Origin of the sequence: Bradyrhizobium lablabi, from assembly GCF_001440475.1 — a bacterium.
GTDB lineage: Bacteria > Pseudomonadota > Alphaproteobacteria > Rhizobiales > Xanthobacteraceae > Bradyrhizobium > Bradyrhizobium lablabi.
Window position 1 is genome coordinate 279,556 of the sequence record NZ_LLYB01000046.1, and the last position, 48,081, is coordinate 327,636.

Here is a 48,081-nt window from a genome sequence, read left to right on the forward strand (position 1 = left end):
AGCAATCCATNNCGTTATGCCGTGAAATGGATTGCTTCGCTTCGCTCGCAATGACGAACAACAACAACCGGCGCAGTACATCACTGCGCCGGTTTTATTTTGCGCTCACTGCATCACCTTCTCGACTTCCGTGCGAAACGCCTGACGCGTGGCATCGCGCGAATAGAACATGTGGCCGCCGGGATAGACGACGAGCTTGACCCGGTCCGATCGCGCATAGGCGGGCAACTGATCGAGAATGACCTTCGAGGCGAAATAGGGCGTGGCAAGATCGAACAGCCCGTGGCTGACCAGCAATTTCATTTTCGGGTCGAGCGCCAGAATCTGGCGCACCTGCGAGACCGACTCGGCCGGTCCGCGGCCGAAATCCCAGGCCCGGTACACGGCCTCGTTGAGCAGGTGATACGAACCATCGGGGCGCCAGTTGAGCTTGCGCGTCGTGAGATCGACGGCCGCACTCGTCAGCGGCGCCATCAGGGAATCGCCGGACGGATCGCCGAAATGCGAATAGTTCGAATCCGGATAGGGATCGAGGCCCGAAACCGAGGCGTCATAGCGTCCCGTCACGCGGCCGTTGCTGCGGTCGAACTCCCGGCGGAATTCACCGATTTCAAAACGGCCGGCCAGCCTGCGGCTGACCGCCTGATCGATGCCGGTCAATGACGCCACCTTGTCGGCCAGCCGTGTCGTCGCCTCCTTGTCGGCCTGCCCCTTGACGAGATCGGTCAGGAATTCGCCCTGCGCGTAGCGCTCGACGTCGGCGAGATCGGCGCGCGTCACCGGCCCCTTGCCCTCTTCCTTGGCCTCGCGCGCCACCGCCGCCATGCTCGGCAACGTGTTCATGTATTGCAGCAGGCTCGAGCCGGAAAAGTCGCGGTAGTCGAACAGAGGTGAGACCAGGATCAGCCCGCGCACGCCGACGCCCTGCTGGGTCTGCAAATTGCGTACGATCTTCGGTCCGCGGATACCGCCATAGCTTTCGCCGGCGACGAACTTCGGCGACTGCAGGCGGTCGTATTTTTCCAGCCAGCGCCGGATCACGAGCGCGACGGCGCTGACGTCGCCGTCGACGGAGTAGAATCGCTTGCGCGCATCCTCGCCGGTGGCAACGAAGCGGCTGTAGCCGGTTCCGACCGGATCGATGAAGACGAGATCGGTGAAGTCGAGCCAGGTCTCGGCGTTGGGCAGCAGGTCGGGCGTTGCCGACGATACCGCGCCCTCACCCGTGATCGACACGCGCCAGGGGCCGGCGGCGCCGAACTGCAGCCAGGCCGAGGACGCGCCCGGGCCGCCATTGAACAGGAACGTCACCGGCCGGCTGGCGCGATCGGCGCCGTCGAGCTGGTAGGAGGTGTAGGCGATATCGGCCTGTGGTTCGCCCTTGTCGTCGAACAGCCGGATCGAGCCAGCGGTGGCGGAGAAGTTGAGCGTGCGGCCGGGCAGCGCCAGTGTCTGCCTGGTGGTGGAATCCGGCGGCAGGCGATGCTGTTCGGCCGACGCCGGCGGCGGCGCGGCGGTGCCCCGCCCGGCTCCACCCTTCTGGCCCGACGGCGACGGTGACGGCGTGGCCGCACTTGGTTCCTGCGAGGTTGGCGGACTCGCCTCCTCGGCGCGTGCGCCACCCACGCAACACACAACCAGAAGGATGGCGGCAAGACGCATCGGGCGCGCCGCCGTGAAACGAAAAGCCATGCCGTTTGCTCCCTGCGCGCGCCCCGCGATCCCGGATTCTACCGCGAGAGTGCGACAATGGGGCGGTGGTGCACAACACGGAGAAACCTCCCCGAAAATCACAATCCCGACAGCATCCCGTGAGAAAAAGGCCGCCACGTCTGTTGGTTGTCCCCGCCGGCCGTTAGGTGTTATCGGTCGGTTCCGCGGGCGTGTTTGCCCGGTATTTTTGATCCATCCATGAAACCATTCTGGCGCTGGTGCGACTAATGAACCTGCGCTTTTCAATGGGGTCCTAAAAAATGAAATGCACGATTGCTGTCTGTTTCGGCCTAGTGGCGCTGGCTTCTCCGGCGGCCGCAGAATCGCCGTCCGCGGTGGTCGAAGACGTTCAGGGCAAGGTCACGGGCGCGGAGTTCATGGACTATGTGACGCCCAAGGCCGTAATCAAGATCGGCGACGGCGGCTCCGTCATTCTCAGCTACCTGAAATCATGCCGACGCGAGACGATCACCGGCACCGGCACCGTCGTCGTCGGCACCGAGGAGAGCGCCGTTCACCTCGCCGACGTCAAGGCCGAGAAGACCAATTGCGATGCCAACCAGGCCAACGTGACCACGCGGGAGACCAGCGGCGTCGCCGCCACCGTGCTGCGCAGCGTCGACGCCAGCAAGGCGTCGTTGCCGCAACCGCAGCTCACGCTGTACGGCGCCTCGCCCTTGGTGGAGGCCAAGGGACGCGGCAAGCTGGTCATTCGCCGCCTCGACGTGCCGGATGAGCGTCAGGAGATCAGCCTGGGCGGCACCCAGCTCAAGGGACGGTTCGTCGACTTTGCCAGCGAGAACGTCGCGCTGGCGCCCGGCGGCCTCTACGCCGCCTCGTTCAAGTCGTCGAAGATCGTGTTCCGCGTCGATGAGCAGGCCAAGCCCGGCGCGACGCCGATTGTCGGCCGGCTCTTGCGGATGGAATAGGCGTGCCGGACCTTCCAGCTTGAGAGTAAGGCGCAGCACGCGCAACAGGATGGCGATCGCTGCCATCGCACTGATTTGCGCCGCCGCGTCGGTTTCTCCCGCGGCCCGGCCGATCCGCGGGCTCTCCATCGATATCCTCACGGCGCTGCGCTGGGATGTGTTCGGCAGAAGGCAGGATCCCGCCGCCTCACCTGCGGTCGTTGTCGCGATGGATGAGGAGAGCCTGCGTACCGCCCCGTTCAACGACGCGCCGATGCTGACCTGGACCGGCGAGATCGGCCGCGTGCTGTCGGCGACGCTCGAAGGCGGCGCCAAGGTCGCCGGCTTCGACATGGTGATCCCGAAATCGATCGAGCAGTCGGAGATACCGTTCGGCGAGGGCACGCTCGGCGAGAAGGTCCGCGGATTCGACCGCGACTTTCTTCGCGCGCTGGCCGGGGCGTCGGCGAACGGCAAGGTGGTGCTGGGAGAAGTCCTCGGCGGCAACCAGCCGGTCCGGCCGTCGCCGGGACAGCGCGTCGCTGTTCGCCAGCAGCAGAACATCCGTCCACTCAACGTCCACGTCGACAGCGACGATATCCTGCGGCGCATGCCGCTGAGTTTCGCCGTCAACGGTACGAGAGTGCCCACGATGGCGGTCGAGCTGGCCTCGCGGGCGCTGGGCGCGGCACCCGAATTCGACGAGCGCGGCAGGCTGACGCTCGCCGGCTACCAGGTCCCAGGCCGCGTGCCCAACACGATGACGCTGAACTTCGAAGGCGGCGGCGACGACATTCCGACCTTCACCTTTGCCGATCTGCGGGCCTGCGCCGTCAAGAACGACAAGGATTATTTCCGGCGCTGGTTCGCCGGCAAGGTGGTGATCTTCGGCACTGTCCTCGATATCGAGGACCGCCGCTTCACGTCCAAGCGCTTTGCCACCGGCATCGAAGGCGCGCGCGCCCCGCGCTGCACGAACGAGAGCACGCCGATCGCAGCGAGCTTCAAGAAGAGCACGATCGCCGGCGTCTATATCCATGCCACCGCCGTCAACAACCTGATCGCGCGCACTGGCGTGATCGAACCCGGTCCGCTTCCCCGCCTGCTGATCGCGACGCTCGTTGCCGCGCTCGCCGCGGCGGCCGCCTGGCGGTTTCGGCCGGTGATCGCCTTCGCGGCCTGGACGGGCATGATGGTGCTTGGCGTGGCGGTTGCGACCATCGCCTTCAACCACGCGCTGGCGCTGCCGGTGGTCGAGCCGTTCCTGGCCAGCCTTGCCGCGCTGTCCGCCACGATCGGCTTCCGCTTCGTCGTCGCCGACAAGGACCGCCGCCTCTTGCAGAAGAGTTTTGCGCTCTATCTCGCCCCGCACGTCATCAACCGCATGCTGTCGTCGAACAAATTGCCGGAGCTCGGCGGCGAGACTCGCAACGTGACGGTGTTCTTCTCCGACATCGAAGGATTTTCGCTGATCGCGGAAAAGATGTCGCCCGACGGCCTGATGGAGCTGATGAATGAATATCTGTCGGCGATGACCGATGTCATCGAGAGCCATGGCGGGTACGTCGACAAATATATCGGCGATTCCGTCGTGGCGGTGTTCGGCGCGCCGGCCGACGATCCCGATCATGCCGCCAATGCGGCGCGCGCCGCGCTGGACTGCTGCAAGCAACTTGCCGAGCTCAACGCTTCTTCCCCCCTTTTCCAGGAATACAGACTGGCGCAGCGGATCGGCATCAATTCCGGCGAGGCGCTGGTCGGCAATTTCGGATCGCGGCGGCGCTTCAACTACTCCGTGATGAGCGACGCCGTGAACCTGGCGTCGCGGCTGGAGGGCGCCAACAAATTCTACGGCACCACCGTGATCGCTTCCGAGACCACGGTTGCGCTGGCCGGCGAGGCCTTCGCCTGGCGCGAACTCGACGCCATCAGGGTCAAGGGACGAACCCAGGCGCTGAAAATCTACCAGTTGCTGGCGCTGGCGGCCGGGCTGACGCCCGCGCAGCAGACCGTGATTGCCAACTACGCCGACGGGCTCGTGCACTGGCGGGCCCGCGAATTCGAACGCGCCGCCGCGTGTTTCGGCCGGTCGGCCAATATCGACCGCCCGGCGTCGCTGTTTGCCGCGCGGGCCCGGGAATTGGCCCAAAACCCGCCGGGGCCGGACTGGGATCCGATCCGGACATTGCAGGAAAAATGACGTTCCGATGACCGCCGGTTTACGTTACCGGCGCGAAAGAACGTTCCGGCCATCTCGACAAGCCCCGACAAGGTGTATAGACGAGCGCGGCGCAATCCGCAGCCAGCTATGAGTTCGTCGTCCGATGGCCACCTCCAAGCGATACGACCGGATCGCCTTCGTCGCGAGCGCAAGTGCCGAGGCGCAAGCCGCGCTGGCGCAGCTCGTCAAGCTCTACGGCAACCACGCCTCCGCCGACGCCGACGTCGTGGTGGCGCTCGGTGGCGACGGGTTGATGCTGCAGACGCTGCACGCCCATATGCGCTCCGGCAAGCCAATCTACGGCATGCATCGCGGCACCGTCGGCTTTCTGATGAACGAATTCACCACGCATGATTTGCACACGCGGCTGGCGGCGGCGAAGGAATCGCTGATCAATCCGCTCTTGATGCGCGCCACCGACGTACATGGCGCGGTGCATTTGCATCACGCCATCAACGAGGTCGCGCTGTTCCGCCAGACCAACCAGGCCGCGCATTTGCGCATCCTGATCGACGAACACGAGCGGATGGCGGAATTGATCGCCGACGGCATCCTGGTGGCGACGCCCGCGGGCTCGACCGCCTACAATCTTTCCGCACAAGGCCCGATCCTGCCGATCAACGCCGCGCTGCTGGCGCTGACCCCGATCAGCGCGTTCCGCCCCCGCCGCTGGCGCGGCGCCCTGCTCCCGAACTCCGCCTTCGTGGTGATCGAGGTGCTCGAGGGCGAAAAGCGCCCGGTCGCTGCCGCCGCCGACCATGACGACGTGCGCGACGTCCGCCGCGTCGAGGTGCTCTCGGACAAGACGATCTCGATGCGGATGCTGTTCGACCCCGGTCACAGCCTCGAGGAACGCATCTTGCGCGAGCAGTTCGGATCCTGACGCCCGCCTGGTGACCGCCCGGTGACCTTGAACCGGGTTCCTGTCCGAAAAAAGTGGCGCCATCGGGTACTTGCGCGAGCCTGATAGATCCGCTTCTCAACCCTTCCTTAACGAGCGCCGCGATATGGTTAACACCAGTATACTGTTTTGCTGGGCCAGGCCGGACCATGTATCGCATCGACTTCAACAAGCTGCGATTTCTGATTTGCGACGACAATCCGCATATGCGCCGCATCCTGCGGACGCTGCTGCATTCGTTCGGCGCGCGCGAGGCCTATGAGGCCGAGGATGGCGCTACCGCGCTGGAAATGTACAGCCACTACGTGCCTGACATCGTCATCACCGACTGGTCGATGCCGATCTTCGACGGCCTCGAACTGGCGCAGATGATCCGGCAGCCGGAATCGAAGGGCAATCCCTACGCGCCGATCATCATGCTGACCGGGCATTCGGAGAAGCGCCGCGTGACCGTCGCACGCGATGCCGGCGTCACCGAGTTTTTGGCGAAACCGATCTCGGCCAAGGGTCTTTACCAGCGCATTCTCAACGTCGTCGCCAACCCGCGTCCCTTCATCAAGACCAAGACCTATTTCGGCCCCGACCGCCGGCGCAATATCAACAACGCCTATATCGGCCCCGAACGCCGCGTGGGTGGCGAGGTGGAAGTCATGCAACAGCCGTCGTTGCTCGACAAGGCGCGTTCCGCCGTCTAGCGCCGGCCCGGAGAGACCATCATGACGAAACAGAAGCCCGGGACGATACAGGTCAAGTCGTTTGGCGATCACCACGTGATCACGCAGCCCAATCCGCTCCGCAAGGTATTGTTGCGCGTTCCCGAATCCGACCTCGACGATCCCGTCGGGCGCGCGGAAAAGGCGCTCGCGGGACTGTCCGGCGAATTCAAGACCTGGATGGCGATCGAGGCCGACCGGCTCTCGGCCGCACATGCGGTCGTGCTCCGCGACGGATTCACCATTGAAAACCGCGAGGAGCTGTTTCGCGCCGCCCATGACATCAAGGGCGACGCCGCCACCTTCGGCTTCCCTTCCGCGGGTGCTGCCGCCGAAAGCCTGTGCCGCATCATCGAGCACGCACCCGATCTCGACCAGGTCCCGCCCGAGCTGATCACCCACCACATCAATGCCATTCAGGCGATCGTGCGCGAACGCACCAAGCTCGACACCGCCGTGATGGCGAGCAAGCTGAGCAAGCAGCTGCGCGGCGTGGCGGATGAGTTTCTGCTGAAGGTCAACCGCGACCGCCCCGAGCATCTCGAAGCGATCCTGGCGCCGAGCATCGTGCCGGCGGAGTAAGGTGCTCTCGCCCCGTCATTGCGAGCCACCGGGTGGCGCGAATGCGCGCCCGATGACAGGCTCCGCGAAGCAATCCATCGCGCCGCNACGCGGAGAGATGGATTGCTTCGTCGCTTCTGCGCAAAATTGCTCCGCAATTTTGTCGCGAGCTCCTCGCAATGACGGTGAAACAGCAACTACGCCGCGGCCAGAAGACGTAGGGTGGGTAAAGGCGCTCTTGCGCCGTGCCCACCATCCTTGCGCGGCTAGAAATGGTGGGCACGCTTCGCTTTGCCCACCCTACGAAATCTCGAACCTTACGCCGCGATCAGATCGCGCACGGGAGGCACGAACGCTTCGTCGGCGACCAGTTCCTCGCAGAACATGCGGGCTTCTTCGCGCGCGGATTCAGTCGCAAAGCGCCGCAGCAGGATCAGAAGCGGCTCGGCGGCCTGGCGGTCGGTCTCGCAATAGGTCAGCACGCGCTCGACCATGCGGCGGCGCAATCTGGCGGCACCGCCGACCGTATCGACAAAGCCGGTCTCATGGCTGACCTCCAGCGCGATGCGGAAGGCGCCGAACGTCGATTCGGGGAACCCGGCGCGGATCAGCAGCGCCTGCAGGCTGGCGCCGCCGCGGTCATGCAGCAGCGCGGTGACGCGGGACAGCGGCAGATCGGCGAGTTCGGCCAGCGACGCATCGAACAGGTCGAGATTGCCTGACAACAGCGCGCGCAGGATCAGGCCGGCGGTCAGTTGCCCGGTGGAGCGCAGGTGCCGCACCAGGCCGGCCATGTCCTCGCCGCGCGAACGCGCCGCGATGTTCACGGCCGAGCGCTCGCGCGCTTCGCTCGCAAGCCGCCCTGCCCGGTCGGCGCTCAGCCAGTTCCGCGCGACGACGAATTGCGCCAATGTCTCGGAGAGTTTGGCGACCAGCGCCGCGCGGGTGGCGGCGGGCAGGCCTTCCAGCACCAGCATCGATTCCCTGATCGCGGCGAGATGGCCGTGACGTTCGACGATGCGGTCCCAGGAAAACGGCGCCAACTCGGCATAGGCGTTTTCGATCAGTTCGAGCGCTGCGGCCGCCGAACCGACTTCGGCTATCGCGGCAGAAACCGAGGACGGCAAATGGAGGCGGCGCGCGATGGCGCATTGCATGTCGCTGTTGCCGGTGGCGACGATGTCGACGAGGTCGGCATCGATCAGAAGCGGCGAATGTTCGAGGACGGGAAGCGCGATCGAGGGTTGATCGAGCGCGAGCGCCTGCACGATGGCGGCCGGCGCATCGGAACTGCGCGCGAAGACTTCGGCCATCGCCTGCCGGACCAGCGGCGACGGATCATCGAGCAGCATCAGAAGCGCGCCTTCGGCGGCGATGCGATCGTCGTCGCTGAGATCTGAAATCAACCAGGCCCGCGCCAAAGCCCGGGTCGCCTCTGCCCGCTCGCCTGCCGGAGCGGTACGAATCCAACTGATGAACTGCCGAACAATCATGGTCCTGGCTACGCAACCTCAAACGACACCGGAACGCGATGCCACTATTAGAAAAAATAAACCATGACGCTTAACAAAGGGTTCACCATAAACGGCTGGTTTTATTGACGTTTTATTAAGAGCGAGGCAACGCCTCGTTAATGTTTTGATACCGCGCCGCGATAATGGATCCTTTCCTCTCGCGGATTTCCGGCGGGGAATCCCGCGAAGGAGCCCTGCTCCATCACCAAACTGCTTCGTGTTTTCCGGTGAACAACTCAGGCTTGACGCAAGCGGACGAAGAAATCCGATAGCCCCATCGTGACAGGCACGTCCGAAAGCCTTCGTATCCTGGATTCCATCCGGACACCGTCCTCTGCCGGCTAGCTTGAGAAGGTACCGTTGCGGTCGCTGAAGAGATCGAGCCTTCCGGGTGCGCGGACCTCGGGCTTGTGTCCGGACAATGCCGCACTCGCTGACGCAACTGACGAATTGCTGCCCCACAATTCCTGCACCGCCGGCGAGATCGGCTGCGTGCGTTCGCCGGCCTGAAACAGCGAGCGGAAGATCGGCTCTGTCGATGCCGAGGCGGTCTGCGACGTTGCTGCAACCGGCGTCACCGCGCGTTGATCCGGGAAGCTCGACAGATAGGCAGCGTTGTCGATCGCCGTCGTAGCAGGTGTGGCGCTCGCCACCGTGACGCGCCGTGGCAGGTCACCGCCGGCGGCCGCCATCGCCGTCTGTGTCACCGGCGAATTGGCGGCGGCGGCGTAACGCGTGCTCAGCACCGAATAAACCTGGGAGACGCTGCGCGGCTGCCCGGCGCGGTCATAGAAGATCGACTGGTTGGCCGCCGCAGCGTTCGGAAACATTCGCACGGCGGAGGCGTTCGGATTGTCCTCGGCGCTCTGGATCAATTTGCCGGCGCCGCCGACGCCCATGAAATGCGCCATATAAAGTTCGGCATCGGTCGGACGGCGGCCGATCTTGCCGGTCAGCTTGAAACTGTTGGATTGCGTCAGCACCCCCGCCATCGCCGAAGCAGCTTCGGGATCGTCGCGCAGCCGCATGATGGCGGTACGCGCGGTCGGATCGTCGACCGAATAGCGGCCGTCGGAATTCTTGGTGATGGCGTCGGCATATTTGTCGTAGCCGAGATGAGGTCCCGCCTCCTTGACCGTGCCGAGCCAGGTCTGGTCGATGAACTGAAACAGCCCGCGCGCCGACGAGGTGGTGGCCGCCGCCTTCGGATTGAAATTGGATTCCATCTTCGCGGTGGCGAGCAGGTATTCGAAGCTGGCGCCGGTGGTCGAGGCCGCCTGCTTGATCGAGCCCGCGATCTTCGCGCGCGTGGGGTCGACACCTGCCGCCGTAGCGCTTGTTGTGTCGACCGCCATGTCTCCGCTGCCCCGCTCCTCGCGAAACCTCGCGCGGGCTCATAAGGCCCTGGCAATCAGGGCCTATACGCGGGCGAGACTGCGGCAATTATGGTTAATGGCGGGTTAAGGGCGCTCGTGCCGGTCATTCCGGGAATGCCGGGGGTCACTTGCGATAAACCTGCGCCGGATCGAACTGCCGGTCCGCATCGACGAACGACAGCCGCGCACCGCCGTCGGCCGCATCGACCTTGCGGTAGAAGCACGAGTGCCGTCCGGTGTGGCAGGCGGCGCCGGTCTGCTCGACGCGGATCCAGACCGCGTCCTGATCGCAATCGGTGCGCATCTCGACCACACGCTGGGTCTGCCCCGACGTCTCACCTTTTCGCCACAACGCATTGCGCGAGCGGCTGAAGTACCAGGCTTCCCCTGTCGCGATCGTCTTGCGCAGCGCCTCGTCGTTCATGTGCGCGACCATCAGCACGCTGCCGGTGGCGGCATCGGTCGCCACGCAGGTGACAAGACCGGACGCGTCGAATTTGGGCTGAAATACCAGCCCTTCCTCGCGCTCATTGATCGTTGTGGATGTCGACACGGATAGCCTCGCGGAAATCCATAGCGTTTTCGAGCGAAGTGGATGCCCGGTTCGCGTGAAGAAAACGCGTCAAACCAATCGAAGACGAGGTTACCGGTTCGGTCCTCGCACCAGGGACAGGAAACGCTGCTGCTCCGCCGGATTGTCGCGGAACATGCCGGTAAACCGGCTGGTGAACGTCATCGCGCCATGCTTGGCGACGCCGCGCACCGACATGCAGGTATGCTCCGCCTCGATCAGCACGGCAACGCCGCGGGGCTTCAGGACCTCGTCGATCGCGGCTGCGATCTGGGCGGTCAGATGCTCCTGGGTCTGCAGGCGACGGGCGAAGATATCGGTCAGGCGCGCCAGCTTCGACAGGCCGACCACGCGCTCCACCGGCGTATAGGCGATATGCGCCCTGCCGTAGAACGGCATCATGTGATGCTCGCACTGCGAGGTGAATTCGATGTCGCGAACCAGGACGAAATCGTCATAGCCGGCGGTCTCGCCGAAGGTGCGGTCCAGCACCTCGGCCGGGCACTGGTGGTAGCCCTGATAAAGTTCGTCGAAGGCTTCGACCACCCGGCGCGGCGTATCCAACAATCCCTCGCGGCCAGGGTTCTCGCCGATATAGCTCAGCAGCGTGTGCACGGCGTGTTCGGCCTCGGCGCGCGACGGGCGCGGCAGGTCGGCGCGGACGGCGGCGGCCAGGAATTCGGCAGGATCGAGCTCCGCGGGGCGGGTTTCCGGCGCGACATCGGGCGACTTCACCTCGGAAGGCTTGGCGTCAGCAGGCTTGCCAGGGCGGAGGGATTTGATCAGTGCGTCCATGTCTTCTCCGTTCGACCGGCCCACAAAGACCGGAGTGTCACCGGGCAGACGGGGCGGTTTTACCGCCGGGCGCCTGAGTCCCATTCTCAAAACGCAGGCGACCGGACAGGTTTCCATGTCGGGCCGCCTCGGCAAACGGCCGGGCTGTTTTTCCGCCGTTCCTGTCCATATATAGGACGGTGAAACCCAGCCGCCAAGGGCGCTCGCATGGCCGAGCCCGGGACCCGGATCTATGCTGAACGACATCTACAACAAGCGGATTATCGAGCTTGCGGGCAATATTCCGCGTCTCGGACGCCTCCCCGACCCCCACGCCAGCGCCACCGCCCACTCCAAACTGTGCGGATCGACCGTCAAGGTCGACCTCAAGATGGAAGGCCCCGTGGTTACCGACTTCGCCCATGATGTGAAGGCCTGCGCGCTGGGGCAAGCCTCCTCCTCGATCATGGCAAGTCACGTGGTCGGCTCGACGGCTGACGAGTTACGTGAGTTGCGAGAAACCGTACGCAAGATGTTGAAGGAAAACGGCGGTCCGCCGCAGGGCAAATGGGCCGACATCGCGCTGCTCGAACCGGTCCGCGACTACAAGGCCCGCCACGCCTCGACCATGCTGACCTTCGACGCCGTGGTCGACGCCATCGGCCAGATCGAAGCCCGGAACAAGCAGCCGGCGCAGGCGTAGGTCCCCGCCCAGCACAATCCTGTCATGCCCGCGAAAGCGGGCATCCAGTACGCCGGGAATTCTCGATCATTCACAGCCGCCGCGGCATACTGGATCATCCGCCCCAGTGCGCAATTGCGCACAAGGCGGATGATGACACCGTTTGTTGGGATACGGCCTACTTCTGCGGCTGGGCCGGTTGCGCCGGCGCGGTCGCATTGCCGCCGGTTGGAACCGCGGCCTCGGCGGTCTTGGTGGACTTGCCCTGCTGCGGTTGCGCCTCGCCCTCGACGGCGGAGCTGACGAAGCGATCCTGCGGCTTGGCGGGCTTCGCCTCGGCCATCGGCACGGACGAATTGTCCTGCGGGAACACGTCGGCGAGCGCGTCGGTCGTGACGAGATTGCTCAGGCGCAATTCGCCGCGCGACAATTCATGCAGATCTTCCCACGGCGGCACGCTGAGGGCGAGCGACAGCAAATCGCCGCTGCCGCCCATGTCGAAGGTATATTTGGTGAGCCGGCCGATGTCGCGCTGCACGATCATCAGATCCTGCGCGGTGTAGCTTGAGGCCTTGGCGTCGTCGGCGCGGTCGCCCATCCAGATCTGATGGACGCGAACATGCGCGGCCGGCGGCACATAACGGGTTTTGCCCGACAGCAGCAGGAACACGCACATCGACTCGCAATAGGCTTCCGGCGTCACGCTCGTGCGCTCGCCTTGCGGGCTTTGCGTGCGCACGGTGGCGCCGACCGTCGTCAGCGCGCCGAGACTGCGGAACTTGCGGCCGAGCGCGATGGAATCGTTGACCGAGCCGCCGCTGGAATCCAGCACGATGGTCGCGCCGGCCAGTTGGCGATTTTTGGCAAACTCGTCGAACTCCCGCGGACTTTCCGACGTGACGATGCCGACGGCCGAGACCCAGCCCCTGCAATCGGGCTGGCAGGCGTTCCACTTGAAATGCATCGGCTGCTTGCGTTCTTCGAGGACGCCGCCGGCATACGCCGAATTGCCCAGCGTCGTGATCGCGCCCGGCAATGCGAGACAGAAGGCGGTAGCGCCAAGAAGCGCCCAGCCGCGAAATTTCAGCGACCTTGCAAACCTCAATTTGGTTCCTTCCCCCAAGTCCTGTCTACGAATCTCGGCAACAGCCCCAGTTTAGCGCGAGACGATTCTGTCTTCGATCCGTATGAAAACGGTAACTGCACTGACATGTCTCGTCCATTATACCTTGGCTTGTTGCGGTGCCGCGCGGTGCGATAGTTGCGAACTGTGGCGTAAATATCTGCAAGCCTTGGGTTCCTTGCTTGGGAACTCCCGCAAAAATACGTACATAGTACAGCATGGAGCCTGCAGAACAGTCATCGTCATCACACAAACGATGCACGGATTGTGCCAACGGAGTCTCCCGTTTGCCACGCAACGCCGGGCGCGCGCTGATCTGGATCTACCGGCACACGCTGTCGCCGCTGGTCGGCTACAACTGCCGGCATCTGCCGACATGTTCGGTGTATGGCGACGAAGCGATCGAGCGTTTTGGTCTGTGGGGCGGCGGCTGGATGACGCTGGCGCGTATTCTGCGCTGCCAGCCCTGGGGAACGTCCGGCATCGACAACGTGCCGCTCACGGCACCGCCGGGCGCGCGATGGTATCTGCCGTGGCGCTACGGACGCTGGCGCGGCGTCAATCCTTCGTGAGTACGACGCGCTAAACCGGGACGACTTTTCTTCGAAATGTCATCCCGCTTCATCCTTTTATTTGAGCATGATCTTCGCGCAAACGCGTTCGCGTTTGTCGCGAGGGAAAACCGCTACACACTTTTCNCATCATGCTCTAGCGCCAGAAGAAAAATCCACCCCGCGGCGGCTGCGACCAGAAATCCGTCGACGGCCGCGGCCCTATATCCGCCGGCGGTCGCGGTCTTCGCGGGCGCGATGGCGGCGGCGGTGCCTCAGTCGAGGCTGTGGCGTCAATGGCGGGCGATCCATCGTCCGGCAATCTCACCGACAGCAGCACATTCGTTTGCGGCGTACGCCAGCGATAGCCGATGCCGAAATCGATCGGCTGCGCGCGGCGGAACAGTGCCGCATATGACTCCTGGTAACGCCCCTGGAATTCGTCGATCGGTCCGAGATAGCGGCCGAACGGAAACAGGCGCCATTTCTTCGTGCTGTAATAGGCGAGCGGAATTCCTGAATCGTCCTGGATTATGGTGGCGCTGTTGTTGAGCAGGAAGTTGCGCACGGTGGTGAAATTGCCGGAATGCAAAAGATAGGACGCGCTCTTGATCAGGCTGTTGCCGGGCGCGAGCGTCTCGCAGAATTTCAGGAACCCGCTCGCCCGCACGCCGGAGTTGGAAAGATCGGTCGAGAAGTAATACAGCGTCTTCTCCTGACCGTCGGGCCCAGCGAAGACGATGCGCGCGCCACGCACGGCATTCGGCCCGGGATTTTCGCCGGCAGTATACGCCGCGCCCTTGTCGTCGAGCGAGATCGGACTGGTGCTCTTCACCGTCATCCCCGAGCGCGCCAGGAACACGTAGAGGATCGGCAAGGTGCCGCTGATCTGCCCCGCCTGCAGATCGGTCTTCATCTGCTTGGTGATGAAGAAGCTGAAGCTCAGGATCGAGCCGAGCGAACGCTCGACATTGTAGAGCGCCGACGCGATGCCACCGCGCGGCAGTCGCGTCAGGTCCGGCACCGAGCCGACCGGCTCGAGCGCACTCAGCACGTAGGTGGATGCCTTCGAATAGAACGCGTTGGCGTAGAGAAAGTCCGGCCCTGAAAACATGTAGAACATGGTGGGCCGCGGCGCTGCGAGGTTGGTGTCCGCCCAGACGCGGATCTTTGACAACTGCCGCTGCTCGAGCTGGTCGAACGCGCCGTCGAAGAACTTGGCGTGACGTTGCCAGGCCGGGTCCCTCGTAAGCGGCGCGAGCGGCGAGTCCGACGACGGCATCATGCCCGCGAGAAATTTCGCGGTGTCGTCCACCGTTGCAGTCTGGGCGTGGCCGGCAGCAACGGCCGCCAGCAGCATGAAGGCCGCCAGCGTTGCCATTCTCAGGGAATGCAGCACCTTCATTCGCGCCCCGAAGAGACAGCCACAGGGCCATGATCCGCCCGCTTGCGGAAGACGGCATAGATCAGCAGGCCGGAAGACATGATCAGAATACTCAGCATCGACCGCAGCGGCTGCTCGGCCAAAAGGTAGTACATCATGAAACCGGTCACGATCAGAAAGACGACAGGCGTCAGCGGGTATCCCCAGGCGCGGTACGGCCGCGGCAGATCGGGGTGCGTGATGCGCAGCTTGATCACGCCGAGCACGGTGAAGAACGAGCAGAACAGCAGTGCGAACTGGATGAACTCCAGCACCGCCTCGAAGCTGCGCGTGAACAGCATCAGGCTGGCGACCGTGAGCTGAAACAGGATGGCATTGGCCGGCGCGCCATTGCCGGAGCGACGGGCGAATGGCCGCAACACCGGAATGTCCTCGCCCATCGTCATCATGACGCGCGGCCCGATCCACATCATCGCGCTGATCGAGGAGATCAGCCCGATGCAGATCATCGCGCCGACGATGCGGCCGCCGAACTCGCCGAAGATATAGCTGCCGGAGATGCGGGCGACGTCGATCTGGCCTGCGAGCTTCTCGATCGGCGCGGTATGCAGGAACACCGCGTTGAGCGCGACATAAAGCACCAGCACGATCAGCGTTCCGATCAGCATCGCGCGCGGCACGTTGCGCTCCGGCAACCTCACCTCGCCGATGATGTAGGTTGCCGCGTTCCAGCCCGAGAACGAATACATCACGAACACGAGGCTGATCGCGAACGGCGCGCTGACGACATGGGTGAAATCGGAAGCTGATGGCGCAAACGACACCGGCTGCGCGGTGCCGATCACGAAGCCGCAGGCCAGGAAGACCAGGATCAGCACGACCTTCAGGATGGTCGCTACCAGTTGAAAGGTCGAGGAGTGCCTGACACCGGTGAGTTGCACCAGCGACACCAGCCAGACCAGGCCGACCGCGAGCACCAGTGGCGGCGCATCAGGGAGCACCGACTTGCCGTACTCGCCGAACGCCATGGCGGCGAGCGCTACCGGCGCCGCAAAGCCGACCGTCGCCGACACCCAGCCCGCCACGAAGCCGAAGGCCGGGTGATAGGCCCGGCCGAGGAAGTTGTACTCGCCGCTCGAACGCGGAAACATCGCGCCGAGTTCGCCGTAGGAAAACACCCCACACAGCGCGACGATGCCGCCGACCGCCCACAGCAGCAGGATCGAAAAGCCTGACGGAATGTCCTTGACCTGAAAGCCGAGGCTGGTGAAGACGCCGACGCCGACCATGTCGGCTACGACGATAGCCACCGCCACCAGAACTGAAACGCCGGAGCCGCCACCGGTGAGCGAGCCAGCCCAAGCCGGGCTTCCCGTTTGTGATGCTGCCATCTCGGACCCCATCTTCAAGCGCCCGCAGCCGAGAGCTGCATCGTGCAGGTTGATGGCCCTCAATTCAAGCAATGTTAACAAGGGTTTAAATAGAGACGCAAAATAGGTTCGATGGTACCGCCCAGAGCCCGCGTGCCACTACTGGATTGCGAAAACATCGTGACCATCCCACAATCGCGACACGATTGGGTGGTCTCCTCGGGCTTCCGGACGTGGGGAGTTTTTCCGGACGCTTAACGTCGCCGCGTGCAAGCTTAACCCCGGTCGACGGTGAATCTTGGGACATTGGGGTGGATGGTCGGAGCTGATCCGAAATTCCAGACAATTGGTCGCGCCAGCCGGGCGATGCCGCGACGTGCCCTGCCGCTGCGATGGCACTGGCTTGCGATGGCCGCGCTGGTCATGCCGCTATTCTTGGTTCTGGTTCAGTGCGGCAAGGCGCCGAACGCGGACATGCTGGCGGCGAACACCGATGGCCCCAAATCCGGGGCCGCCAAGTCCAGGGCTGAAACGTTCGACGAACGTTTCCCTGGGCCGCAATTCGCCGACCGTTTCCCGACCGCAAGCGAAAGCCTGCCGCAGATTCAGCAACAGGTTGCGCTGACGCCGCAGCCGCGCACCGTTCGCACCGAACCTGTGAGAGTAGCGTCGCTGACGCCAACGCTGACGCTGTCCCGCACCGAGCGCGAAGAGCTGACCACGCTGGTCAGCATGAAGTCTTCGGCCTTCCCCTATTTCGGCAACAATCCGCGCTCCGATGAGCCGTTCCTCAACATCACCAAGGGCGACCGCAAGGGCCACCGCAGCTATGGCGGCCGGGTCTATTGGCAGGACGAGACCTATAACGACAGCCGCGTGCTGGTGCATGTCCCCGAGACATTCGACGTCAAAAAGCCCGCGGTGATCGTGGTGTTCTTCCACGGCAATGGCGCGACGCTGGAGCGCGACGTCCGCGACCGGCAATTGGTGCCGCAGCAGATCACCGATTCCGGCGTCAACGCCGTGCTGCTCGCGCCGCAAATGGCGGTCAACGCCGCCGATTCCTCGGCTGGCAAGTTCTGGCAACCCGGCGGCTTGAAGCGCTTCATCGATGAATCGGCCGGCCACCTCGCCCGCATCTACGGCGATCCGAAGTCGGCGCAGGCGTTTGCGAACATGCCGATCGTGATCGTCGGCTATAGCGGCGGTTTCCTGCCGACCGCCTGGAGCCTCGAGGTCGGCGGCCTCCCCAACCGCGTCCGCGGCGTGTTCCTGCTCGACGCCGTCTATGGCGAACTCGACAAGTTCGCGTCCTGGATCGAGAAGAACCGGACCGGCTTCTTCGTCTCCTCGTATACCCGCTACACCAAGCGGCACGACCTGGAGCTGATGCAGATGCTCCGCGACAAGGGCATCACCGTCACCGAGAGCATGGACGGACCGCTGCGGCCCGGCAGCGTCGTGTTCGTGCAGACGCCCGATGGCGTCACCCATCGCGATTACGTGACGCAGGCCTGGACCGAGCATCCGGTCAAGGACGTGCTGGTCAAGATGGCCGCAACGCCGGCTTTGACCCGGATCGCCAGCGCGCCCTACGCGAACCGCTAACCGGCCTCGCCGCGACATCGCGGCATGCATCCCGGACCGAATTGTCATGTTGATGACGCGTGGCTTGTGCCACAGAGCATTGCTCGTCTCCGACCTCCGCCTTAAGATGAAGTTGTTTTTTATTGCAACTTCTGGGGAGGCCGTGCAGGAAGGCCAGTACAAGGAGGATCTCGCAGAGCTTCGAGGTGGAGGAGGACCGGGTGGCGACGCGCTTTCGAGTGGTAACGCTCAATCTTGAGCAGGATCACAAGCGGTGGGATGAACGAAGTCCCCTCATAGTCGAGGGCATGAAGGTCCTCCAACCCGACATCATAGCGCTCAACGAAGTGAGTATCGCGCGGCAGACAGCGCGAGAATTGCAAAGGAGTATCGGACCAGTCCAGGGCATCGATTACAATTTGGTCCAGCAGACGCGAGTAAACGGATTGGCCTCGGTCGAAGGCGAAGCGCTGCTCACCCGCTTTCCCGTCAACGAAACTGGAAATCTCGACTTCCAGACGCGCGATATGGTGGCGCTAGTCGCCCGCGTTCTCGTGGATAGCAAGCCGTTAGATATCTACGTAACCCATCTTTACATGTCACGTGGCGACGATTCCCTTCGGCTGTTTCAAGTCCAGCAGCTTCTGGCATGGATCGACAGACGAAATGACGTATCGGAATGCATCGTCTGCGGGGATTTCAACGCGACACTGGACATGCCCTCTGCGGCCCTCATGGCTAGCCGGTTTCGTCCTACCCAAACGTCACCGACGGCATTCACACCGCTGGCTGGGGGAGATGGCGCAATATCCCATCCCTATTGGCCGCGGATGGACCGGTGCATCGATTTTATCTGGACGAGCAGTGCAATCGAGACAGTGGCGAGTGGCGTCTGCTTCGATAAGCCCGCCGCTGGCGATCCTTCGCTATGGCCATCAGATCATGCCGGGGTCTGGGCCGATCTTGAGTTCTGACCCCCGCGTGTTGCGACTGTCGCTTCCAAGCGGTTCGCTCACGATCAGCTGATCCGGAACAGGCATTGCTGCCACCGGAGCGGGTGCTCACTTCGCCGGATTTGCGGCGGCTGCCGGATCGGCATTGATCTTGGTGGATGCTGCCGCCGGCGGTCGCGGGTTATTGGCCGGGCACGATGCCAGGAGCCGCGTCCACGACGCGCCGAGGCCAAGCGTGTCGATGTCGAATGTCGACAGGCTGGTCTTGCCTTCCGCCGCTGGTGTGCGCTCGCCCATCTGCAGGCGGGGAGCGGCCAGCATTGCCTCCATGGCCTCGGGCGCAACGATGTCGCTCCAGACCTCGAACTTGCCGACGCGCGCGGGGTACCTTCCAAAGGCCACGGATTTTTCCGAACCCGCCATCAACATCACCGACTTGTTGCTGCTGGCGTCCTTGTTGCCGCTGACCTCCTGGTCCGCTTCCCGGACGAACATCAGCCTGGCGCGGTTCTTGTTCTCGCAGAACAGCCGCCACTCCATCGAGCGGAACGACTCGCCATCGCCCTGTCTGGCCGACGCGAGCTTGCGGACGTAGGGGCGCGCCGCGGTTTCGAATGTCCAGGGCGTTTCGAGCAGAGAGCGCTTGTCGATACCGAAGCGATAGAGTTCGGCCCGCGTCAGGACGTGCAGGCTCTCGAACTTTACCGTCTTGATGAGATCGTCCAGTTCACGGCTGACGCCCATCGAGGTGACGAACGCGGCGCGCTCGCGATCGGCGCTGGCCATGCGGCGCTGCTTGTATTCGGCGATCACCTGCGCCGGGATCGACCCGTGAACGACCAGCGTCAGCCTCGAATTATGAACGGCCATGATGGCATCGGGCGCAACCTCGCGGGTTGTGGCGCCGAGAAGCACGTAACCGCAGGCCGAATTGCACATGGCGTTGCGGGTCGTCAGTTCGGCCTCAACCTCGCCGCCGGCCGTCTTGATCTTGAGGCAGGCCGCGTCGACCTGGGTTCCGCCGGCGCAGGCGGTTGCGATGGTGCGCCCGATCCGGGCAACGGCCTTCCTGCCGCGCAGCATCCGGGCGATGACATAGGACGGCCTGACCGAACCGCCCGGCGAATGGAAATAGATCGGGCGCGTCGTGTCCTTGGCGTCACGCAGGAAGCGGCTGACACGCGCCGCCGCTCCCTCATCGACCTGGCCTTCGATCGCGATCAGCGGTCACAACCCGGACCGCAGGAATTGGCCGGACCCTTGGCGTTATAGATGATCAGCCTCGGCGCAAAGCCGGCCTTCTCGGCCGGCGTTTCAGCACGCAATTCGCCACTGACCAGCAGCAGGGCTGCGAGAACGAGAAACCGAAACATCATCAGACCGGCACAATCGGGCGAATGGACGAGCAACGACGCAGTACCCAAGGCTAGACAATGCGCGCCTGTCCGGCAATCCCTGGTGGCGAACCACGCCTCCTGAGAGGTTAGAGCGACCGGCACTATCCTTCTTTGTGATCACGATATGGCGTGATTTTCTCGATATTGCCCGATTGCAGGAGCCGAATCCCCTGCTATACCGCTGCTTTCCCGCTTACCTGCGCTCGTTCGCAGGAGTGAGCTCCAGGAGACGCCAATGCCTGACCAGAATACGCCCGCATCGGGATTCCAGTTCGGCCTCGCCAATTTGAAACCGGCCGAACCCGTGCAAAAGATCNACCTTTCCCGACGGCGCCAAGCGTGAATTCGCCAAGGACATCACCGNACATCGCCAGGGGCATCTCGCCTTCGCTCGCCAAGCGCACGGTCGCGATGGCGCTGGACGGGGTGGTCGCCGATCTCAACGATCCGATCTCGAGCGACGCCAGGATCGAGCTGATCAACCGCGAGGATCCCCGCGCGCTGGAACTGATCCGGCATGACTGCGCCCATGTGCTGGCGGAAGCGGTGCAGTCGCTGTGGCCGGGCACGCAGGTCACGATCGGCCCGGTGATCGAGAACGGCTTTTACTACGACTTCTTCCGCAACGAGCCGTTCACGCCGGAAGACTTTGCCGCGATCGAAAAGCGGATGCGCGAGATCATCGCGCGCGACAAGCCCTTCACCAAGGAAGTGTGGGACCGCGAAAAGACCAAACAGGTGTTCCGCGACAAGGGCGAGGCCTTCAAGGTCGAGCTGGTCGATGCCATTCCGGGCGACGAGCCGATCAAGATCTATTTCCAGGGCGACTGGTTCGATCTCTGCCGCGGCCCGCATATGTCGTCGACCGGCAAGGTCGGCAACGCCTTCAAGCTGATGAAGGTGGCGGGCGCCTATTGGCGTGGCGACTCGAACAACCCGATGCTGACGCGCATCTACGGCACGGCATTCGCGAAGCAGGAAGAGCTCGACGCTTACCTCAAGCAGATCGAGGAAGCCGAGAAGCGCGATCACCGCAAGCTCGGCCGCGAGCTCGACCTGTTCCACTTCCAGGAGGAAGGCCCCGGCGTGGTGTTCTGGCACCCGAAGGGTTGGACGGTGTTCCAGGCGCTCATTGCCTATATGCGCCGCCGCCTGACCGGCGATTACAGCGAGGTCAACGCGCCGCAGATCCTCGACAAGGTGTTGTGGGAGACCTCGGGCCATTGGGACTGGTACCGCGAGAACATGTTCGCGGCCCAATCCGCCGGCGACGAGGCCGAGGACAAGCGCTGGTTTGCACTCAAGCCGATGAATTGTCCGGGCCATGTGCAGATCTTCAAGCATGGCTTGAAGAGCTACCGCGACCTGCCGTTGCGCCTTGCCGAGTTCGGCGTGGTTCATCGCTACGAGCCGTCGGGCGCCATGCACGGCCTGATGCGCGTGCGCGGTTTTACACAAGACGACGCGCACGTGTTCTGCACCGAGGCCCAGCTTGCCGACGAGTGTCTCAAGATCAACGAGCTGATCCTGTCGACCTATGCGGATTTCGGCTTCGACGGCGAACTGACGGTCAAACTCTCGACCCGGCCGGAGAAGCGCGTCGGCACCGACGAGATGTGGGAACATGCCGAGCGCGTGATGGCGACGGTGCTGGCGGAAATCCAGGCCAGCGGCAACAACCGCATCAAGACTGCAATCAATCCGGGCGAAGGCGCGTTCTACGGGCCGAAGTTCGAATATGTACTGCGCGACGCCATCGGCCGCGACTGGCAATGCGGCACCACGCAGGTCGACTTCAACCTGCCGGAACGCTTTGGCGCGTTCTACATCGACGCCGATGGCTCCAAGAAGGCGCCTGTCATGGTCCATCGCGCCATCTGCGGCTCGATGGAGCGCTTCATCGGCATTTTGATCGAGCACTTTGCCGGCAATTTCCCGCTCTGGCTGGCGCCGACCCAGGTGGTGGTCACGACCATCACCTCGGAGGGCGATGAATACGCCAAGGTGGTTGCCGCCGCGGCACGGCGCGCGGGCCTGCGCGTCGAGATCGATCTTCGCAACGAGAAGATCAACTACAAGGTCCGCGAGCACTCGCTGGCGAAAATCCCCGCCCTGCTCGTCGTCGGCAAGAAGGAAGCCGAAACCCATTCGGTCTCGATCCGCCGGCTCGGCAGCGATGGCCAGAAGGTAATGCCGACCGACGAAGCGCTCGCCGCGCTGGTCGAGGAAGCAACACCGCCGGATGTGAAGCGGGCGCGAATGGCCTAGGAAATGTGGGGCGGATGATGTTGCCGCTCCCATACTTCCACCCGAGCGACCAGCACATCGAGCCGTTTGCCCTCGGGCGAGTTGGCCCGAGCATTCATCAATCCTTCTATCTCTTTGAGGGCTCGGCGATACTCGCGGTCAGATTTGATCGGCCTGTGCACGATTGAAAGCTCAAGCAATATGTATCCGGCCGATACTATCACAATCGGTCTAAATTGGCTTCCATATGCTTCGTAGCCCACCTATCTGCGTGGTAGAAATTTCTAGATCTGCGAAAGAGACCCTTGTGCCTGACGCCATTGAACTGCTGAAAATCCGCCGCTCGGTAAAGCCGCGCGAGATGAGCGGCCCCGGCCCTACGGCCAGCGAACTCGATACCATCCTGACCATCGGGGCGCGGGTACCCGATCACGGCAAGCTGACGCCGTGGCGCTTCATCGTGTTCGAGGGCGACGCCCGGGCTCGCGCCGGCGACGTCATTGCACAGGTGTTTGCCAAGAAGAACCCGTCCGCGCCGGCCGCCGATATCGAGGTTGAAAAGCGCCGGCTGATGGACGCGCCGCTGGTGATCGCGGTGGTGAGCTTTACCAAGCCGCACCCCAAGGTGCCGGCCTGGGAGCAGGAATTATCCGCCGGCGCCAGCGCCATGAACATCGTCACCGCCGCCACCGCGCTGGGCTACGGCGCGAACTGGCTCACCGGCTGGTTCGCATTCGACCGCGACGTGCTCGACGGGCTCGGACTGAAGGCCGATGAAAGGCTCGCCGGCTTCATCCATATCGGAACACCGGCGAAACCCGCCGAGGACCGTCCGCGCCCGGCGCTGTCTGATATCGTGACGCGGTTCTAGACTTGCAGTTCTAGACTTTGGTTCGTCACATCAGGTGTTTGCGACTTTAGACAGCTCTCTTCATCGTCATCCAACGATGAGGCCCGGCGCAGAACTCTCGTTCTGCGCCGGGCCTTGTCGCGTCGTCACGACATGACGACCATCGCGCGCACGATCAACCCCACAGATGATGGTCGACAAACTGGTGCGCCACGTTGCTCAGTTCGGCGAGCTGCGCACTGTGCAAATCAGCGCCCGGTGCGGCGGCTGCATCGCTGCGGTCCCCCTGGATTGAATGCAGCAGGGATGCGAGATCGGCGAAGCGACCGCCAAGATCACCGCCGAAGGCATGGGCCGCGCCGCCATCACCCATGCCGGCATCTGCACCGGTGCCGATGGCGGTGCCCGTGGCGCCATCGCCCGCAGCGGTCTGGGTTCCGCCACAGCCGCCGGCGCCGCCATTGTCCGCACCTGCGGTCGGCGTCGTCGGCGTGTCAGGCGTCGCTCCGGTATCGCCGGTGTCGGGCGGCGTGATCCCCGTGCCCGCATCCGACATGTCGGTGGGGTTGGCGCCATAAAGCGCCAGAACGCCGTCGATGTCGGATTGCGCCAAACCGGTGAGGTCGAAATTGGCGGTCGAGTTCATCACCGCGGGATCGTCGTTGAAGTGACCCAGTCCAATTGCATGCCCGATCTCGTGGATCGCGACGAGGCTGAAATCCGAGCCGCTCAGATTATCGCCACTATCGAACTTGATGTCCGCGCTCTGAAGCTGGCCCCCTGAATAACTGAAGCCCGTGACCCCCAGGACGTTGCCGGCGCCATCGAGCGCACTGTTTGCAAAATCGATGTCGGATTCGGCAGTGGACGCGACTTGCTGGAATTGAATATTGGCAACCTCGGACCATTCAGCGAATGCAGCATTGATGGTTTGCAGTTCTGTCTGGGAGATACTGTCATCAACGGCCCAGGTGACCGTCCCACCCGCAGTGCCCAGTTCGGGTGAGCCCCATTTTGCGCCTTCGAGGCTGAAATCGACCGCCATGGCATCTCCTTCACTGTTGATGTAGATCAAGATCGCAGTGTCGGAGACGTAAGCTGTCTGGTTGACGAGACTGAGGCTCTCGTTGGCGAGAGTGGGGCGATACAACGCTCATTGAATGATACGCGATACTGCGACGGGCCGATGCAGCTTTGCGACGTCGAGCATCAAGCAACGATGGCCCATGCGGGAACCGCGACCAACGAGGCCGAAGCCGTGCTTCGGTGCATTGCGGCCTGATCAGCCGAACAGCAAGAGCTGTGCTGTTTTACACGCAGGTAAGCACGGCTTTGTCTGAACCCGCGATGCGGCGAATATGACAGTCAGCGCGCGATGACCTCGACCTCGGTATCGACGCCGTTGACGACGTTGAAGGGACGCTCGAATACCTTGCCTTCGTTCTTGGCAATGGCCCGGTATTCGCCCTCGGACAGGACGACGCGGGGAAACGCACCGATCGATTCCTTGATGACGTCGCCGCCCGGCGTGATCACCGACCATGCGGTGTTGGCGAGCGCCTCGCCGCCCCTGTCGCCGACGAGTTTCAGCGTAATCACCGCCGCGCGGTGGCTGACGGTGACGTCGGTCAGTTTGCCGGCCTGTACCCGGATGTCGGAGCGCACAACCGAGTTGGCGTCGCCATAGTTGGAGATGATGTAGTAGGTCCCCTCGGGCAGCAGCGCGACGTCGGTGGCAGGAACGCTCGGCAGCAGCGGGCTACGCTCGGCGCCGCCTTCGAACTGGCTGCCCTTGTACAGCGCGAACGAAATCTGGTTCGGCGGAATCTTGCTGCTGCCGACGCGGCCTTCGATGCGCAAGCCCCCGGCCGGCAGCACGAAGGCGACGCGGTCGGTTTCCGCCTTCAGGCTCACCGCCCTCACCGCGCTGACGAGGCCGAGGGCGACGTGGACGACGTAATTGCCGGGCGGCAGCACGATGTTCGGCGTCGCGCCGCGCTCCTCGCGAATCAGCTTGAACGTGCCGGTATCGTCGGGCTTGTCGGCGAACACCCGCCACACCAGCCCGCCATTGATCACCGGGAGGTCCTTGCCGTAGCGCGCCGTCAGCGACAGCACCCCCTGATTTGGAGTTGCGGCGCCCGGCGCCGGCGCCGCTGGCGGGGCCGTCGCGATCGAGGGGGGCACGATGGTTGGCTGGTTCAGCGGCGGCGGAACGGTCGGAATCGTGCCGGTCCCGGAGGGCGGTGCCAGATTCATGGCCGGCCCGGTCTGGGCATCCGGAACCGCGGCCGGCGGCACCGGCGGCGGACGGTCCGAAAACATTTGGGCCGAGGCCGGGACCGAAAACACTGCGACGAACGCCAATGCAAGCACAAACGCCGGGAGAGGCCTTCCGCCCTGCCCGTTTCCAGCGATGCCGTTGCCGCCCGAAATCATGGCCATGCTTTTCACCGAAAACGCGGCAAATTCAAGCCTTCGTGGCTAAAGCCGGCCGGCCGCCATGGCGGAACCCGTGCAGACACCTCCTGTTGAATGCTGCGGTCGCGGTCCAGTCACATTCCGTGCCTACGCCTTTTTTGCCGGGGCATAAACCATGCATCGGGATCGGGATAGTCTATTCTGGCGCGGTCGCGCTGCGGCGAATATCGTGGCAGCCGCAGGAGAGTTTGCGTGTTGGATAGCTGGATGGGGCGCGGCCAAAAGGGCTCCGATACCCAGGACAAGGTAGGGCTCGGCAGTATCCGCCGGCCGGTGATCGGACTGGCGCTCGGCGGCGGCGCCGCACGCGGCTTTGCCCATATCGGCATCGTCCGGACGCTGGTGGCCCACGGAATCATTCCCAACGTCGTGGTCGGAACGTCGATCGGCGCCGTGGTCGGCGGCGCGTATGCCGCCGGACATCTCGACACGCTGGAGGAATGGGCCCGCAGCCTGCAACCGCGAACCGTCCTCTCCTATCTCGACATCCGCCTGAACGGCTCCGGCCTGATCGGCGGCGCCAAGCTCGCGGCCCAGCTGGAGACTGCGCTGGGCCAAAGCCTGATCGAGGATCTGTCGGTAAAATTCGCAACCGTCGCCACCGAGGTGCGCACCGGCCACGAGATCTGGCTGACCCATGGCCCGATGGTGGATGCGATGCGCGCCTCCTACGCGCTACCCGGCATATTCTCGCCGATCCTGGTCGGCGACCGCTGGCTGGTCGACGGCGCCCTGGTCAATCCGGTGCCGGTGTCGGCGGCACGCGCGCTCGGCGCGGAAATCGTCATCGCCGCCAATCTTTCCAGCGACGTCTTTGCGCATTCCACGACGATCTATTCCCACGGCCCGACACCCGGCGTCTCGGTCTCGGTAATGCCGGAAGCGATGGCTGAACCCGAGCCGCCGAAACGCGGTATCGGAAAATTCTTCTCCGCGGAGCGCACGATGAAGCGCGAGTTCTTCGGCGGTGGCGGAAGGCCCGGCATCTCCTCGGTGATGGTCGATGCCTTCAACATCATGCAGGACCGCATCACCCGCGCACGGCTTGCCGGCGATCCGCCGGATCTGTTGATCTCGCCCCGCGTCGGCAAGATCGGCTGGTTCGATTTTCATCGCGCCGACGATCTGATCGCCCACGGCGCGCGCGCCGCCGAGCGCGCCATCGATTCGATCCAGGAAGCGATCCACATTCTGGCACCGCCGGCGACGGCGAGCCAGGCCGCGGCGGCGGAAAAGGCCGAGAAGGAATAGCGATCAGGCCGTCTTGATGTAGTCGCGCAGCGCTTCCTGCTCGGCCTCGTATTCCTGGACGCGGCTCTTGACGATGTCGCCGATCGAAATCAGCCCAACCACCTTGCCGTCCTCGACCACGGGCAGATGCCTGAACTTGCCGATCGTCATCATTTCCATGATGCCGGCGACGGTGTCGGACTCCCGGCAACTGACGACCTTGCGTGTCATGACGGCGCTGACCGGTTCCTCAAGAATCCTGGCGCCGCGCTCGCCCAACACTCGCACGATGTCGCGCTCCGAAATGATGCCCTCGAGACGTCCCTGGTTCATCACCAGCACGGCGCCGATCTTGCGCTCACCAAGCAGCTTGATCGCGGCTGAGACCTTGGCGTCCGGCTCGACGCTCAGGATGTTATGACCTTTGGTATCGAGAATTGTACGTACCGTCATTGTCGCCTCCTGAATCCCTATCGCGCCCCCGAGAGCCCGACTTGTTCGCGAGTCTTCAATCAACAGTTCCGCGCCGCTTTCGTTTTGGGCGCAGTTGGCAAGCGCGGCTGTCCTGCACGGCAGCGGCTATGGCTTGCGTTGAAACCTGCGTGGATGATGGATGAAATCGCTCGTCGCCGCAAGCGGCGATCAGACGCGGCCAGACTCATCCGGCGACGAAGCATCCGCGGCATGCGGCATCGCACGCGGCACCGGATCGAACAGCGAGAACAACATCAGGCCGGCGAGAAATCCGCCGATATGTGCCTGCCAGGCGACACTGGCGCCTTCGGACCCGATCGAAATAGAGCCGAGGCCGAAGATGATGTTGACGCCGAACCACACCGCCAGAAATCCGAGCACGCGCCCGTTGCGCAGCGCCCGGGAAAGCGACAGCGCCGGAACTTTCGCCGCGGCGTCGGCATCGCCCCGATGGAACGAAAGAAAGCTTCCCTTCACGAAGGCGAAGCGGATGGCGGCGGCCATGGCGCCGGACACCGAGGCCGAGGCGCCGATCATCGGCGCGATGGCATGCTCGTGGGTGACGAGATGGGCGAGCGCACCCGCCACCGCCGTCACCGCCATGAATACGAAGAACCTGACCGGGCCGAACCGGCGCGCCAGTGCGCTGCCGAACGGCAGCAGCCATAGGATGTTGAACCCGATATGGCTGAGATTGGCATGCAGCAGCGAATAGGTGACGAAGGTCCAGACCTTGGCGCCGGCCCCGCCTGGAAAGGTGATCTTGAGCAGCGTGGAATCGTAGCGCTTCGGAATGAAACCGAAGACGTCGATGGTCCAGTTCTCCAGCTCCACCGGCAGCAGCACCCGCAGATGAATCACCGCGATCAGCGCGATATAGGCCGTCAGCGCGCCCGGCAGCGTCAGGATCGGCTCACGCGGGGCGTCCGGCGGCTCGACCGGGGATGAGTACGACTGGGATTCCAAGGGGGCCAGGACCTTAGCTGGTGCTTCGCGGCATACTGGCCCAGATAGGCGGCTTTGCCTGCCCTGTGCAAGTGCACAATCGGTCAATGTCCAGGGATCGACATAGCGTCGATCGCGAGGCCGGCGTTTGCGTCCCGCCCCTCTGTCGCGTCACGGCTTGCCGCGCCGCGCCAGAACACGACAAAGAAAAAGGGAGGATGCTGAGAACATCCTCCCTTGTCTCGTTGATCTTTTCGCGCCCCGGAGCCGGGATCAGATCCCCACCCCTCCCCGCGCGATGACCAAACTGTTTGACGCGGCCCGTGTACCAACTGCGCCGAGAATTCAGAGATAAGCCGGCGCCGACTGATGCGTTCCACACTACGCACGCCGCCCTGCCTTCGCCAACCTCACAGTTAATTTAAAGTTAACGCCGCGGCCGTGCGGGGATGAACTCGCTGCGTTGTCGTTCCGGGCGCTGCAATTGCAGACGATCCGATGAGCATGGATGGCTGCAGGCGGTCGCATATGGCTTGGCCGGCGATTTCATGTTCGCTGAAGTCAAGCGGCAAGATCAGTTGCTCGCCACGCCGGTGCGAAGCCGACAACACCTTGGGCCGCTGTGCGCCGGCTGCGTCCTCGCTCCAGTGCACGCAAACATGCCTATCGTCATGCTGCTCTCGATCAACCACAGTATCTGCTGGCTGAAGCTCATAAGAATTTCGCGAGCGTGAACAGCGCTGCGCAAAGAAACCAAGCAAGGAATGGCCCATTGGGAAATGGCGCCCTTCGGGTTCCAACTTTTGCTGGACACTGGAAAGATACTACAACCCATGGTAGTCTAACCGTCAGGGGCGCTCAATGTACAACATTAAGTTCCTCAAGAAGCCGATCAAGAAACCGGAACTTCCACGGAAGCCGCCTCGTCCCGAGCCAAAGCCAGAGGCTCGCGAGCCGAATTTTACGCCAGAACCGCTCGATCCCACGAACCACGGGGATTGAAGAAATGGAAACCCTCCAACTCGCAGCGATCCTTTGGTCTCAGTGGGGCATCGTCGTGCTTATCGTGCATCTTCGATGCGCGTCATAATGCTCGGCGCCGTGCTCTACGTCGTTGGCGGACTGTCGATGCGGCTTGGTGCCATGTGCTGGCAAGCGGCGGATCGAGCGCAAGGCAAGCCCGAGTGGCGTCACCCTTGTCCGTCCAGGATCCTGGACCGATGACGCGTGCGGTTCGGATATCCGATTCTCGCGGCATCTGCGCTCCTCTACGTCCTCGTGCTCGACGGCATCGATAGGATCTATCCGCTATCCCGCCGCACCCAAGAGCCTTGGCGCGCCAAGCCATGAGACGGCTCAAGCCGCGCTACATCTTCAGAGCCCTGATTACCGTCATCGTGACCAGACTAATCGGGCACGGACAGGACCGGCATCACCCCGGCGGTCGGCAACTGTGAGACATTGCGCCAAAACGAGACAAAACGAGCGCTGTGAAACACTTGTGTTACTGAATTCCTAAGAGGCATGGTGAATTTAACGTTAACAACGCAAACCCGCGCCGCGGACGGCCAAAACGCGTTGGCGGCATGGACGCTGCAAAGCCTGTCCTGCACAACAGCCGAGGGAAGGCGTGTTGCGCAAAAGCGAGACAGAAGTGTCTCGCCAGGCAACCCGGGGGCGAGGATAAGGATATGAAACACCCATCGAGCCGCGAGTTTTTCGCCTATTGGGACGCGAAACGCGGCGATGCGCGGGCGCCGGACCGCAGCGAGATCGAACCCGGGGCGGTACGCGAACTCCTCGGCGACATTTTCGTGCTGTCCTACGACAACGACACCGGCTACCCATTTCGCGTTGCCGGGACGCGAGTCTGCGCCCTGCTCGGCCGCGACCTCAAGGACACGAGTTTCTCCGCACTGTTCGCCCCCGACAGTCGTCGCGAGATCGAAGACGTCATTACGTACGTCGCGGAAGAAATGCTGGCGGCCATTGCCGGCATCACCGCGACGTCCGAAGACGGCACGACGGCGCATCTGGAGTTGCTGCTGCTGCCGTTCAACAACCGGGCGCATGCGCCGATCAGCCTGACCGGATTGCTGGCGCCGTTCGAAAACGACCTCGGCACGATCAGCGATTTCAAACTGACGTCGTGGCGCTATCTGCACCGCCCCGAGAAGTTCGTCCCGCGCGCCCTGCGCAAGCTCGCAATCGCGCGCGGCTTCATGGTGTATGAGGGGCTGCGGTAAGCGGCAACCGCGGATTCGCCACGCAGCGCATGCGCCGCACGACCGTGCTCGAAAACGACCCACAACAGCCTTCAAAAAAAGCACTGCCGAGCATTGCCTAAATGCGAGGCGTCAGGCAGGGTCGGCCCGCGATGTGGAGCCGGGCCACATCAGCGAAATGACAGCGCACCGATGACGATATCGGGGCGGTGCATTGGCGTAACCTCGGAGATCCAAAGAATGCTGAAGAGATTGATGCTTGCCGCCGCAATTGCCACTGCCGCGGTGGCGACGCAGGCCCATGCCGACGCCCTCGACTCCATCATGAAGTCGAAGGTGATCAAGATCGCGGTGCCGCAGGATTTTGCGCCGTTCGGCTCCGCCGGGCTCGATCTCAAGCCGCAGGGCTACGACATCGACATGGCCAACCTGATCGGCAAGGAACTCGGGGTGAAGACCGAGATCATTCCGGTGACCAGCGCCAACCGCATTCCCTATCTGCAGACCAACAAGGCGGACCTCGTGATCTCCAGCCTTGGCAAGAACGAGGAGCGCGAAAAGGTCATCGACTTCTCGATCGCCTATGCGCCGTTCTTCTCCGGCGTGTTCGGCACCAAGGCGATCGCGGTGGCGAGCGCGGCCGATCTCAAGGGCAAGACCATCGGCGCCACCCGCGGCGCGATCGAGGAACAGGCGCTGACATCAGCCGCGCCGCCGGATGCCACCGTCAAGCGTTTCGAGGACAACAACGCCACCATTGCCGCCTTCGTATCCGGCCAGGTCGACCTGATCGCCACCGGCAACACGGTCGCCGCGGCCATCGCCGAAAAGGTCCCTGCCCGCGCGCCGATGCTGAAATACGTCATCAAGGACAGCCCCTGCTATGTCGGGCTGAACAAGAACGAGCCGGCCCTGCTCGCCAAGGTCAACGAGATCATCACCAAGGCGAAGGCATCGGGGGAGATCGGCAAACTGTCGGAGAAGTGGCTGAAGGCGCCCTTACCGCCCGGCTTCTAGGGGCGAAGCGTTGGGGGGCGCCGCCGTGTCCTACAAGCTGCAATTCGCCGAGCTGCTGCCTTACTGGAATGTGCTGCTTTACGGGCTCGTCTTCACGATCGCGCTGACGATCGTGTCGACGGCCGTCGGCATCGCGGTCGGCACCGCGGGCGCCGCAGCGCGGACCTTCGGACCCGTTTGGCTCGGCCGCATCGTTGCGGTCTATGTCGAACTGATCCGCAACACGCCGTTCATCGTGCAGTTGTTCTTCATCTTCTTCGGCCTGCCGGCGCTGGGATTGAAGCTCAGCGAGACCACCGCGGCCTTCCTCGCCATGGTGATCAATCTCGGCGCCTACTCGACCGAGATCATTCGCGCCGGCATCGAGGCGGTTCCGAAAGGCCATATCGAAGCCGGCCTCAGCCTTGCCATGACCAAGTGGGAGGTGCTGCGTCGCATCGTTCTCAACCAGGCGTTCCGAAAAATCTATCCGGCGTTGTCGTCGCAAATCATCATCGTCATGCTGGGCTCGGCGGTGGTGTCGCAGATCTCGGCGGAAGATCTGACCTACGCAGCTAACTTCATAGCCTCGCGGAACTTCCGCAACTTCGAAGTCTACCTCCTGGTGGCGCTAGCCTACCTCGTGCTGGCGATGCTGATGCGCGCGGCGCTACGCGCGCTCGGCCGCGTCATCTTCAAGGCGAGGTGAGCCATGCTGCAGTTCAGCTTCTGGGACATCCTTTCCAACCTGCTGGTCGCCACGCAGTGGACGATCGTGCTGTCGCTGATCGCCTTCTTCTGCGGCGGCATCGTCGGCCTGATCCTGCTGTTCATGCGGACGTCGCGGATCGCGCCGCTGGAATGGTTCACCAAGATCTATATCGAGTTCTTCCAGGGCACGCCGCTATTGATGCAGCTCTTCCTGTTCTTCTTCGGCATTGCGCTGTTCGGGATCGAGGTCTCGCCGTGGATGGCCGCCACGCTGGCGCTGACGTTCTGGACCAGCGCGTTCCTGACCGAGATCTGGCGCGGCTGCGTCGAAGCGATCCCGAAGGGCCAGTGGGAGGCGTCGTCCAGCCTCGCGCTCAGCTACATCGAGCAGATGCGCTACGTGATCCTGCCGCAGGCCTCGCGTATCGCGGTCGCGCCGACCGTCGGCTTCTCCGTGCAGGTCATCAAGGGCACGGCCCTCGCTTCCATCATCGGCTTCGTCGAGCTGACCAAGGCCGGCACCATGCTCAACAACGCGACCTTCCGCCCGTTCCTGGTCTACTCGCTGGTCGCGCTGATCTACTTCTGTCTCTGTTTCCCGCTGTCATGGTGGGCGAAGAAAATCGAAGGCCGCCTCAATGTCGCTCGTTAGCATCCGTGATGTCAGGAAGAGTTTTGGCCCGAACGAGGTGCTGAAGGGCGTCTCGCTCGATATCGCCAAGGGCGATGTGGTCGCGATCATCGGCCGCTCCGGCTCCGGCAAGAGCACCCTGCTCCGCTGCATCAACGGCCTGGAGACCTATCAGTCCGGCACCATCGTCGCCGACGGCATCGAGGTCGGCGGCGCCGCCACCAACCTGCGCGAGCTGCGCCGCCATGTCGGCATGGTGTTCCAGCAGTTCAACCTGTTTCCGCATCTGACGGCGGCCGAGAATGTCATGCTGGCGCCGACCGTGGTCAACAAGACGTCGAAGGCGGAAGCGCGTGCGACCGCTGCCGAGGTGCTGGCGAAGGTGGGCCTGTCGGAAAAGATGGACGCCTATCCGAGCGAGCTTTCCGGCGGCCAGCAGCAGCGCGTCGCCATCGCCCGCTCGCTGGCGATGCGGCCGAAGGTGTTGCTGTGCGACGAAATCACCTCGGCGCTCGACCCCGAACTGGTCAACGAGGTGCTGCGCGTGGTCGAGCAATTGGCGCGCGAAGGCATGACGCTGATCCTGGTGACGCACGAAATGCGCTTCGCGCGCGACGTCGGCACCAAGCTCGTCTTCATGCACCACGGCAAGGTGCATGAGGAAGGCGTGCCCAAAGAGGTGTTCGCCGCGCCGCGGACGCCGGAACTGCAGCAGTTCGTCGGTCAGGTCAGCTAACCGAGCCCGCGTGTTGCCTTCAGGAGCGAACGTGGCAGGCCGCTGCAGGATGTGGCTTGCAGCCTCAGCGTCAAGAAATCTCGTAGACCGACACCTCGTCCTCGATGCCGCTCAACGCCACGCGTCTGAGCGCTGGTTTTAGTCCGCTGGACTCCAGCAAGGCCTGAGTTTGCGCGTTCTCTACCACCGACTTCGTCACGACGATCGAGCGCGAGGCCGCAATACTCTGCACACGCGAGGCAATATTGACGGTCTGACCGAAATAGTCCTGCTGGGCGTTGAGCGTGACCGCAAGGCACGATCCTTCATGGATGCCGATCTTCAGACGCAGGCTCTGATGCTGACGCTGGGCGCCGAGATCACTCATCGCCTCGCGCATGCGTATCGCGGCGGCAATGGCGCGGTCAGGCGTCTCAAAAGTCGCCATCACGGCATCGCCGATGGTCTTCACGACCGCGCCCCTTTCGGAGACGATAATCTCCTGCAGCAGCCGGAAATGCTCGTCGACGAGATCGAAGGCGACGAGGTCACCAACGCGCTCATAGAGCTCCGTCGAGCCCTTCAGATCACTGAACAGGAAAGTCAGGCTCAGAATCTTGAGCCGCTGGCCGATGGCAAGCGTGTCGGTCCGGTAGAGGTCGCGGAAGGTCTGATGGGTGAGGAGACGTTTCGCGGTGAGAATGGGCTTGCGGCGGCTGAGGAGGTTGTCCAGCGCCTGGTTTGCCATCCATACCGCCGGCAGCGCACGGCTATCGGTACGGTTCTCCAGGATCAGGCGCAGCGGCCCGGGACGCAAAGCAGCGGGTTCGACCGGGACGTGCACCTTGTTGAAGATCACGGAAAGGTTCTGGCGTTCGTTCGTCTCACCGCCGCTGACTTCGAGAAATTGCACCGTATGTGTCACGGGATCGAACACGATCAATGTGCCCGCCGGTAGATGCAGGGAGAGGATGGCCCTCTCTCCCGGCGGCAACTCGACGGTTTCAAGCGTGACCTCTTCCAGCATCTTCTCCAGATCGTCCGGTAGATCGATTGCCGAACTCCAGAAGACCTGGCGATAATATTCGGCCACGGACAAACCATCGGGACTGTGGGCCGCTATCCTGCGCACGCGCGGGCTCACCGTGAAGGTCACCTCGACGAGGTTGTCGAGCGTCGTCTCATAGCCGGCAGAGCAAAAAGCACAATGGTACTGCTTCTTGTCCAGGGTCTTCAGGCTCTTGTTGGCGGAAAGAACACCTGCGCAGCTCGGACACATGACATTCCATGTCATCTCGAAGATGCCAAGCGCCACCGCATTCAGCAGCGCCGCGACGACACGCTCCTCGGCGAGGCCTTCTTTGGCAGCGAGGTCAGGCGCATTCATCTTGTTCAAGGCATGATCCGGGGCGTCCCGCACCATACGCTCGAGCATATCAACCACGTCGTCACCGGCCGACTGACGCAGGGCAGCAAACAAGGTCTCTGCTTCGCTCATGCGACAATGCTACCTTAAAGAGTGCGGGACGGAAACTGCTTCGGCCTGACGTCTTCAACAACGGATCGTGACAATAACCGCCAGGGACATCAGCGACCGCTGAATACGGCCGCCCGTTTCTCGAGAAAGGCGTTGCGCCCCTCTACCGCATCGGCGCTCAGGCGGATTTCCGCCTGCGTTTCGATCTCGCGGCGGAACTGGTCGGCGTAGCTGGCATGCTCGCTCTCATCGATCAGGCGGCGCGTCGCGACGAGCGCGCGCGTCGGACCCTCCGCGAGCTTGCGCGCCAGTTCGAGCGCGCCGTCGCGCAGCGCCGCATCGTCGAACACGTCGCGGACCAGTCCCCACTCCTTCGCCTGCTCGGCCGAGAGCGGCTCGTTCGTCATCATCAATTCGAGCGCACGCTGCCGGCCGACGAGACGCGGCAACAGCCAGGTCGAGCCGAGATCGGGCACCAGCGCGATGCGGCTGAACACCTGGATGAAGCGCGCCGAGCGCGCGGCCACGATCATGTCGCCCGCCATCGCCAGGCTGAATCCGCCGCCCGCCGCCACGCCGTTGACGGCGACCACGATCGGCACGCAGCACTCGCGCATCGCCTTGAACGCCGGCCAGTAATACTTCATCACGCCGGCCGCGATGTCGTCGCCGAGAATCTGCGCAGCCTTGAGATTCTGCCCCGAGCAGAAGCCGCGGCCCGCGCCCGTCAGCACCAGCGCCCGCACCTGCGGATCGTCGTTCACTTCACCGATGGCAATGGCGAGATCGCCCAACAGATCGGGCGTCATCGCGTTCAGCGTTTCAGGCTCATCCAATGTCAGTACGCTGACGTTGCCATCACGCTCGCGCTTCACTCCGGGCATTTCGCAACCTCCGTTCGCTGGCATTTTGGCCGGCCCGGCCGGGCGCGACAGGTAACCCTAAAGGTACCGAAGGACCTCAATCAACTAGTACAGAAATAGGCGATACCGCCATCACTGTGCCAATATCGGCGCAGTGATTGTTTACCCCCGAGAGGAGCGAGCGTTGAGCAATCGCCGGGGTATTCTGGCCGTGCTGTTCATCGTGCGGCTGACCGTGGCGTTCCAGTTTCAGAGCGTCGCTGCGGTCGCGCCGCTGGTCGGCGCCAAATTCGATGCCAGCCTGGCCGACATCGGACTCCTGATCGGCCTCTATTTCACGCCGGGCGTCGCGCTGTCGCTTCCGGGCGGCGCGATTGGAAAAGGGTCGGCGACAAGGTCACCGCGTCAGGTGGGCTGGCGCTGATGTTGACCGGTCAACTCGTCATGGTGGCCTCGGAATCCTGGACCTTGCAAATTGCAGGACGGCTGATCGCCGGCAGTGGCGCCGTCTTGCTCGGCGTCATGATGACGAAAATGGTCACCGACTGGTTCGCCGGCAAGGAAATCGCGACCGCGATGGCCATCTTCGTCAATTCGTGGCCAGTCGGCATCGCGACCTCCCTTTTGACCTTGCCCACGATCGGCACCGTCCATGGTGTCAGCGCCGCCTATCTTTCGGTTGCCGCGTTTATTGGCCTCGCCATCCCGCTTCTTGTTGTGTGCTATCGATCGCCGTCAATTGCTGCAGCCGCGCCTTCAGCCGCCTCGCGGCTCGACCGCAGCGCCCTCTTCGCCGTGATCATTGCGGGTCTGATCTGGGGTGTCTTCAATATCGGCTTCACGATGATTTTCAGTTTCGGCCCGACACTGCTGGTCGAACGCGACTGGTCGATCGCGGCGGCCGGCTCGGCCATCAGCATCGTGCTGTGGCTCGCGGCGTTGAGCGGAATAGCCGGCGGATTTCTGGCTGATTGGACCGGGCGGCCGCAATCGGTGCTTGTCATCGGGTGCGTCCTGTCCGCTCTATTCATGCTGATGTTGCCTCGCAGCGCGGCGGTGATTCCCATTGTGATTGCGATCGGCGCAATCAGTGCCCTGCCCGCAGGGCCGATCATGAGCCTGCCCGCGCGCGTGTTGCAGCCTCAGACGCGTGCGATCGGGATGGGTATTTTCTTCACCGTCTTTTTCGTCGTGATGATGCTTGGCCCGGCGATCGGCGGCGCCATCGCCAAATGGACCGGCAGCGCGGCAGCGGCACTCGACTTCGGGACGGCCGCCCTGCTGGCCTGTCCGGTATTGCTATGGGGCTACAACCGGATTGTTGCGCCACGACCGCAGACCGCGTGAATGCCCACTTCCTGCAACCCCTGCTAACACATCGTTAACCCTGTCGGCCTTAGGGTCTTTGCGACGCCGAAGGACCGGCTGTCTGGTGGCGAAGATGTCGTTTGCGCAAAAGAAAACAGTTACGGTACCGTCCGCCGAGGAGCGACGGCGCTTCCAGCGCGTCAAGGTCCACCTGCTCGGCCGCTACATGCTGCCGGACCGGCGCGAATTTCCTTGCCAGATCATTAACATGTCGCCGGGCGGACTGGCGCTGCTGGCGCCCGGCATCGGCAATGTCGGCGACCGCGTGATCGCCTATCTCGACCATATCGGCCGGGTCGAGGGCAAGATCACCCGCATCATCGACAATGGCTTTGCCATGACGGTCGGCGCGACCGCGCGCAAGCGCGACAAGCTCGCCGCCCAGCTCACCTGGCTCGCCAACCGCGACATTCTCAACCTGCCGGAAGACCGCCGCCACGACCGTATCGTGCCGCGCAACCCGATTGCGCTCCTGACCCTCGAGGACGGCAGCAAGATGACCTGCCGCATCATCGACCTGTCGCTGTCGGGGGCCGCAATTGCCGCGGAGAACCGCCCGCCTCTGAAATCGCTGGTCATGCTCGGCAAGGTGCAGTCCCGCGTGGTGCGAAACCTCGAAGAAGGCTTCGCACTCGAGTTCGTCCACGAGCAGATTGCCGAGACGCTCGAAGACGCGGTTACCGCGCGGTAAAGCGCCAGCCGGCAAAAATCCCTGATTTTTCAGCAAGAAAGGCGGTATCCGCGTTACCGGATACCGCCTTTTGGCCGTTCAGGGCCAGCCAAACTCGGTTAACGCGCGGCGCTTTTGCTCGCGCAATCCCTGCGATTTGCAGCGTCACAGGAGTTAATCCGTAAAATTTGAATCAATTGCAGTTGTCTCAAATTTTATTCGAATTCGATTCAAGTATAGATCGAATTCGCCGCGCGTTTTACTAGTATTCACGTCAAATGTACTTGCCTGACTTAGCGGCGGCGCAAATCCTTTGTGCGAAACGTGGTCCCAACAAGAAACGGGGGCCACGATGTTGTTCAGGGGACAGGGGAAAGGACTGGCGGTCATCGCCGTCCTGTTAGGGATAAACGCTACGATGAGCGTCTCGGCGAAAGCCGGCGACGCCCTCTACGCCAGCCTGGGCGAGACCGCGCGTTCGCCGATCGGCTGGGTCGAATTCTGCGCCGAGAACGCGAGCGAATGCCGCGGCGGCACCTCACAGCCGCGCGACATCGTGATGTCGCAGACGGCGTGGCGGGATCTGCTGCGGGTCAACAAGTGGGTCAACGAGACCATCAAGCCGATCACCGACATGGATCATTGGGGTGTGATCGAAAAGTGGTCGTTGCCGACGGACGGTTACGGTGACTGCGAGGACTACGTGCTTCTGAAGCGCAAGATGCTGGTCGACGCCGGATGGCCGCGCGAGGCGCTGCTGATCACGGTGGTGCGCGACAAGAAGGGCGAAGGCCACGCGGTGCTGACTGTGAAGACCGACAAGGGCGAGTTCGTGCTCGACAACCAGAACGAAAACGTCCTGGCCTGGACCGAGACCGGCTACCGCTTCGTCAAGCGTCAGTCGCAGAGCGACCCGAACGTGTGGGTCTCGCTCGGTGACAGCCGCCCGGCGGTCGCCACCGCCTCGTCACGCGATCGATAACGAAAGCAAGGATTTTACCAACCCGCGACCCGGTCACATCCCCACCCCTCCCCGTCCCAGACCGGTTCGCGTGCGGCCAGGCTTCCCCCAAAGCCTGGCCGCAACTTTTTTGGGGAGCCATTTGCTGGCTGTCCACTTTTGTCGCTGGGCTGACAGTCGTCTTGGGCGACTGCGCGCGCCTGCAACATCCGCCCATCCGAAGGCCGCCGACGGATTTACGAGTGCTCGCCCAACCGCGATAATGCGCAGGCTGAATCGTTGCAGGAAAGCCGCCGCCGATGGACATGCTGGTCAAGCTCTACGCGCTGCCTAGCTCCCGCGACGTATTCGAGCGCCTGGGCAAAGCCGGCATCACGACGCGGCGCGCCCTGGCCCCGGAAAAGCACAAGGTCGTCGCCTGGGTCCGCCAGAACTTCAGCGAGGCCTGGGCCAGCGAAGTCGACGTGGCGTTTGCCCGGCAACCGGTCTCCTGCTTCATCGCCATCAGGCAAAAGAGCATTCTGGGGTTTGCCTGCCATGACGCGACCTGCCCCAACTTCTTTGGGCCCACGGGCGTGGACGCAAACGAAAGAAAGCACGGGATCGGCAAGGCGCTGCTGTTCAATTGCCTCGAAGCCATGAAGCAGCAAGGTTATGGCTACGCCATCATCGGCGGCGTAGGCCCTGCGGAGTTCTATGCAAAGACGGTCGGCGCGATACCGATCGAGGGTTCCGAGCCCGGCATTTATCGCGGGCTGCTGTAGCGCCTTCCCCAAAGCCCGCTCGGCCTACCGCCCGCGCGGGGCTTTTCAGCAATCGATTTGCCAAGCGCTGCAAGGACTCCTCGCGCGCCTCGTCAATTTTTCCGGAGCTACTTGCATCAAGGCAGATTTCGATCGCTAGATTTCCAATCCTTGCAGACCTGCCAACCACCGCTTTCTCCGGCACCGACGTGGTTCAAGGCGTTGAACCGTCTCCATCCGATGGCGACGGTCCGGGACGGGTGCGCGTCGAGGTCGACGGCAAGCCTGACGTGCTCGCCTTCTACGGCGCCGCGCCAGAAGGCGCCCCTGCCGACCCCCTGATCTTTCTGCGCGGCGATGCCGTGGAGAAACGCAACAATGAGGTCGTGGCCAACGAGTGGTACGTTGCAACGACGGCCTACGACGTGCAGGCGCTGACCGAACAATTGAGCGCCACCTTCGTTCGCCCCTACATCCACTTGGCGCGTCCAGGTATCCCGGGTTCTTCAGGTCACCATCTCGACCGGCGGCGGCCGCGCGAAATAGCGCTGGTCGACGCGGCGCTCACCCGGCTCAAGGCGCATTTCGGCTGGCGTCGCATCAATCTTGTCGGCCAATCAGGCGGTGGCCATCTCGTGGCGGCGCTGATCGCGCGCCGCGCCGATATCGGTTGCGCGGTGATCTCTTCGGGAAATACAGCGGTGGCGCAGCGAAACCGCGAGAGCGGCTGGACGGCCGATATCACCGGCCACACCGATTTCATCGACCCGATCGACCATGTCGCCGAGGTGGCGCGCCATCCCCCGGAAAAGATCATCGTGCTGACCGACCCGCACGACCAACGTGTGTCGGCGACGATCCAGACTGCCTATGTCGAGGCGTTGCGCCGGGTCGACGTCACCGTGGACCATCGTTTCCTGCCGGCATCAGGCAAGCTTCGGCATGATCTGCAACTGCCGGGAATTTTGGCGGCCTTCACCTGGCTGGCGAATGATTGCCAAACGTAGCGGCCAGCGCCATGCGAGGTCGATTTTTGCCGCGTCGGCTTGTCGCCGGCTGAATGACCAGGGATTCCCCCGTCGATTCTTTTGCGCCGCACTAGCAGTGTGCCATGATAGCCGGCCTCCCCTGGGAGATCCGACCTTGACCCACAGCGAAATCGACGCCATCCGCAAATTGCTGACGTCAAAGCCGCGGCCGGTCGGCTGGTTGGAGCGGAGGCAACGGCTCGACGAAGTCGGATCGACCTGGCCGGTGGCATCCGACGTGAAATGCGAGGCGGTCGATTGCGACGGGGTTGCCGGCGAGTGGTCGACTGTGCCGGGCAGCGAGAACTCGCGCGTGCTACTGTATTTCCACGGCGGCGGATATTGCTCCGGCTCGATTGTCAGCCACCGCCGACTGGTGACGGAAGCCGGGCGCGCGGCGCGCACCCGCACCCTTGCGATCGGCTACCGGCTGGCTCCTGAACATCCCTACCCGGCCGCCCATGAGGACGCGCTCGCGGCGTGGCGCTTCCTGCGCAAGCAAGGCATTGCGGCGGCAAGTATCGCCGTCGGCGGCGACAGTGCCGGCGGCAACCTGACGCTCGCCCTGATCAACCACCTGCGCGCGGCCGGCGAGGCCTTGCCGGCCTGCGCCTGGCTGGTCTCGCCCTGGACCGATCTCACGATGTCAGGCAGCACGCTTCAGACCAAGGACGCCGTCGATCCCTTGATCCACAAGGCCTATCTCGACGAGCTCGCGGATGCCTACGCGCCGCCGGGCATCGACCGGACGGATCAGCTGATCTCGCCGCTGTTCGCCGATCTCGCGGGCTTGCCGCCGGTCCTGGTCCAGGTCGGATCGGCCGAGACGTTGCTGGCCGACGCCACGCGGCTTGCCGAGGCCGCGGGAGCCGCCGATGTCGATGTGACGCTGCAGATCTGGCCGCACATGATCCACGCCTGGCCGGTCTGGAACGCGAATCTCGAAGACGGTCGGCGCGCATTGGCCCACGCCGGCCAGTTCATCCGGGCGCATATCCGTTAGCCCGAGGGGACGCACCGCCCGCTCAACCCCTGATCGCGACGGGTTTTGCCCGGAATCCCCGCCCGCCCGGCAAATCCCGGGTTTTAGCGGCAGTATGGCTGTGCTATTTTGGAACTTTGGAATCACGTCCGGATTTGGAGTCGCATGATCGAACTCACCCCCCGGAGTGCCAGTCCCAGCGCGCGTTTCGGCGGACAGCCGATTGCAATCGCCGCTGTGGCCCTCGTCATTGTCGTGCTTGGAGTTAGTTCTATCGCCCTGTGGCGCGTCTATACCGGCAACGCTCCCGAAACCGATCGTGCCGTCGCGGCCCGGCAGTTGCAGGCGCGCACGGCGCAGGCATCCGAGCAACTGGTCGAGAAGACCAAGGGCCTGGAAGCGACGCAGCAGGAATCGATCGATCAATTACAGGTGGTGCAGGACCAGTTGCAGACCGTCCGCCGCCTGCTCGCCGCGCAGCAGGCCGACAACAAGAAGCTGTCCGAGCAGGTCGGAACGCTCACCGAAGCAGTCGAAGGCTTGCGGCAATCCTTTGCCAGCGCGCAGGCCTCCGAAACCGCCGCCGCGCCCGCGCCGCGCAAGCGGTCGGGCAAGGCAACGCACCGCTCCAGCAGGTCGGCTACTCGCAGCCGCGCCAAGGCGCGCGGCTGACTGGCCTGGACCCGCGTTCGGCGACGAAATCCTTGCTCGGGTTTTCGTCCGGCCGGCGCAGCGCTCACTATCGAAATCCGGCGATTTTCATCCCTGACGTCGGCCGCGAATTGCACCGGCCTTGCGGTGGGATATTTTCCACAAGTTGCGGCAGGCGTTGCCGCAACTTTTTTCCACTTTGTGAACTGGTTCACACATCACCGGATGAATCCCGGGCATCCTGAAATTCACCGGATGGCGTGAGCCGATTTCAATATCCGGGGCTGGCAAGGTCGTTGACGGTATACTGCGTCGACGGCCTTGTTCTTTTTTGGGGCCCAATTTTTGGGCACTGGGCCGCCCGGATTCTGTTGCACCCTGCTTATAGACGGACATTCTTTCAGTCGTCGCCAATCGAACGAATGGCCCGCGCGGGATTCCCTCCGACAAGGGTATTGGGGGGAACGTCCCTCGTGACGACCGAACCCGCAGCTACAACCGAGTTCTCGCCTACCGTCACCCCGCCGATGATCGTCGCGCCAGCTGCGATCCAGACATTCCTCTCGATCACGATGGGCTTTCCGATCGTGACGCCGCGGCGCAGCGAAGGTTCAAGGGGATGGCCAGTCGTGATGATGCTCACATTCGGCCCGATCAGCACGTCGTCTCCGATGTCGAGACCGCCGAGATCATAGAAGGTGCAGTTCTGATTGACGAAGACATTGCGCCCGACGCGGATTTCGTCCCCGCCGGCGGTATAGAATGGCGGGATTAGCAGAAAGCTCTCGTCTACCTTTTTGCCGATGAGCTCGCTGAACAAAGCCCGAACTTCAGCCGCATCGTTGAACGTCAAACGGTTAAGTGTAGCGGTGATCGCCATCGCTCGTTTGGTGTTAGCCGCCATGACCGCGGATTCCGGTGTTCTCCGATGAATTATCTTGGCGCGATCATCACTTGCCATTCGTTGTTTTCCCTTGGGCGCGTCGAACAGGTCCAGCGCATGGCGGACGCACCAGAACCCGGAAATTGTAGCCGCTGGGCGGGAGGGCTGGAATCCCGCAACCGATTCCCGGCTTTTTTGCACAGCCTGGCTGGGCCACCCAATCGCTGGCATCTCGCAAGCAGGTGATTTGCGTTCGCGCCGGTTTGCAAGCTGAATGCGCCTCCCAAAAAGGAGAACCTGCCAATGAGCGCCGAACCCCAGCTGACCTCGGATGTCATCGGGCTGACCAAGGTCGCGCCATTCTCGCGACGCGGCTTCATGACCGCATCCGCCGCAGTGACCGCGGGCTACACGCTGGCCGCCGGGCCGGTGCGTGCCGACGCGATCAAGACCGACACCGGCGGCCTCACCGCCGGGGACGCCATGATCAAGCTCGCCGACGGCGAGATGCCCGGCTATTTCGCGCGACCGGCCGGCGTCAGCAACCCGCCGGTGGTGCTGGTGGCGATGGAGATTTTCGGCCTGCACGAATACATCAAGGACGTGACGCGGCGCCTTGCCAAGCTCGGCGCGTTCGCGGTGGCGCCCGACTACTATTTCCGCAAGGGCGTCGACCTGACGAAGATTACCGAAATCCCGCAGCTCATGCCGATCGTGAATTCGAAACCGGACGCCGAACTGTTGTCCGATCTCGACAGCACCGTTGCCTGGGCCAAATCGCAGGGCGGCGACGCTTCGAAACTGGGCATCATCGGCTTCTGCCGCGGCGGACGGACGGTGTGGGAATATGCCGCCCATAGCAGCGCTCTCAAGGCCGGCGCCGCGTTCTACGGTTCGCTGGTCGATCCGCCGAACCCGGTCTGGCCGAAGAGTCCCACACAGCTCGCAGGCGAGATGAAGGCGCCAGTACTCGGCCTCTATGGCGAGGCTGACACCGGCATTCCCGTCGCAACGGTGGAAGCCTTCAAGGCGGCTCTGGCGGAAAACAAGAAAACTGCCGAGTTCAAGATCTATCCCGGCGCCCCGCATGGTTTCCACGCCGACTATCGCCCCAGCTACCGATCGGAAGCGGCCGCGGACGCCTGGAGCCAGATGCAGGCCTGGTTCAGGAAGTACGGGGTGTTGAGCTAGCCTCGAATCCGCCGGACGATGTTCAATAGCTGACCGACGCCTGCACCGATACGCGCCAGGAGCCTGCGCGGGTATGCAGCCCGTCGGTCAGGGCCCTCGCCGCCAGCAGCTTGGAATTGAAGTTCGTTCCGGCCGCAAAGTCGAATCCGGCGCCGACCGACGACAGCGTGGAGTCACGCCGGGAGAAGAGATCGCGTCCCCAGCCGACATCGGCCAGCAGGAACGGCGCCAGCGTGCCCGGCATCCAGGAGGGCATGTCGGGTATCGAAGCGTAGAGCGAATTGCGCAGGATCAGGGCCTGGTCGACCGAGCCGTCCTCGGTCACATAACCGCGCACGGCCTGGACTCCGCCGAGTCCGATTCGCTCGGTGTCCGGAAGCGGCTTGGATGACGCCAGCACGGTTACTTCCGATTTCAGCGACAGGCCCTTCGGCAGCGGCGTCACGCGGCCATATTCGAGGGTTACGAGATTGGTTTGCGTGTCGGTGACGCGACCATTGGTGAAGGCGCTCCAGGCGTTCGAATTGTTGTAGGGCAGAATGCCGCCGGGATTGGACTTGAAGCGGACATCGAGGTTGTTGGTGCCCAGATTGTCCGACCAGCGCCCGTTCCATCCCACCACCAATTGGGCGACGTCGGCACTGCCCTCCGCGACCGGCGTACCATCGAAGATGGTCGTGCGTAGCTGGTGCTTGAGCTCGACGCCGCCCAACAGATCGCCGGTCGTTCGCGGCAGCAGATCGGACAGCGCGGTGCGAACGATTGCCGAGGCCTGGCTGGTTTCGGTCTTGATCCGGAACAGATTGTTCGGCCGCTCGTTCGTCAGCACGTGATCACCGACGACTTCGAGACTCGTGCGCAATCCGAGTGGCGTCTGCAGCCGCGCCGCCTGACTGAGATATCTGGCTTCGTCAACCCGGCTGAACAGCCCGTCGTCGATCCAGAAATTGCCGCTGCCGGTGAGCTGATAGGACGCGAAGACATCGGCGGACGCTGCCCCGCTGGCGCCGACATAATAGCGGTTACGGTCGGTCAGCAGCGTGCCGCTGTTGGCATAGCCGGCGTACACCTGCCACGGCTTGCGATCCGTCACCTGGATGTTGACGTCGGTCATGCCGAGATCCTTGCCGGGACCGAACACCGCTTCGACCTGCCGAAACGGATTGCGGTTGGCCCAGTCGAGATCGGTCTCGAGCTTGCGCGCATCGATTTCCTGTCCGGGGACAAGGCGGATGCGGCTTGGCGGATAGCGCTCGGGCGCCGCCCCCGCCACCTTGATGTTGGCGACCTTGAAGGGGATCACGCGCAGTTGCAGCACACCGGCCGACACTTCCTGCGGCGGCAGCGTGATCGACACAAATGGCCGCCCGGCATCACGGTATGCCGCGGCCACTGCCGCCTGCACTTCGGCAATGACCTTGCGGCTGAGCGGCTGATCGAGAAACGACGTCAGTCGCTCGCGCAAGCCGGCGGCGTCGATGCCGCTGATCTGCTCCAGATCGATACCCTTCACGCCGCTCACCGGCTTCGTGCCGGCGTTTGCTCCAATCAGGACGATGGCTTGAACGTTCACGCCGAGCGGCGTTGCATCGTCGCTCTTCAGCAGATCGTCGGTGCCGATCTTGATCGCCGGCGCGCGACGCGGCGGCTCCGGCGGCAGATTGCGCTCCACGATTTGCGCCTGCGCAATGCCGCCGGCCGTGACTGCAATGGCGCAGACCACGAGCAGCGCACAGCGTCGGCCGATTGCTCTCTTGTGACGCGCGGATATTCGCACCCGCAGTGTCTGCAATCCGAAATGTTTGGACAGCGCCAGCATCATGACGACCGGAGCCCGTCAAAGCTTCGGGATGTCGACACGTAAGTTCGCATGAGGCTGCACGCTTCCGACGTTCTGTCGCACACGGCGAACAATGGATGCGTCAAGCAATATGGTTTCTGGATTAATAACGGTTTAAGGTTGAGTTCCAGGTGTGACAGAACTGCAGCGTGTGCACGGTTGAATTGCCGATGGAAGCACCAACTACTGCGTGCAGAGACGTGCAGAGCCGCTGGTTGGAGGCCAAAAGCCATCTCCGAAAAGGAGAATCATACAACAACACACGCGATGCGCGTAGCCTCACGCAATCAACCTCAATTGTCGGCAAAGGCTGGCAGGCGATCGCGATTATTCATCGTGTCGACGAATCTGGCGCGCGCGCCGATCCGCCGGTTGTTGGGATGAGGAAGCTCGAGGCACTGCCTGGATTTGCAGGCGATCGCGGCAGACGATTGCTCGATGCTCTCGGACTCACGCATCTGCTCGGGCGGCTGCGGCGCGGGCAGCGTCACCCGCGACTTCACATAGGAGCCGAGTTCTGCAATCGGTACGCGCGGAGTGGCTGCCGGCGTAATCGTGAGAGTCGCGCCGACAAAGGTGAAGGCGTAGTTCGATGAGGCCGCCAGCGTGCCTTGCGTGATGCCGTACTCTCCCGCGTTGCTCGATGCCGTCGCCGAGGTCGCGAGCGCACCCGACAGCGTGTCGCCATTGACGAGGCCCGCGCCGCCGACCTGATAGGTCAGCGCCGGATTGGCGTCGCCATAGACACGGCTCTTGGCGTCGGCGGTTACGGTGATCGCGCGCCGGGTGACGGTGAGGTTGTTGCCCGCATAGGTCAGTGCATAGTTGCCCGACGCCGCCAGTGTACCCTGCCCGATCCCGTAGACGCCGACATTGCTCGCTGTCGTCGCCGATGTCGCCAGCGCGCCCGACAGGCTGTCGCCATTGACGAGACCCGCGCCACCGACCTGATAGGTCAGCGCCGGATTGGCATCGCCATACGCCCGGCTCTTCGCATCTGCCGTCACCGTGATGGCGCGCTGGGTGACGGTGAGGTTGTTGCTCGTATAGTTCAGCGCATAATTGCCCGAGGCCGCCAGCGTGCCCTGCGCAATGCCGTACACGCCGACATTGCTCGCCGTCGTCGCCGATGTCGCCAGCGCACCTGACAGGGTGTCGCCATTGACGAGACCCGCGCCACCGACCTGATACGTTAGTGCTGGATTGGCGTCGCCGTAGGCGCGGCTCTTCGCGTCCGCGGTCACGGTGATGGCGCGTTGGGTGACGGTGAGGTTGTTGCCCGTGTAGGTTAGTGCGTAGTTGCCCGAAGCCGTGAGCGTGCCCTGGCCGATGCCGTACGTGCCGACATTGCTGGCCATGGTCGCCGAGGTCACGAGCGCGCCGGACAGGGTATCGCCGTTGACCAAACCCGCACCGCTGACCTGATAGGTCAGCGCCGGATTGGCGTCGCCGTAGGCGCGGCTCTTGGCATCGGCCGTCACCGTGATAGCGCGCTGCGTAACGGTGAGGTTGTCGCCAGCATAGGTCAGCGCATAGTTGCCGGAGGCTGCGAGCGTGCCTTGCGTGATACCGTAGGTCCCGACATTGCTCGTTGTCGTCGCCGACGTCGCCAGCGCGCCC

The 48,081-nt window shown here is 63.3% G+C and carries 46 protein-coding genes and 1 pseudogene; 26 read left to right on the plus strand and 21 right to left on the minus strand.

The window, feature by feature from the left end:
• Window positions 1-105: 105 nt before the first annotated feature.
• Window positions 106-1,692 (minus strand): S10 family peptidase, encoded by a 1,587-nt coding sequence (locus CQ14_RS06980; protein ID WP_082649738.1) that lies wholly within the window; start codon window positions 1,690-1,692, stop codon window positions 106-108.
• A gap of 281 nt (window positions 1,693-1,973) precedes the next feature.
• Here CQ14_RS06980 and CQ14_RS06985 point away from each other — a divergent pair, with 281 nt between their 5' ends.
• The 5 genes from CQ14_RS06985 (at window position 1,974) to CQ14_RS07005 (ending at window position 7,038) form a co-directional block, all read left to right on the plus strand.
• Window positions 1,974-2,642, plus strand: a complete 669-nt coding sequence (locus CQ14_RS06985) for a hypothetical protein (RefSeq protein ID WP_057857174.1) — start codon at window positions 1,974-1,976, stop codon at window positions 2,640-2,642.
• Between the two features lie 49 nt (window positions 2,643-2,691).
• Window positions 2,692-4,821, plus strand: coding sequence for an adenylate/guanylate cyclase domain-containing protein (locus CQ14_RS06990; protein ID WP_057857175.1), 2,130 nt, complete (start codon window positions 2,692-2,694; stop codon window positions 4,819-4,821).
• Window positions 4,822-4,945: 124 nt separating this feature from the next.
• Complete coding sequence (locus CQ14_RS06995) at window positions 4,946-5,725, plus strand: NAD kinase (protein WP_057857176.1); 780 nt, start codon at window positions 4,946-4,948, stop codon at window positions 5,723-5,725.
• Window positions 5,726-5,892: 167 nt separating this feature from the next.
• Entirely contained in the window at window positions 5,893-6,438 is a 546-nt protein-coding gene (locus CQ14_RS07000; protein ID WP_057857177.1) for a response regulator, read from the plus strand.
• Between the two features lie 21 nt (window positions 6,439-6,459).
• The gene (locus CQ14_RS07005) at window positions 6,460-7,038 is read left to right on the plus strand and encodes an Hpt domain-containing protein (protein WP_057857178.1); all 579 of its coding nucleotides are present in this window, start codon (window positions 6,460-6,462) and stop codon (window positions 7,036-7,038) included.
• Window positions 7,039-7,334: 296 nt separating this feature from the next.
• Here the strand turns inward: CQ14_RS07005 and CQ14_RS07010 are convergent, their stop codons facing one another.
• From CQ14_RS07010 to folE, 4 genes are all read right to left on the minus strand, one after another.
• Window positions 7,335-8,510 carry a DUF2336 domain-containing protein gene (locus CQ14_RS07010; RefSeq protein WP_057857179.1) on the minus strand — a complete coding sequence of 392 codons (1,176 nt, stop codon included), beginning with the start codon at window positions 8,508-8,510 and terminating at the stop codon, window positions 7,335-7,337.
• A gap of 362 nt (window positions 8,511-8,872) precedes the next feature.
• Window positions 8,873-9,886, minus strand: coding sequence for a transglycosylase SLT domain-containing protein (locus tag CQ14_RS07015; RefSeq protein WP_057857180.1), 1,014 nt, complete (start codon window positions 9,884-9,886; stop codon window positions 8,873-8,875).
• Window positions 9,887-10,031: 145 nt separating this feature from the next.
• Complete coding sequence (hisI, locus tag CQ14_RS07020; protein WP_057857181.1) at window positions 10,032-10,460, minus strand: phosphoribosyl-AMP cyclohydrolase; 429 nt, start codon at window positions 10,458-10,460, stop codon at window positions 10,032-10,034.
• A 90-nt stretch (window positions 10,461-10,550) separates the two neighbouring features.
• Entirely contained in the window at window positions 10,551-11,273 is a 723-nt protein-coding gene (gene folE, locus CQ14_RS07025) for a GTP cyclohydrolase I FolE (protein WP_057857182.1), read from the minus strand.
• A 232-nt stretch (window positions 11,274-11,505) separates the two neighbouring features.
• Here folE and CQ14_RS07030 point away from each other — a divergent pair, with 232 nt between their 5' ends.
• Window positions 11,506-11,955 carry an iron-sulfur cluster assembly scaffold protein gene (locus CQ14_RS07030; RefSeq protein ID WP_057857183.1) on the plus strand — a complete coding sequence of 150 codons (450 nt, stop codon included), beginning with the start codon at window positions 11,506-11,508 and terminating at the stop codon, window positions 11,953-11,955.
• A gap of 157 nt (window positions 11,956-12,112) precedes the next feature.
• Here the strand turns inward: CQ14_RS07030 and CQ14_RS07035 are convergent, their stop codons facing one another.
• The gene (locus CQ14_RS07035; protein WP_057857184.1) at window positions 12,113-13,039 is read right to left on the minus strand and encodes a COG3904 family protein; all 927 of its coding nucleotides are present in this window, start codon (window positions 13,037-13,039) and stop codon (window positions 12,113-12,115) included.
• Window positions 13,040-13,275: 236 nt separating this feature from the next.
• On the opposite strand from CQ14_RS07035, the gene yidD reads away from it, so the two are divergent.
• Window positions 13,276-13,629, plus strand: coding sequence for a membrane protein insertion efficiency factor YidD (yidD, locus tag CQ14_RS07040; protein ID WP_082649740.1), 354 nt, complete (start codon window positions 13,276-13,278; stop codon window positions 13,627-13,629).
• Window positions 13,630-13,765: 136 nt separating this feature from the next.
• Here yidD and CQ14_RS07045 read toward each other — a convergent pair whose 3' ends face one another.
• Window positions 13,766-15,013 (minus strand): hypothetical protein, encoded by a 1,248-nt coding sequence (locus CQ14_RS07045; RefSeq protein WP_430650140.1) that lies wholly within the window; start codon window positions 15,011-15,013, stop codon window positions 13,766-13,768.
• Window positions 15,010-16,383 (minus strand): APC family permease, encoded by a 1,374-nt coding sequence (locus CQ14_RS07050; RefSeq protein WP_057857237.1) that lies wholly within the window; start codon window positions 16,381-16,383, stop codon window positions 15,010-15,012. The genes CQ14_RS07045 and CQ14_RS07050 overlap by 4 nt, the downstream gene beginning before the upstream one ends.
• A 294-nt stretch (window positions 16,384-16,677) precedes the next feature.
• On the opposite strand from CQ14_RS07050, the gene CQ14_RS07055 reads away from it, so the two are divergent.
• Both CQ14_RS07055 and CQ14_RS07060 read left to right on the plus strand, forming a co-directional pair.
• A complete protein-coding gene (locus CQ14_RS07055) occupies window positions 16,678-17,970 on the plus strand; it encodes an alpha/beta hydrolase (protein ID WP_082649741.1) in 1,293 nt (430 codons plus the stop codon).
• A gap of 200 nt (window positions 17,971-18,170) precedes the next feature.
• Entirely contained in the window at window positions 18,171-18,923 is a 753-nt protein-coding gene (locus CQ14_RS07060; RefSeq protein WP_199805451.1) for an endonuclease/exonuclease/phosphatase family protein, read from the plus strand.
• Between the two features lie 87 nt (window positions 18,924-19,010).
• On the opposite strand, the gene CQ14_RS07065 is transcribed toward CQ14_RS07060, so the two are convergent.
• Window positions 19,011-19,985 (minus strand): hypothetical protein, encoded by a 975-nt coding sequence (locus tag CQ14_RS07065; RefSeq protein WP_245320227.1) that lies wholly within the window; start codon window positions 19,983-19,985, stop codon window positions 19,011-19,013.
• Between the two features lie 137 nt (window positions 19,986-20,122).
• Entirely contained in the window at window positions 20,123-20,278 is a 156-nt protein-coding gene (locus CQ14_RS45780) for a hypothetical protein (RefSeq protein WP_245320228.1), read from the minus strand.
• 385 nt (window positions 20,279-20,663) lie between these two features.
• Here CQ14_RS45780 and thrS point away from each other — a divergent pair.
• Window positions 20,664-22,567, plus strand: a pseudogene (thrS, locus tag CQ14_RS07070) (threonine--tRNA ligase); the annotation flags it as partial.
• Window positions 22,568-22,853: 286 nt separating this feature from the next.
• Complete coding sequence (locus CQ14_RS07075; protein ID WP_057857188.1) at window positions 22,854-23,417, plus strand: nitroreductase family protein; 564 nt, start codon at window positions 22,854-22,856, stop codon at window positions 23,415-23,417.
• A 154-nt stretch (window positions 23,418-23,571) separates the two neighbouring features.
• Here CQ14_RS07075 and CQ14_RS07080 read toward each other — a convergent pair whose 3' ends face one another.
• Together CQ14_RS07080 and CQ14_RS07085 are read right to left on the minus strand one after the other, a co-directional pair.
• Entirely contained in the window at window positions 23,572-24,471 is a 900-nt protein-coding gene (locus CQ14_RS07080; protein ID WP_156434728.1) for a matrixin family metalloprotease, read from the minus strand.
• A 290-nt stretch (window positions 24,472-24,761) separates the two neighbouring features.
• A complete protein-coding gene (locus tag CQ14_RS07085; protein ID WP_057857238.1) occupies window positions 24,762-25,835 on the minus strand; it encodes a hypothetical protein in 1,074 nt (357 codons plus the stop codon).
• A 234-nt stretch (window positions 25,836-26,069) separates the two neighbouring features.
• Here CQ14_RS07085 and CQ14_RS07090 point away from each other — a divergent pair, with 234 nt between their 5' ends.
• The gene (locus CQ14_RS07090) at window positions 26,070-27,128 is read left to right on the plus strand and encodes a patatin-like phospholipase family protein (RefSeq protein ID WP_057857190.1); all 1,059 of its coding nucleotides are present in this window, start codon (window positions 26,070-26,072) and stop codon (window positions 27,126-27,128) included.
• Window positions 27,129-27,131: 3 nt separating this feature from the next.
• Here CQ14_RS07090 and CQ14_RS07095 read toward each other — a convergent pair whose 3' ends face one another.
• A complete protein-coding gene (locus CQ14_RS07095) occupies window positions 27,132-27,560 on the minus strand; it encodes a CBS domain-containing protein (RefSeq protein ID WP_057857191.1) in 429 nt (142 codons plus the stop codon).
• A gap of 189 nt (window positions 27,561-27,749) precedes the next feature.
• The gene (locus tag CQ14_RS07100) at window positions 27,750-28,547 is read right to left on the minus strand and encodes a rhomboid family intramembrane serine protease (protein WP_057857192.1); all 798 of its coding nucleotides are present in this window, start codon (window positions 28,545-28,547) and stop codon (window positions 27,750-27,752) included.
• 1,670 nt (window positions 28,548-30,217) lie between these two features.
• Here CQ14_RS07100 and CQ14_RS07105 point away from each other — a divergent pair.
• The 5 genes from CQ14_RS07105 (at window position 30,218) to CQ14_RS07125 (ending at window position 33,825) form a co-directional block, all read left to right on the plus strand.
• The gene (locus CQ14_RS07105; protein WP_057857193.1) at window positions 30,218-30,772 is read left to right on the plus strand and encodes a PAS domain-containing protein; all 555 of its coding nucleotides are present in this window, start codon (window positions 30,218-30,220) and stop codon (window positions 30,770-30,772) included.
• 219 nt (window positions 30,773-30,991) lie between these two features.
• Entirely contained in the window at window positions 30,992-31,768 is a 777-nt protein-coding gene (locus CQ14_RS07110) for a transporter substrate-binding domain-containing protein (protein WP_057857194.1), read from the plus strand.
• Between the two features lie 25 nt (window positions 31,769-31,793).
• Entirely contained in the window at window positions 31,794-32,456 is a 663-nt protein-coding gene (locus CQ14_RS07115; protein ID WP_057857239.1) for an amino acid ABC transporter permease, read from the plus strand.
• A 3-nt stretch (window positions 32,457-32,459) separates the two neighbouring features.
• Window positions 32,460-33,110, plus strand: a complete 651-nt coding sequence (locus CQ14_RS07120; protein ID WP_057857195.1) for an amino acid ABC transporter permease — start codon at window positions 32,460-32,462, stop codon at window positions 33,108-33,110.
• Entirely contained in the window at window positions 33,097-33,825 is a 729-nt protein-coding gene (locus CQ14_RS07125) for an amino acid ABC transporter ATP-binding protein (RefSeq protein ID WP_057857196.1), read from the plus strand. Before CQ14_RS07120 ends, CQ14_RS07125 begins: the two co-directional genes overlap by 14 nt.
• Before the next feature lie 70 nt (window positions 33,826-33,895).
• On the opposite strand, the gene CQ14_RS07130 is transcribed toward CQ14_RS07125, so the two are convergent.
• The gene (locus CQ14_RS07130; protein ID WP_057857197.1) at window positions 33,896-35,302 is read right to left on the minus strand and encodes an adenylate/guanylate cyclase domain-containing protein; all 1,407 of its coding nucleotides are present in this window, start codon (window positions 35,300-35,302) and stop codon (window positions 33,896-33,898) included.
• Between the two features lie 89 nt (window positions 35,303-35,391).
• Window positions 35,392-36,165 (minus strand): enoyl-CoA hydratase-related protein, encoded by a 774-nt coding sequence (locus tag CQ14_RS07135; RefSeq protein WP_057857198.1) that lies wholly within the window; start codon window positions 36,163-36,165, stop codon window positions 35,392-35,394.
• Window positions 36,166-36,328: 163 nt separating this feature from the next.
• Between CQ14_RS07135 and CQ14_RS45785 the strand changes: the two genes are divergently transcribed.
• The 3 genes from CQ14_RS45785 (at window position 36,329) to CQ14_RS07145 (ending at window position 38,203) form a co-directional block, all read left to right on the plus strand.
• Entirely contained in the window at window positions 36,329-36,568 is a 240-nt protein-coding gene (locus tag CQ14_RS45785; protein WP_245320229.1) for a hypothetical protein, read from the plus strand.
• Window positions 36,568-37,491 carry an MFS transporter gene (locus CQ14_RS07140; protein WP_245320230.1) on the plus strand — a complete coding sequence of 308 codons (924 nt, stop codon included), beginning with the start codon at window positions 36,568-36,570 and terminating at the stop codon, window positions 37,489-37,491. Before CQ14_RS45785 ends, CQ14_RS07140 begins: the two co-directional genes overlap by 1 nt.
• A 94-nt stretch (window positions 37,492-37,585) precedes the next feature.
• Window positions 37,586-38,203: a PilZ domain-containing protein gene (locus tag CQ14_RS07145; protein WP_057857240.1), complete on the plus strand. Its 618-nt coding sequence runs from the start codon at window positions 37,586-37,588 to the stop codon at window positions 38,201-38,203.
• Here the strand turns inward: CQ14_RS07145 and CQ14_RS43345 are convergent.
• The gene (locus CQ14_RS43345) at window positions 38,190-38,351 is read right to left on the minus strand and encodes a hypothetical protein (protein WP_156434729.1); all 162 of its coding nucleotides are present in this window, start codon (window positions 38,349-38,351) and stop codon (window positions 38,190-38,192) included. The genes CQ14_RS07145 and CQ14_RS43345 overlap by 14 nt on opposite strands.
• A gap of 249 nt (window positions 38,352-38,600) precedes the next feature.
• Between CQ14_RS43345 and CQ14_RS07150 the strand changes: the two genes are divergently transcribed.
• The 5 genes from CQ14_RS07150 to CQ14_RS07170 all read left to right on the plus strand — a co-directional run bounded on the left by CQ14_RS07150 (window position 38,601) and on the right by CQ14_RS07170 (window position 42,568).
• The gene (locus CQ14_RS07150) at window positions 38,601-39,164 is read left to right on the plus strand and encodes a transglutaminase-like cysteine peptidase (RefSeq protein WP_430650142.1); all 564 of its coding nucleotides are present in this window, start codon (window positions 38,601-38,603) and stop codon (window positions 39,162-39,164) included.
• A 278-nt stretch (window positions 39,165-39,442) separates the two neighbouring features.
• Window positions 39,443-39,907: a GNAT family N-acetyltransferase gene (locus CQ14_RS07155; protein WP_057857200.1), complete on the plus strand. Its 465-nt coding sequence runs from the start codon at window positions 39,443-39,445 to the stop codon at window positions 39,905-39,907.
• Between the two features lie 188 nt (window positions 39,908-40,095).
• Window positions 40,096-40,893: an alpha/beta hydrolase family protein gene (locus CQ14_RS07160; RefSeq protein WP_156434730.1), complete on the plus strand. Its 798-nt coding sequence runs from the start codon at window positions 40,096-40,098 to the stop codon at window positions 40,891-40,893.
• Between the two features lie 136 nt (window positions 40,894-41,029).
• The gene (locus CQ14_RS07165; protein WP_057857202.1) at window positions 41,030-41,917 is read left to right on the plus strand and encodes an alpha/beta hydrolase; all 888 of its coding nucleotides are present in this window, start codon (window positions 41,030-41,032) and stop codon (window positions 41,915-41,917) included.
• Window positions 41,918-42,061: 144 nt separating this feature from the next.
• A complete protein-coding gene (locus CQ14_RS07170; RefSeq protein WP_057857203.1) occupies window positions 42,062-42,568 on the plus strand; it encodes a hypothetical protein in 507 nt (168 codons plus the stop codon).
• A gap of 87 nt (window positions 42,569-42,655) precedes the next feature.
• On the opposite strand, the gene CQ14_RS43350 is transcribed toward CQ14_RS07170, so the two are convergent.
• Both CQ14_RS43350 and CQ14_RS07175 read right to left on the minus strand, forming a co-directional pair.
• Window positions 42,656-42,943, minus strand: coding sequence for a hypothetical protein (locus tag CQ14_RS43350; RefSeq protein WP_156434731.1), 288 nt, complete (start codon window positions 42,941-42,943; stop codon window positions 42,656-42,658).
• Window positions 42,944-42,947: 4 nt separating this feature from the next.
• A complete protein-coding gene (locus tag CQ14_RS07175) occupies window positions 42,948-43,508 on the minus strand; it encodes a sugar O-acetyltransferase (RefSeq protein WP_057857204.1) in 561 nt (186 codons plus the stop codon).
• 225 nt (window positions 43,509-43,733) lie between these two features.
• Here CQ14_RS07175 and CQ14_RS07180 point away from each other — a divergent pair, with 225 nt between their 5' ends.
• Complete coding sequence (locus CQ14_RS07180) at window positions 43,734-44,621, plus strand: dienelactone hydrolase family protein (RefSeq protein ID WP_057857205.1); 888 nt, start codon at window positions 43,734-43,736, stop codon at window positions 44,619-44,621.
• A gap of 22 nt (window positions 44,622-44,643) precedes the next feature.
• Here the strand turns inward: CQ14_RS07180 and CQ14_RS07185 are convergent, their stop codons facing one another.
• Together CQ14_RS07185 and CQ14_RS07190 are read right to left on the minus strand one after the other, a co-directional pair.
• Window positions 44,644-46,443, minus strand: a complete 1,800-nt coding sequence (locus CQ14_RS07185; protein WP_057857206.1) for a ShlB/FhaC/HecB family hemolysin secretion/activation protein — start codon at window positions 46,441-46,443, stop codon at window positions 44,644-44,646.
• Between the two features lie 311 nt (window positions 46,444-46,754).
• A partial coding sequence (locus tag CQ14_RS07190; RefSeq protein WP_283807196.1) for an MBG domain-containing protein occupies window positions 46,755-48,081 on the minus strand: 1,327 nt, incomplete at its 5' end.

What these genes read in the sequence shown, in the direction of transcription:
- CQ14_RS07015 (WP_057857180.1), bottom strand. Translation starts at nt 9,886, where the DNA reads ATGGCGGTCGACACAACAAGCGCTACGGCGGCAGGTGTCGACCCCACG.
- folE (WP_057857182.1), bottom strand. Translation starts at nt 11,273, where the DNA reads ATGGACGCACTGATCAAATCCCTCCGCCCTGGCAAGCCTGCTGACGCC.
- CQ14_RS07050 (WP_057857237.1), bottom strand. Translation starts at nt 16,383, where the DNA reads ATGGCAGCATCACAAACGGGAAGCCCGGCTTGGGCTGGCTCGCTCACC.
- yidD (WP_082649740.1), top strand. Translation starts at nt 13,276, where the DNA reads ATGGAGCCTGCAGAACAGTCATCGTCATCACACAAACGATGCACGGAT.
- CQ14_RS07045 (WP_430650140.1), bottom strand. Translation starts at nt 15,013, where the DNA reads ATGAAGGTGCTGCATTCCCTGAGAATGGCAACGCTGGCGGCCTTCATG.
- CQ14_RS07175 (WP_057857204.1), bottom strand. Translation starts at nt 43,508, where the DNA reads ATGGCAAGTGATGATCGCGCCAAGATAATTCATCGGAGAACACCGGAA.
- CQ14_RS07110 (WP_057857194.1), top strand. Translation starts at nt 30,992, where the DNA reads ATGCTGAAGAGATTGATGCTTGCCGCCGCAATTGCCACTGCCGCGGTG.
- CQ14_RS07030 (WP_057857183.1), top strand. Translation starts at nt 11,506, where the DNA reads ATGCTGAACGACATCTACAACAAGCGGATTATCGAGCTTGCGGGCAAT.
- CQ14_RS07135 (WP_057857198.1), bottom strand. Translation starts at nt 36,165, where the DNA reads ATGCCCGGAGTGAAGCGCGAGCGTGATGGCAACGTCAGCGTACTGACA.
- CQ14_RS07010 (WP_057857179.1), bottom strand. Translation starts at nt 8,510, where the DNA reads ATGATTGTTCGGCAGTTCATCAGTTGGATTCGTACCGCTCCGGCAGGC.
- CQ14_RS07065 (WP_245320227.1), bottom strand. Translation starts at nt 19,985, where the DNA reads ATGCTGCGCGGCAGGAAGGCCGTTGCCCGGATCGGGCGCACCATCGCA.
- CQ14_RS06980 (WP_082649738.1), bottom strand. Translation starts at nt 1,692, where the DNA reads ATGGCTTTTCGTTTCACGGCGGCGCGCCCGATGCGTCTTGCCGCCATC.
- CQ14_RS07105 (WP_057857193.1), top strand. Translation starts at nt 30,218, where the DNA reads ATGAAACACCCATCGAGCCGCGAGTTTTTCGCCTATTGGGACGCGAAA.
- CQ14_RS45780 (WP_245320228.1), bottom strand. Translation starts at nt 20,278, where the DNA reads ATGATGTTTCGGTTTCTCGTTCTCGCAGCCCTGCTGCTGGTCAGTGGC.
- CQ14_RS07085 (WP_057857238.1), bottom strand. Translation starts at nt 25,835, where the DNA reads ATGATTTCGGGCGGCAACGGCATCGCTGGAAACGGGCAGGGCGGAAGG.
- CQ14_RS07150 (WP_430650142.1), top strand. Translation starts at nt 38,601, where the DNA reads ATGAGCGTCTCGGCGAAAGCCGGCGACGCCCTCTACGCCAGCCTGGGC.
- CQ14_RS07170 (WP_057857203.1), top strand. Translation starts at nt 42,062, where the DNA reads ATGATCGAACTCACCCCCCGGAGTGCCAGTCCCAGCGCGCGTTTCGGC.
- CQ14_RS07005 (WP_057857178.1), top strand. Translation starts at nt 6,460, where the DNA reads ATGACGAAACAGAAGCCCGGGACGATACAGGTCAAGTCGTTTGGCGAT.
- CQ14_RS07095 (WP_057857191.1), bottom strand. Translation starts at nt 27,560, where the DNA reads ATGACGGTACGTACAATTCTCGATACCAAAGGTCATAACATCCTGAGC.
- CQ14_RS06990 (WP_057857175.1), top strand. Translation starts at nt 2,692, where the DNA reads ATGGCGATCGCTGCCATCGCACTGATTTGCGCCGCCGCGTCGGTTTCT.
- CQ14_RS07180 (WP_057857205.1), top strand. Translation starts at nt 43,734, where the DNA reads ATGAGCGCCGAACCCCAGCTGACCTCGGATGTCATCGGGCTGACCAAG.
- CQ14_RS06985 (WP_057857174.1), top strand. Translation starts at nt 1,974, where the DNA reads ATGAAATGCACGATTGCTGTCTGTTTCGGCCTAGTGGCGCTGGCTTCT.
- CQ14_RS07130 (WP_057857197.1), bottom strand. Translation starts at nt 35,302, where the DNA reads ATGAGCGAAGCAGAGACCTTGTTTGCTGCCCTGCGTCAGTCGGCCGGT.
- CQ14_RS07055 (WP_082649741.1), top strand. Translation starts at nt 16,678, where the DNA reads ATGGTCGGAGCTGATCCGAAATTCCAGACAATTGGTCGCGCCAGCCGG.
- CQ14_RS07000 (WP_057857177.1), top strand. Translation starts at nt 5,893, where the DNA reads ATGTATCGCATCGACTTCAACAAGCTGCGATTTCTGATTTGCGACGAC.
- CQ14_RS07145 (WP_057857240.1), top strand. Translation starts at nt 37,586, where the DNA reads ATGTCGTTTGCGCAAAAGAAAACAGTTACGGTACCGTCCGCCGAGGAG.
- CQ14_RS07120 (WP_057857195.1), top strand. Translation starts at nt 32,460, where the DNA reads ATGCTGCAGTTCAGCTTCTGGGACATCCTTTCCAACCTGCTGGTCGCC.
- CQ14_RS07185 (WP_057857206.1), bottom strand. Translation starts at nt 46,443, where the DNA reads ATGATGCTGGCGCTGTCCAAACATTTCGGATTGCAGACACTGCGGGTG.
- CQ14_RS07155 (WP_057857200.1), top strand. Translation starts at nt 39,443, where the DNA reads ATGGACATGCTGGTCAAGCTCTACGCGCTGCCTAGCTCCCGCGACGTA.
- CQ14_RS43350 (WP_156434731.1), bottom strand. Translation starts at nt 42,943, where the DNA reads ATGTCCGTCTATAAGCAGGGTGCAACAGAATCCGGGCGGCCCAGTGCC.
- CQ14_RS07140 (WP_245320230.1), top strand. Translation starts at nt 36,568, where the DNA reads ATGTTGACCGGTCAACTCGTCATGGTGGCCTCGGAATCCTGGACCTTG.
- CQ14_RS06995 (WP_057857176.1), top strand. Translation starts at nt 4,946, where the DNA reads ATGGCCACCTCCAAGCGATACGACCGGATCGCCTTCGTCGCGAGCGCA.
- CQ14_RS07125 (WP_057857196.1), top strand. Translation starts at nt 33,097, where the DNA reads ATGTCGCTCGTTAGCATCCGTGATGTCAGGAAGAGTTTTGGCCCGAAC.